Below are 57671 nucleotides of genomic sequence, written 5' to 3'. Positions count from 1 at the left end.
TGTGAAAAAAGGAGTGCAAGGAATGGATTTTCAATGTTTCAAGGCTACAAAAATCAAAAACCAACGAGTCATGTCGAGAGGCTGCCGCTTCATATACATGGATCAGAATGATGTGTCTCGGAAGAATGGAGGGAGCATGTGAATTCGAAAGTGAAAGCCTATCTCCCGATGTTATGGATCCTGGTCATTCCCGTACTGAACATCTTTTATGCTGTTCTGAATCAGGCGCATATGCCGGTTTACAGCCTGATGACGGATCTGGATGCCCAAATTCCGTTTGTGCCGATGTTTATCATCCCTTATCTGATATGGTACCCATTCATCATCATCGTTCTGTTCATGCTCTGTATCAGGGAGCGTAGTGTGTATTACCGGACGCTGCTAACCCAATGCCTCGGTTTGGTTGCTTGCTATATTATATTTTATCTGTTCCAGACGACGGTTGAGCGTCCGACGACTATGGGGACAGGGATATTCGAAGGACTTGTGAATCTGGTGTACAGCACCGATAATCCTTATAATTGCTTTCCCAGCATTCATGTGTTGACCAGTTACTTGATGATCAAGGGTGCAACGGCTTGTGCATCCTATCCTAATTGGGAACGGACAGCGGTGAAAGTATGTGCCTGGATGATCATCGCTTCGACCCTGTTCGTGAAGCAGCATGTCCTTCTGGACATCGCCGGGGCCATCGCGGTGGTCGAGCTGCTATGGTATGGGGTAGGCAAGCTACCCTTGGGTCAGCAATCGAAGTTCAAGGGAGAAGTCGTTCGTCAAAATTTAACGGCTGATTAAGCAGCAATTTTAATCCCAGATAAATAAAACCCAAGCGCCTGCTCAAAGCAAGTGCTTGGGTTTATTAGCGTGAAAGCTTATTCGAAGGTATAGGATTCTCCGTCATCCGGCACGAAAACGTTGCGGGAAATTCCTTTTTCTGCAACAAAATGCTTCAATTCTTCTCTTGATAATGTCCAATGGTTTACAGCTTCCATATGAACCGCAACAATTGCGGCATCCGGAGCAGCTTTGTGAACCTCGTAGACATCTTCCTTGCCCATAACCAATGAGCCGCCTTCAAAGAATTGATTGTCGCCGGCGTTCACAACAATAATCTCGGGTCTGTGCGTATCGATGACATCGCGAACTCCTTCATACCAAACGGTATCACCTGCCACATATAAGGTCTTCTCTGCTTGGTGTTTGAAGACGACGCCGGATACAGGCCCCGCAAGCTTTAAGATCTCTCCCCTTCCATGCTCCCCCTTTGTTATCGCCAGATGGATATCTCCGAAGACAGTGTCCTCATACAAAACCTCGACCTGTACAAAACCGGCGCTTCTAATGTCTGCGGCATCCGCTTCGCTTTGAGCGAAGATTGGGATGTCCTTGGGGAGCACCTCTTTAGCAGCTTCATCCCAATGATCCAAATGTAAATGGGTTACGATTACAGCATCAATAGGATGGATAATCTGGTCAAGCGGAAGAGGCAGCGAGACCAAAGGATTATTTTGATCTTGTCTCAGCGAGTTGGGAAATGGCGGGTAGGCTCCTTTGTCGGCTAACATCGGGTCGATTAAAAAACGTTTCCGTGCGTACTCAACGATGATCGTTGCATTTCGAATATGCTGTATGTTCATGCTCTTCAGCTCCTTTTCTTTTGATATTTCCTTATCAACAGTGTATATTCTAAACCGTACTCCCTAATCGATACATGATGAAAATAAAGCGTTTCGGGCGTCTGACTTTATTAATGAAAGGATTTCAATTTATGTTAGATCATACGGATATTCAAATCTTGGATGAACTATCCAAGAACAGTCGAATTACCATGAAGGAATTGGGCGAAAAAGTCCACTTGACTGGACCTGCCACTGCAGCAAGAGTGGCCAAGTTAGAGGACAAAGGGATTATTGAGGGGTACACCATTAAAGTCGATCAGGTGAAACTGGGGTATGCCGTTCATGCGCTTCTTCAAATATTTACCCGACACACGAATCATCAGCCGTATCTGTCATTCCTGAAAGCACAAGAACCTTACGTCGTCAACAACTACAAAGTGAGCGGAGACAGCTGTTACATACTCGAATGCAGATTTCCTTCCAACGAAATCCTGGATGAATTTTTGACTGGCTTGAGTCATCATGTGGGCTATAAATTATCGATTGTTATTAATAATCATAGATAGGGGAAGCTGCTACTTGCTCATGAGAGATTCAAGCTGGTACCGGAAATAGGATGTCGACTGCAGACTAAAAGAGCCCGCGTCGAACGCGGGCCCTTCTCATTGACGGCATGTTTGAACGAGCCGATTGTTTTAGAATTCACGTAGCTGCTTAACGAGATCCAAAGCAAACGCATCCGTAAACCGGAGGCACTCATCTCTTGGATGATCCGCCCTTCATTCATGCGGTGATCCAGCCATTCGGTAATCCATCCAGGAGCATAGCCGCCCTGGCCGAATTCTCCGCCAAATGCGATCATATGGCTATAGCGCGCCAAATATTGATCTCGACTCGTATCCGGGTAAGACTTCAGGTATAACCAGAACTGCACATCATACTATTCCTCTTCGCTTACCAGCCCCCGAATGAACGCTTCGAAATTGCCAGCAGGGAATGTGATCTCATAATCATCCTCCTGATCGACATGAATCACTTCGGGTTCACCATCTCTTCCGCATGACCTTATGTGGTCAGCGGTTTTTTTGTTATTCGGCTAAGACTTGGCATGATTTTATAAATAGGAGGCACTCTATACACGACTCACATTTCTAATGCAGTGGAGGTAACGCATGTCAATTATTAAACCATCTCATATTGCACACTCGATTTATGAGATTGATGGAGAAGCGCTCCAGCTGGCGGGTATTAAAGGGATCATCATTGATTGGACCAATACAATAGCAGCGAAGAAGGACGGAACTATATCGGAATCGATCAACCGTTGGCTCCACGAGCTTCAGTCTCAATATGGAATAAAGGTGATCGTTGTCTCCAACGGTAAACCTCCGAAGGAAGAACATGGGCATAGCCATGAGATCCCAGCTTTGTTCGAGGCGGGAAAACCGAAGAAAAAAGCATTTGTTGCAGCAATGAACATCCTAGGTACCCGCATTCATGAGACGGCTGTTATTGGCAATGGCATCATTACGGATGTATGGGGCGGAAATCGTTTAGGCATGTACACTATATTCGTATCCTCTTCTATGGTCAAGCCTCGGTTTATAGGGACCTTAAAACGGTTATTCGTGAAAGTGGTGCGAGTATAGCGGCGGAACCGCCAATCCTTCCAAACACGGTGGCATAGGACTTGGCATTGTAGGGAACTGTCTATGGAACTGGATTTTGGGTGAAAGGGGTGAACGGGGTGGATTTTTTCGAGAGTAAAGAATCGTTGACAACCATCGAATGGGTCTTAAGGGGAATTGTCAGCTTTGTATTTTTGCTTATTGCAGCCAAATTTCTAGGCCAGCGGTCCATTTCACAATTAAGGTTTCTCGATTTCATTATTGCTCTAACCCTCGGCAATATTATCGCGCACCCGCTGTCCGATGAGGAATTAGGATTAAAAGGGTCTATGATCACAACGATCGTTCTCATTTTACTATATATTGTAGCGACATGGCTCGGGTTGAAGTGGCCGTTCTTTAAACGGTTTTTGGATCCGTCGCCGATCACGCTTATCAAAGAGGGACTCATTCAGTTCGAGAACTTATCGAAGGCAAGGATCTCCATAGATTATTTATTTTCCGAGCTAAGGAAAGAAAAAGTAGAGGATGTCCAAAAAGTTGCGCTCGCATTATGGGAGCCAGGTGGAACCATATCCGTCTTTATGGACACGCCATACCAACCGGTGACTCCGGCTAACCTGAAACTAGAGACTCAGCCGTTCACGATCCTAAGACCGATCATTATAGATGGAAAGGCCGATAAGTCTCTTCTCCAGGAGATCGGAAAAGATAACGATTGGCTGCTTACACAAATCGCGCCTATTTCGAATATCCATGAAGTGTCGTTAGCGATCGTCGAGAACGAGACCGTGAGGGTGTTTTCAAGAACAGAAGGTTGATGATGAAGCATTTTAACTATCAGAGGAAGAGGGCCACGATTGAGGGCTCTCTTTGTTGTTTGAGACATAATTCTATTCGCATCTTGCAAATTTAACTGCACATTTCCACTTGCAGCAGATACCTTCACATTCCTTTTCAATCGAATAGTCAAATCGCTGCACATGAGATAACATGCAATGCTGTACTCCTAAGATTAAACCGTTTAAGGCACTCCGAAAATTAAACTCTTTTTAAATGAAAGCCTATCCTGATTTTAATGTCTGCCTGCTAGCATTACAGTACAATCTAAAATTTACTGTTGGGGGAAGGGGTAGTCATTATGAAACCAAAACCGAGTCTATGGAGATCGACACTTGTGATACTTATGGTTATAGGAGGCGCCGATTATGCTGCAGCAGATCAGGGTCGCCATTATGAAGCAATAAGTAAAGAGCATCAAGTAACGTCCACATCCAATCAGATTTCTGCGATGATCCCTCTGCGCCAGGTGGCAACAGATATCGGAGCATTGGTGGCTCTGGAATCAAAGACATAACTGTGTAACGGTTCATCGTGGAAATCATGTACTATGGCGGCTTAAACCTGGCATCCGTACTACCGAATTAAACGACAAGCGCGTACCACCGGATTCGTCGGCAATCCTCCGAAATGGTGTAATATACGTGCGTCGTGACGCATTCGTCAATGCGATGAAAGTAGATATTACCTGGGAGGAAAAGACTGGAGTTACAATCGCCAAGACGGACATCGCTGCGAGAGCCAGTTTTTTCATGCGTCAATTGATGCTAGAAAATATTGAACGGGCTTGGGGGATGTTAAGCGATGATTTAGCCGAATCATTAACTAAGCCGGGACTTCAGCGATTAAGTGAATCCTATCAAGCTGCTTATGGCCAGCTAGGAAAACTTCAAAAATGGTCTATAAGCAAAACGGCCGTACATCAAAACGTGATGTTAGACTATGCCTTACCTAATGGAGGGGGACTCTCTGTCACCGTAAGGTTTGATCAACGCGGAAATGTTGACGATCTATTCATATCATCTTTACTTACGGAATCCTATGAACGACCTACATATGATGATGTCGAATTATACGATGAACAAGAGGTGGTTATTGGCGAAGGAACCTATGCTCTCCCTGGAACGCTAACTGTACCCGAAGGGAAGGGACCGTTTCCTGCCGTAGTGCTTGTGCACGGATCAGGGCCGAATGATCGAGATAATTCGAGTCCGAATCAACAGGGGCAGAGTATCTCCTTCCAGGAAACGTGCCCGTCACCGTCATTCAGGAGCTTGAGAAGTGGATCCATAGTCATTTTTAGCAATCATTAAAGAATTATTCTTGAACACTTATTAAAGAAATGGTAATATACAGAAAAGGGAGGGAGGGAATCACGTTGGCACGCCATAAAGAATTTGATACGACGGAGGTATTGACCAAAGCGATGGAGTATTTCTGGAGACATGGTTATGATGGTTCCTCCATGAATGAGCTGGTTCAGCATGTTGGAATCAAGGCTCAAAGTCTATACAATGCGTTTGGAGGGAAACGGGATTTATATTTAGCGGCCCTTAAGCTGTATGTAAATCAGAGCACGGTAATCGCCACACTCGAACAAACTCCATCCGGGAAGCAAGCCATCATCAAGGTATTCCATGATTTATTATCCAGCCTTGCACAGCCCGAACATCGAGCGAAAGGTTGTTTCATGGTGAACACTTGCGTTGAACTAGCGCCGCATGATGCCGAAATCGCAGACTTTGTTGAAAAAGAAAGCAAACGCGTGGAAGACGCATATCTCCTCGCACTAAGCCGCGCGAAGGAACAAGGCGAGCTTGCCGATCGACACCAGGATTTGAGGGCACTTGCACGATACTTAAACAATGCGCAATCCGGACTGATCGTTACCGCCAAGTCGGTTTCGGATCCGGCTGTACTTGAAGATATCATTCGGGTGACGCTTTCGATTTTTGATTGAAAGCGGACCTCTCTTTTTTTAATTAATAATTTAATGATCATTCAAAAAAATATGAGGTGATTCTGATGAGAAAGACTCTAGGCATTTATTGGCTGGCATTTGGCGTCTTTGTCATGGCAACAGCCGAGATCGTGGTTTCCGGCATCTTAGCGATGATATCCGAGGATTTGAAGGTCTCCGTTGGGATGGCCGGTCAGTTGGTTACGGTTTATGCATTAGTTATCGCAATCGGCTCTCCGGTCCTGATGGCAATCACGGCAAGGGTTGAAAGAAAATGGCTCCTTGTTCTATCGTTCCTAGCATTCATCATTGGCAATGGCATCGGCTACTTCAGTCCTGATTTTTCGATCCTTCTGATCGCTCGCATTGTCCAGGCGGCAAGTGCTAGCGTGTTTACGGTCGCAGCCCTGACGGTGGGATCCGGCCTTGCGGCACCCGGGCGGCAGGGAACAGCCATCGGCACTATACTTATGGGAGCAGGGACGGCATTAGCTGTCGGCGTTCCTCTAGGAACATTGATCGGAGGACATTGGGGATGGCGTTTTGTCTTTGTATTCATTATCATACTGGCTCTGATCTCCGTCATTGGCATCGCATTTACCGTGCCGAAATCAGAGCATCAGGAGTCTCTATCCTTGAAACAGCAGCTCGGGGTATTGAGAAATCGACGCATTGTAAGCGGGCTGCTCATTACTTTGTTCTGGGTCACCGGATATCAAATGATGTTCACCTATATCACACCCTTTCTGCAGGGAACCGCAAATCTTGATGCGACCCGGATTAGCGCCGCGTTATTTGTAAGCGGGATTTTCGCTATAGCAGGCTCACGAATTGGAGGCTATGGTTCCGATCGCTGGGGGATATTCCCGATGTTGATGGTGAGTTTGTTGGTTCACGCAGCGGCGCTGTTCGTCTTTCCATGGGCAGCGACAACATTTATCGGGGCTTTAATGATTTTGGCGATCTGGATCGGTTTTGCCACGATGACGACGCCTGTACAGCAGTTCTATTTGATTTCGCTTTCGCCTGAATCCTCCGGACTGGCGCTAGGGATGAATAACTCCGTTTTCCAACTCGGAATGGCTGTCGGTGCCGCTGCTGGTGGGTGGATCGTCCATCAAACCTCAGTCATGGATTTAGGATACTACGGTGCGATGAGTATCGTATTCGGCGTCGTTTCGGTCTTATACTCTTTTGCTTTAAAGAAACAACCCGAAATTACACGCGGCTGACTTAAGTGAAAATAGATTAACCGATTTTGGGAACTTTCACCCTCCTTGGGGAGTCTGTTTGAGTAAGGGGGGAGGAGAAGAGCTTGAAGAAAATGCAGCTGCAGCTTTCTGCAGAGCTGAGCATATCGGACATACGGGAGCTTATGGAATCCTACGGAGAAGACATATGGAATTATGCTTACGTCATTACCAAAAACACACATACGGCGGATGACGTTGCACAGGATGTTTTTATTAAAGCCTATCAACATGCTGCCTCCTTTCGAGGGGAAGCTTCAATGAAAACCTGGCTGCTCAAAATCACGCGAAACACCGCGCTGTCCTATTTGAAACGAGCGTTCTTTCGCAGAGTGGTCCTCCTTGGAGAGCGATCGCCGGGAGACGGGCTGGAAGGGATGACGGGGAAACCATCATCGCCATCTGCTGAGGCGGAGTACTTGGAGCGCCATTCAAAACGATACACACCGAATATCGCGTATTGAGCAAAGAAACACAGATGAAACGGGGACACCCTCCGGAGGAGCACAGGCCATAACGCCCTACGGACAAAAAATTGTTCAGCATTCCGCTTTAACTGCCAATGCTTTCATTCGCGTACGCGTCTTTTTGCAAACGATAAAAACCGGAGCCTGTGCTCCGGTTTTTTGGCAGGTGGATCACTGGGTTAAAGCAAACGGAAGGCATGCCCTTTAACCCTGCGAACTAGATCAGCTGACGAAGCTGATTTACGTAAAAGGCGAGCTCGCTCTCGGACTCGAGATCACGCATAAGCGCCCGGAGCAGGAACAACCGCGGCTGCTCTTTCACGGCTTCATCACGCAGCATGGCTGCGACCTCCGTCAGTTCTTGTTTTCTCTGGTTAGGCACGGCGATATCCGGAATCAATGAGGCGATCATTTCAATCAGCGCATCTCTCCTCGATCCGCGCGATGCAAGCAACGGCTGGAGTTCCAAGCCCGAATACTCGGTCATGAGCTCATCCGTGAGCAGGGCAGGGGCAGATCGCCGCTTCAGCCCATGCACCAGATCGTCCATTCGTTCTGCAATGAACAGAGCGAGCGCCTGCTTGTCCATCGGCTTGTATCCGAATAACAGATGGAAGGTATATTCACGGATCAATCCGTTGAATACGGCGGTGGCATCCCACTTCCAAGGCTCAATCGCCGATCCGTATTGGCGGCGAAGAATATCCTGATAATACAGGAACATGCTTCTACGGATACGGCTTAGGACATCTTCGATGATTTCACTGCCGAGCGGGGCAAGCTCATTGTGGTCCCGGGATATGTAATAACCATGCTCTACGTAAAAATCAAACTGATAGGCGATTTCCGCCAAAAAGGTATCTCTCGTGGACAATTGCTTTTTTCTGATTCGGTCCACCTCGTCGACCATAACCTGCTGCCGCCGCTCCAAAATGCTGACGTACAATTCTTCTTTCGAGGAAAAATGCTTGTACAGCGAGCCCTTGGCAATGCTGCAGTCATCAGCGATATCCTGGATGGATGTCGCCTGGTAGCCCTTTTCCGCAAAAAGCCGAACCGCCGATTGAAGAATTTTCTCCTTAATCATGCTCATCATGCCGCCTCCTCAATGATACCAAACATCCATATATTTCAATAATCGCCCCGGGATGCCGGGTTGTAAAGGACACCGCAAGAACATCCGGGCGGAGTGTACGAATAACATTGTACCAGTCCTTGCGCATGAAATACATGACACTCAGATAAGATCTGAAAAAGATAGAAATACCAAACGTAATGCTCGCAGCAGACATTAACTCACGCCCGGATTGGAGGCTTTACGCGGCAGCAGGCTGCGGCTTCCGGATCAGGAAGCTGAGCACAAGTCCTGCACTTGCTATACATGCTGCAGCGAAGAAGGTGTCGCAAAACGGAGTCAGGTTCGTCGCTATCCCATTCCCGTCCGACCCGGAGACAGTCATTCGGGAGGCTAGAAAGCCGGTAAAGCCCGATATAGCAAACGAGGCGATGACCTGCTGCGATGCGCTGGTGAGTGGAGTGACCCTGCTGACCAGATGGCGAGGTGTAGCATTCAATACATAGGTATTTAACGACATCATGGACAATCCCATCCCCGAGCCCTGCATGAATAAAACGACTAGAATAAAGAGCAGCGGTGTGTCCGTTCGGAGAAAGGTCATCGCAAACAATCCGCTCGTCATCAAGGCCATGCCTGCGATGAGAGGCGGACGGGCACCGGCTTTATCGAAGATCCTGCCCGCTAACGGCATAAAAATCATGGAGCCGATCGCCTGCGGCAGCAGGATAAGACCGGTCGAGAACGGCGAGTATCCTTTAACTTGCTGAAGCAGAAGAGGAAAGAGCAGCACCGTTCCGTACATCGCTGCCTGCATGAACCAGGATGTGATGATCCCGCGTCTGAAATCGGATGATTGAAAGACTCTCAGCTCCAGCAACGGTTCGGCTTTTCTCAAGCAAGAAAAGATAAACACCAGAAGAACTGCGCCACCGATGATGAGACCGGTTAACGTACGGACAGAGCTCCAGCTCACCCCGCCTTCGCCAACACCGAACGTGATCAATGCAAAAGCCAACGGACCCAGGATTAACCCCGTCTTATCCAGCGATGGCGCCTTCTGCTTAGGAAAGGAGGGCAAATATTTCTTCCCGATCACCAGGCCCAAAAGTCCAATCGGCAGATTGATCAGAAAGATCCATTGCCAGCTTACGTATTCCACCATCCATCCGGAAATCACCGGACCGAGAGCGGGAGCCAGCAGAAGCGGAATGCCAAGCATTCCGATGATGGAGCCTCTTTTTTCCGGCGGAGCAATACGGTAGACCATGGCCATTCCGATCGGGGAGACCATTCCCCCGCCCAGGCCCTGCAGGATTCGATAGAGAACCAGCTGCTGGGGCGTTTGAGCCAAGGCGCATAAGACCGATCCGAGGGTAAACAAACCGATCGAGATCAGAAAAACACGTTTGGGACCGAATTTATCCGACATCCAGCCGGCTAAAGGAATGACTGCCGACAAGGATAAGGTGTAGGCTGTTATCGACCATTGAATGAGATGAAGCGAGCTGTCGAAATAGTTCACCAATGTAGGGATGGCGACGTTAACGACCGTGCTGTCCAGAAGAACCATGAAGGTTCCGATAACGACGGCGACCAGCGAGGCGATGATTTTATTCATTGGCAGCGGTCCTTGCTCCTGAGGCATTTGTGCTGGTATTGGATTTGGCATGAAGATGCACCTGCTTTCTAAATAGTTTAAAAAATGGAGAGGACGAATAAGTCTCCCGCCGTCAGAAAAAAGAAGTTCATCCGCTATAGTGACTTATTAGTTTTTATAAAAACCTATTAGTCACAACTAGAAAATATCATAGCGACGTATTCAATGCATGTCAAGCGAAAGGATGACAAACGATTGTATTGACTTCGCTGGGACATTCCGGTAAGATTGGGATTAACTTGACTAAGGGGAATGTTTTATGTCTGCGAGTGTTCTTAACTAATATAATTCCATACGAGGACTTTGGCTTGTATTCATCTGCTTTACGCTACCCGTATGTCCATTCGGGGCGTTATGCGTGGGATGAGCTGAAGTCACAGGATTAGTTAAGAACAACGGATATAACCAACCTTAGGGATACCTATTTCTAGGCGTATGCATCCGTACTCTTTCGTACGGATTTTTTGTTTTTATGGATGCGCTTCGTGAGGGTTATACGAGGACAGGGGTGAACGTATGTTCACTTCTGTCCTTTTTTGCTTTTTACCACTAAAAGGGGGGACAGGACATGAATCCATACGTAGCACAGGCAAGTAAGCACATCCGACTGCAGGAAGGTCCGATGGTTATAGAACGAATTCTGATCGAATGCTATTTGAATCCGGGGGTATCAACGAAAGGGCTGGCGCGCGCAGCCCTGATACCGACGCCGGTTGCCGCAGCCGTCAAGAAGGAGCTCATTCGGACAGGGGCGCTTGTACAGGACCGCGGCGCCCGATGCACGCCAGAAGGCCGGCAATCGATTGAACGCGAATGGGGATATGCGGGGCTGCAGCGCGACTGCCATCGGTCGATGCTACTCGGACGGGAGGATACAGATGAGTGGAGGGACATCTTGTCGGTGTTACAGCAAATCTTCCCTTCGCGGCCGCAAGTCAACGTACAGATCGACCAATCTTCCTGCACGCCCGAGACCAGCTTGCGCAGGGCTGTGCTTGCCTTACAGCATCACACCTTAATCGGAAAACAAATCCTGTGCATAGGGGATGATGATTTGGTGAGCATATCGATCGGACTGCTGCTGCACAAGCTGTTCCCATCCGCCGATCATGCGGCAACTAGCGTGCACGTCGTTGATATTGACGAACGTTTTATCGGCTTTATCCGGGGGATCGCCACTGAACTAAAGCTGCCCATTGTCTGCTATCATCACGATGTCAGGGATCCGCTTCCCCCGGAGCTACGTGGTCGTTTTGACTGCTTTTACACCGATCCGCCCTATACGCTGCCAGGAATGAACTTGTTCCTTTCGCGGGGAATCCATGGTCTGAAGCAGGTCCAAGGTCTGCCGATCTTTCTCTCGTTCGCTCACAAATCGCCGGAGGTCATGCTGGCTATGCAGCGCGAGTTCGTTCGAAAGGGCTTAACCATCAGCGCCAATTATCCTAGCTTCAATGTTTACGAGGGAGCGGAGCTGATCGCGAATCGGAGTCAAATGTTCGTGCTCCGCACGACCGATTTTAGATCAGCAGAAATTGCTGGCCGGTATCCGGATGCCATCTATACAGGTGAAATTAAGCGGACCGTACGCATATACAGCTGCACACAATGCAAGCAGCAGGTTACGGTTGGAGTGAATCAGCAGGTCGCAACGATTGAGAAGCTGAAGAATGCGGGCTGCCCCCGTTGCAATAACGACGACTTCGAATTGATCGCGAGAAAATCTTGTTAACCGATCAAGCGATATACAGGAAAGAGCGCCTGAATGAGACGCTCTTTTGTACGAGATTATGTTAGTCATCAGAAGAAGGGAGGGAGCTGCAGCTAAATTAAATGATAAACCCTTAACAATAAAAGCTGCGTCCGGTCTTTCGCAAAAAAGGGAGCGCCGCATTTGGCGGTGCTCCCTGCACGTTAGTCCGTTACGGCTCCTCTGGATGCGGAGGATACCAGCTTGGCATATTTGCGGAGGACTCCGCTGGAATGCTTTAATGGCAACGGCGTCCATTGCTTGGCTCTTGCTTCAAGCTCCTCAGACGTTACCTGCATATTGATTTCCTGTGTTTCGCTGTCGATGGTGATGATGTCCCCCTCGCGCAGGAGGGCGATTGGTCCGCCAACCTGTGCTTCCGGCGCGACATGTCCGACCACAAAACCATGCGATCCCCCGGAGAATCGACCGTCTGTTAAGAGGGCCACCTCGCCGCCAAGTCCTTTGCCGACTATCATGGCCGTGACAGACAGCATTTCAGGCATTCCCGGCCCGCCTTTTGGACCGCAGTAGCGGATAACCACCACATCCCCTTTGTGTATGCGGTCGTTCAGAATGGCTTCCGTAGCTTCTTCTTCACTGTCAAACACGCGTGCAGGACCGGTGAATGTAAGCTTGGCGAGTCCGGACATTTTGGCCACGGCGCCTTCCGGCGCCAAATTGCCTTTCAGCAGTACGAGCGGTCCGGTTGGCTTCAGCGGCCGGTCAAACGGACGGATCACATCCTGGCCGCCCGTAAGCGGCTGAACCTCTGCCAAGTTTTCGGCGAGTGTTCGCCCCGTGACGGTCAAGCAATCCCCATGCAGAAGACCATGCTCCAGCAGCAATTTCATCACGGCAGGAACGCCTCCGACATTGCTCAAATCCTGCATCATATATTGACCGCTCGGCTTAAGGTCCGCAAGATGCGGAACTTTTTTGCGTATACGCTCAAAGTCGTCGATGGTCAGGTCGACCTCAACCGAATGGGCGATAGCCAATAAATGCAAGAATGCATTGGTTGAGCCTCCCAAGGCCATAACAACCGTAATCGCATTTTCGAATGCTTTTTTCGTCATAATGTCCCGGGGATAGATCCCCATTTCCAGCAGCTTAACGACCGTTTCTCCAGCCTTGACGCATTCATCGGCTTTATGGCTTGCTATGGCTGCCGTGGAGGATGAACCGGGCAGACTCATACCGAGTGCCTCGGCCGCTGCGGCCATGGTATTAGCAGTATACATGCCGCCGCAGGCGCCGGCACCCGGACATACGTGGCACTCGATCTGATGGAGCTCCTCCGGGGTCATTTTCCCGTCATGATATTGTCCGACCGCTTCAAAGGCGGTCACGATATTGACGTCGCGTCCATTGAGCGATCCGGGCTGAATGGTGCCTCCATAGACGTAGACTGCGGGGAGATTCATGCGTCCGATGGCCATGAGACAAGCCGGCGTGTTCTTGTCACAGCCGCCGATCGCAACGAGACCGTCGAAACGTTCGGCGTTGACCACGGTTTCGATGGAATCGGCAATGATTTCCCGGCTTGGCAGGGAGAAGAGCATCCCTTCATGTCCCATCGAAATGCCGTCAGACACGGTAATGGTATTGAAAATTAGGGGAGCTCCGCCGCCGGTCTGGACGCCTTTCTTGGCTTCCTTGGCCAGTGCGTCGATATGGATATTGCACGGCGTGACCTCGCTCCACGTGCTTGCCACCCCGATCATCGGTTTCTTGAAATCCTCATCGTTGAACCCTACTGCCCGAAGCATGGCCCGGTTCGGGACCCGGTTCACGCCTTCACTGATGACCTTGCTGCGAATGCGCAAATCTCTCTTATTGGCATGCGTCATTTCTGATCCTCACCTTCCTGTGCGTTTTGGATGAATGCGTACAGTTCCTTCATCGGTCGAATCAGATTCTGCTTCATCACCGAAGAGGCCAGCGCTCCATCCTTGTTCTCAAGCGCCTGAATTATGCGGGCATGCTCCTCGACCGAGGCGGACGTTGCGGATACCGGCTGGGCCAGGAAAACATATTTGAACCTCCGGATGTGGATTTGAAGGGAGGCGCTGAAGGAGGCCACATAGGAGTTATCCGAGGCATCCACAATCAGGTTATGAAACTGTTCATCCAGCTCCATGGCCTGATACGGCTGTCCGTTCTCAATGGCTGCTGCGAACTCGGCATTGAGCCCTTTCAGCTGTTCAATCTGCTCCGCCGTGAAATGTTCTGCGGCAGTTTCAGCCGCCAGGGAATGCAGGGCAGCCAAGGTGGCGTACAATTTTTGAATATCCTCCTTCTCGATGGTCTTGACCCGCGTGTCCCTCCCCGGATGCATCTCAACCAGGCCTTGAACCTCTAAGAGCTGCAGCGCTTCCCTAACAGGAGTACGGGATACGCCAAGGGCTTCCGCCAGTTCGGCATCCACCAGCTTTTCGCCGGGCTGCAGGGTACCGTCGATAATCCATCGCTGAATTTGGCTTAAAGCCCGTTCCTTGGCAGACATCCGGACAGGTGTGGAATAACTTTTTGGAATTGGCATCATCATTCACTCCTTTTATTTAATATGCAATATATCGCATACATATATTTTAATCAAGCGATTTATTTTAAAATGATAAATAAAAATGAAAAAAGTCCTTATCCCTAGGTAGGACAAGAACTTTCTTCAATCTTTAAAGATGGGTACTCACGTCATCCATGCTCTTTGGCTCATTAACTTGAATTAAGCATCCAGGACCAGCACCCGAAGGGAAGCGCGCCGAAGAATACGCGAAGCGAGCCAGCAGCCACTGACGGCAATAGCAAGGGCGATTAGAGCCAAGCCACCGGCCACCGGCCACGCCATGATTAACGGCAGTTTGACAATTCCGTAGTTGGAGAGCAGGCTGCGCAGCACGGCTGGCAATGCGTAAGCGCCGCAGACAATGCCAACCATTGAGCCGAGGGCTGCAAGTCCGGCGATGCTGCTTGTCAGGGCGCGACGGATGTCGGCTGCGGTCAGGCCAAGCGAGGCATAGATGCCGTATGTTTTTGTCTCCTTGCGGATGTGCAAACGGCAAGTCGTATAAACGATCAGACAGGTGACGGCCATGAACAGAAGGGCTAGCAGGCTCATTGGGACAAGTAAAACGGCTGCGGCTTCTTTGAACACGGAATCGAGCAGCACTTCCTGCTTTAACGCTTGGATGGAAGGGCCATAGCGGTCGTTCAGCTGCTGCACTAGCGCATCGCGGTCGGATGGGTTCTTCAGCTGTATAAACCCGGCATCCGGATTTAGCTGTTCAACAAGGTCCGAGGTGACCCGAGCCGTGTTCGACATGTTCGAGATGGATTGAAATGTGCCGGTGATCAGCAATTGCTGCGGTTTTCCTTCAATATAAATCGTGAGTATATCGCCAATATCTTTTTTCAATTTACGGGCAATATTGATTCCGATCGAGATTTCGTTCGGCAGAACGGGATTGCGTCCCGAAAGGGAGGCGAATCCCATCTCGTCCATGCTGCCTTCAACAACGGTTAAGGGAAGGCTGAATGATTGTTGGCGCTCGCTGTTCCCTTCAGGCTCGGCGATGACGCCGATAGCGGACCCGGACCAGTTCAGACTGAGGACCCGAGGGTCGCTTTCAATGGTGGATTGCATTTCCATCCGATCCATACCTTCGGCGTTAATCACCATCATGGCGATATCGGCATCGTCATAACCCCACTGGGCCGATGTATCACTAATGCGATAGACACTGTTTATGAGTACGGCGCCAAATACGAGCACAGCGACGGTGATGCTCATTAAGAAGAGGATCAGCCCTGCGCTTTTTTTGTTGCCGCTCACCTGCTTCCAGGCGATAACCGCGGGCACGGACCAGCGATCCAGTAATCTGCTGCGGGTGCCTGGACGATGCGTACGACTATGCGCAGACTCCGACATGCCGAATCGGATCGCTTGGATCGGCTCGATATGACGTGTTTTGGCCGCATATATCAGGACACATAGAAGGATGATGAGCAGCAGGCCGCAGCCAGTCCAGATCGCCACGTCTGCTGCTTGAACCGGTACTGGGGCTGTTTCGGATTTAAGGAATGACAGGGAATTCTGGATGATGGCATCTGAAAGGAAGCGGCTTGCCATGAGTGCCGGGACCAGGGCAACAATCGCCATGAGTCCGTATTGCAGCAAGTAAGTGCCGATGATGCGACGGGAAGTCATCCCGATCGATTTGAGAATGCCGATGGTGCGGTAATTGGCAAGGATTGTGTCCGTGATCGTAAAGCCGATCGTAAGCAAAGCGACGAGAATCATGACCAGACCGAGAAAACTCATCACAAAGCCGATCACCTTGTTCATGATAAAGTAGAATGCCGACAGTTCGGCAAACGTCACGCGTTCTTCCAAGAACGGCGATCCAAGCGACTCCTCGAATCGCTTCCAGTATGCTTCGCTTTGTTCGGGATGTTCAAAGCGAAGCGACAACATATACTGTTCCGGCGTGTCCAAGGGGCCCATCGTAGACTGGTAATCGGCTTCATTCATCCAGATGCGGGCAGTGGTGGAGAAAGGACCGCCGTGGGATATGTCGATGACAATCGCGCCGATCTTGAATTGCACAGGTGCAGAGCCTGAGGTGAACACCAATTCATCGCCAACCTGCATGTTGTATTTATAAGCAAGCGAAGTCGGCACCCAAATCTCCCCGGGTTCCGGCAGACTCAGTTGCTGAGGTCCTGCACCGGGAAGAGGATTATTAACCCCATGCGGCATCGCTGGCGTATTGATCATATAAAGATAAAGATTGGGCAGTTCCTCTTCCTTAAAGACCAGTCCCGTCCAGGGCTTGTAAGGCAGTAAACGGGATGCGGTTACGCCTTCCTGGCTGGACCACCACTCGGTTACCTTCTGTTCGTCATGCAGCCCGCGGGTCATGTTTATGATTTCATGGGCACCCTGCGCTGCCGAATGGCGGTCTTCGAAGACGTTCTCCGTATTTAGCAAAACGGTAAATGCGGAGCTGACTAACAAAGCGGATAGCGCAATAAGCAACGAGATCAGCGTATTTTGCAGTTTTCTTTTTACCAGATTCCCCAGGCAAAGCGTCAATATAGCTCGCATCTCTGACTACCTCCTCCCGGTGACGTAGGCAAAGATCATCGCTTCCCGTTCGGCGGCTTGCTCAGGTGAATAAGGTCCCATATCCAGGGATCCGCCGATTTTGCCATCGCGAATGTAGATCAGGCGGTTGCCGCGGCACGCTGCCTTCATGTCATGGGTAACCATCACGATCGATTGACCGTTTGCATGCATCCGGCTCAGGATATCAAGCACGGTAACGCCTTGCTCGTAGTTCAGACTGCCGGTGGGTTCATCGGCGAAGATGACGTCCGGGTTATTGATGAGCGCCCTCGCAATCGCCGCCCGCTGCTGCTGCCCTCCGGATACTTGAGAAGGCAAGCGGCTGCCCTGTTTATCAAGGGACAAGTCAAGCAATAAATCACGTGCTCTTTGCTGCACAAGGTGTTTGTCTTGATTAGCGATGTAGCCGGGGAGAGCAATGTTATCGAAAAGCGACAAATCCGGTACAAGGTTGCTGTTTTGATAGATAAAGCCGATCCGGTTCGCGCGAAAGCGTGCAAGCTCCTTAGTTGTAAATTGATCCAGGCGTTGGCCCTGAATACGGACTTCCCCCGAGGTCACTTCATCAAGTCCGCTGAGCAGGTACAGCAAGGTGGACTTCCCCGATCCAGAATCGCCCATGATGACGGTGAAGTCTCCTTGATATATGGACAGATCGACATTGCGAATGGCATGGAATTGTTCCTTGCCGGTGGTGTAGGTTTTGCATACATGATTAGCTTGCAGCATGACGGTTTTGCTTGATGACATATATGTTCTCCTCTCTGTATCTCCTACTGCCACCAAAGTATAGAGCGCGAATCTTGCACAATCGTTATCAAATTATAAATAAAGTATGACATCGTTATTTAAAGGGGCAGCGTTAAGCAGAAGGTAGTTCCCTGCTGCCGTTGACTGTAAAAAGAGATCGTGCCGCCATGCGCCTCCATAATATATTTGCAAATCGACAAACCGAGCCCCACCCCGGAGCGTTCGGCCAGTTGGCCGGACGTTCGCTGGGAAACATTACCCTGGTAGTACCGTTCAAAGATAAATGGCATATCCTCCGGGGATATCCCGCTGCCTGTATCCGAGACGATGATATGCAAGGAGGATGTCTCCGGTTCTTCCTCAACCGCCAAACGAATCGTATCCCCAGGCTCCGTATGCTTCAGTGCGTTCGTGACGAGATTGGCAACGACCTGCTCAATCCGTACACTGTCCATGCGGACAAGCAAGTTCGGAATGTCAGCCGGTACTTCGCAGCTTATCCCTAACGTTCGTATATAATGGGCCATTGCACTAAAGATAGGTTTCAGCGCTGGAGCGCTGTATTTCTCGACCGGCTGTACGGCAATCTGTCCCAAATCACGCAGCGCGTGAAGCAATAAATCGTCTACGAGCACGGACATTCTGCTCGCATTTGCGTGCACGACTTCAAGATAAGTCATCACACTTGGAAGATCGGGGCATATCCCTTCGCGAATCGCCTCAATATATGCTTTGATCGTCGACAGCGGAGTTTTTAAGTCATGCGACAGATTGGTTATCAGTTCTTTATGCGACTGGTTGTGGGCGGTTTGCCGAATATGTAAATTCCGGAGCTCTTCACGCATGAGATCAAATACGGCATAGAGCTCCCCGACTTCGTTATCGTTCGTCCATTCGGCACGCTGCTCATAGTCGCCCCTCAATATGGCTTCCGTATAAGGCTTGAGTCCGGCAATCGGCTCTACCAGCTCGTGCTGCACCCGGCGTCCGACGGAGAAGAATAAATAAAGCAGCGTTCCAAGCGCCAGAGCCAGCATAATCCATGGCACATAGCTATAGGCGTCGGATGAGGGCAATCCTGAAGCCACAACAGAAGCGGGGACCGAAAATTGAGCGTAGCCCGTCAGGGTATGGCTGCCGGCATCCCGCAGCGGAAAGGCGAGATGATAGCGGGGCGGTTCGCTGTCGGAAATACGAAGCGTATAGTCCAGTTCGAAGCGCGGATTGATTCGTGGTTTGGGTGGATTTTCGCCGTCAAAGACTATCGTTCCATCAGGAAGCACAACCTTGAGGTCCACTTGCGACTCTTGAGTCCATTCGGTTAGTTTCCGTTGGAGCCTTTGATCGGATAGCAGCGATTCCGCATGCTTATGTTCCAAGGTGTGAACGATCGGATTCGTCAACACGCGGATTTGCTTCACCATCGTTGCTGGAGCCGGCTGGTTTGAGGGTCCGATTAAAGTGAGCCAGAAGACCGATAGAATCACAATGAAGATTGATAGTCCGGCAGCCCAGCGTCGTTTGGAATACCAGGTTTTCCAGTCCATACCGGTTACTCCGCTTCATCGGGCGCGAACTTATATCCGACACCCCATACTGTCGTGATATAGGACCGCTTACTTTCGCATCGCTCCAATTTTTCACGCAATCTTCTTATGTAAACCGTGATTGTATTATCCTCGACATAAGCGGAATACCCCCACACCTGATCAAGGAGCTGTGCTTTGGAAAACACTTGGTTAGGATGTGAAGCGAGAAAGAACAGCAGATCGAATTCTTTGGCGGACAGGGTGACTTCCTGCTGTCCAACCATTACCTTGCGGGCGTTGCGGTCTATCGAAAGCATACCGAACCGCAATTGCTCTCTTGTCGATGCCGAGCTGTTCAGATCCGCCATCCTCCGCAAATGTGCCTGAACGCGGGCGACCAGCTCAGTGAGCGAGAAGGGCTTGGTCATATAATCGTCGGCGCCGAAACCAAGGGCAAGCACCTTGTCGGTATCGCTGCTGCGAGCGCTCAGAATAAGAATGGGTGCCTTTGTCATTGCCCGGAGATTACGGCAAAATTCGATGCCGTCTGCATCAGGCAGCGTCAGATCAAGAATAATGAAATCCGGCTGCCGGTTAAGGATCTCCTGCATTCCGTCGCCGGCATTTTCCGAAACATGTGGTTCGAATCCTTGCACACGCAAATAATCATGCACGATCCGCGAGATATCCTGCTCATCCTCAATAATGAGTACGGTTTTAGGAGATTGCATCTTCATTGTCGCTCCTATTCCAATTAACGATATATTTTTTACCTTTATTATAGCATCGCACTTCCCCCCCAAACGGACCAACTAAGAAATAATAGGAGATTAAACCCAAGAATCAGAAATTAATTTGAAAATCTTGATATAGTAGTATATTGTATTAGATTGAAATATCAGAATTCATCGTAACCGGGAGGAAGAGTCAATGGATAGCCAACAAATTCTCATCCGAAACAACGTCAAAGTAACGGGCTATGGTACAAAGGCTCTTATATTCGCCCACGGCTTTGGCTGTGATCAGAACATGTGGCGTTTTGTCGCTCCAGCTTTCGAAGAGAAGTATAAGGTGGTATTGTTTGACTTTGTAGGGTCGGGAAAGTCCGATATACAAGCCTATGATCCCAATCGTTATCATGATTTGAACGGCTATGCCCAGGATATCCTGGACATCTGCTCAGCGCTTGAGTTGAAGGATGCTATTCTAGTGGGTCACTCCGTCGGCGCAACGATCGGGTTGCTGGCCTCTATTCAAAGACCGGAGTACTTTGAGCGCCTTGTTCTGATCGGGCCTTCGGCATGTTACATGAACGATCTGCCGGATTACATCGGCGGATTTGAGCGGGAAGATCTGGTTGCGTTATTGGACATGATGGATCAAAATTATCAAGGTTGGGCGAGTTACTTGGCTCCGGTCATAATGGGGAATGCGGACCGGCCGGAATTATCGGAAGAGCTGGAGCTCAGCTTCTGCGCAACGGATCCGAAAGCGGCCCGTCTTTTTGCGGAAGCCACTTTTCTCTCGGATTACCGTCAGGAGCTCGGCAAGGCCACGGTGCCTTCGCTCATCCTGCAATGCTCCGATGATGTAATTGCTCCGATGGAAGCCGGGGCTTTTGTCCACCAGCAGATCAAGGGAAGCGAGTTCCGGCTGATGGATGCAACCGGTCATTGTCCTCACCTCAGCCATCCGGAAGAGACCATTCAGCTCATCAACGAATACCTGGCCTCAACGGAGCCGGTTCCGGAAAGCGAGCTGCACGCCTGATATGGATGAACGGTTGGATCACGCGCCTTGCGGCTATTTATCAATGGATCAAAATCGGACGATACGCTGCGTCAACGCTACCTTTTCTCGCTTGTTGGAATATGAAAAACAAGGGGTAATCGGCATCAGCTTTGAATCCCTGCTTACCCGATCCAGCCAAATTTTTTTTCAGATCTATTTTTTGCCGTTAATTAAGCTTAATCATCACATTGACGAGATGTATCTGATGATGAAAACGGGCAGCGGCGCAACCCTTCCCGTGCTTTTAAATGCTGTGATTCGAGAGCGGGAAGATGAATCCGTTTACGATTGCGTCTTAATTCCGATGCTGCAGAGGAAGGAATACGAGCAGCAGATTGAACAAGCCGAGAACGCGTATCGGAAAGCGAAAGATGAATTACAACGCATTGAGCAGGAGCTTAAAATGAAAAGGGAGGAGCTAGCAACATTAGCTGATCCCAAGGCCTAGTTCAGGAACCCATATGAAGCACCCATTCCGACAGTCGCGAATTATCGCGGCTTTTTTTTAATTGAGAATTCAAGGCGTAATCCGAGGTAAGAGTCTGAGCCGTCTCCTGGGTCTGGTTGAGAAATTCCTGCATCCATAAGAAAAAGCAGCTCATGTCCGATTCGAGCTGCTTGATGATACGTTTGGCTAACATCTCGAGTTAACCGTCTCCACTCCGGCTTGAAAGGCTTCCGAATCACCGTTTTCCAAACCGAATAATGCCTCCTGTAACGCAAAAGTGCCCTGGTAAAAGAGTACGCGGTCCATCATCCGCTGCACCTCCGGATGTTCATCGAGTACAAGCTTGAAAAAGGACTTCCCATAAGATGCAAGCAGCGCCGCATAGTCAACGGCCGGGTCGCCGATACCGGCTTCATCAAAATCCAATATGCCGCAAATTCGTAATTCGTACGGGTCAAACAATAGGTTTGAAGTGCCAAAATCGCCGTGAACCAAAACCGGAACGATCGGGGAGGCGGTCTTCGCATGAAGGAACTGTCCGAAATGCTGATCCGTCCATTCTCTGGCTTCCGGCTTCAGATCAGGGTACAGCTTGGACTGGATTCGCTCGTACAAGTCCTCCCATTCAGCATATGGGTCAAACGTTGATCGCTCCTTTTTAAAGAGATCGCCAAGGTTCATGCTATGTAATTGGCGCAGGAATCCCGCCAGCTGTCCTGCCAGCCGCCGTAATACGTCATGCCCGAGCTGCAGCAATCGTTCCGCTTCCAAAGGTTCCCCGTTCACCTTCCGGTAACAGATGAAGGGCCGGTAAATGGCATCATCGTCCAAACAGCATGTAAGCGGCAGCGGTACATCCAGCGGGAGGCGATCGGCGATGAAGCTCAACAGATCGGCTTCACGCTTCAAACGGGTTGTTCCTTCTTTATATTTGGGGAAGCGGAAGATGAGCTCCGCGTTGACGAGCTTGATGACATTGTTTTGTCCGGAACCGATGGGTTCCACGGAATGAAGCTCCAGATCCGGGCAAGCACGGCGGATGGATGCCAGCGCGAGGTCCAGCTCCATTTTGACAAGGTCCAGGCCAGGCGCAAAGCCGTCCGGAATTGTTCCCAGGGCGGTAAACCCAAACCGCTCGAAGAAGCCGCGGCTATGGGGGGAGGTTTCTAGCTTTACAATGGAAAACTGAGGATCGGCGCTGATTCGACGCAGCCGTTCTGTCAGAAGCTTCGTGCCGGCTCCCGTTCGATGCAGGCTCCGATCCACCATGCCCCAGCATAGAACGGCGCTGCTTTCATTGCCTCTATCGGCCCCATACCCGCCGCAGGCAATGACAGAACCCGAGTCATTCTCCAGCACAAAATAAGGCCCCGGCAGTTTCTCTAAGTACAATGCATAGTCCCGCCGTTCCTCAGCCGCAAAGTACTTGGGCACGTTGCTGTCGAATATAGTTAAGCAGGCTTCACGGTCTTGGTCCTGAAAGGGTCGCAAACGATACGGGGACAATGAATTATCCATGATAGGATCACCTCTCAAATACGAACTCTGCCTGATTATACCAGATCCTCACAAACAGGTAACGGAAAAGTTCAATCTTAGCCCAGAGTGAGGACTGGATCGGGAACGGATCAAAAATATATATGAATTTCAAGCCAATCCATGGGGTATCACCGAGCCGACGCTTCCTATATCATCATAAACGTAGAAGTGTTGAATCTATCGAAATATCATTCGTACTTATATAAGGGGTGGAGTGAGCAGATGATAACATCAGGAAAAACCGTATTATTCCAGGGGGATTCCATCACGGATGGAAATCGGGGGCGCGATGGCGATCCTAATCATATTCATGGTCACGGTTACGTGTATCTTATTGCGGCTGAGCTGGGATTCGAACTAGCGGGTTCAAGGCCGCGGTTCATTAATCGTGGGGTTAGCGGCAATCGCGCATCGGATTTGTACGCGAGATGGAACGAGGATGCCGTACATCTTCAGCCAGACCTGATCAGCATATTGGTCGGCGTAAATGATGCAGGACGAATCATTGAAGGCGCTCCGGAAGGAGCCAGCGATCGATTCGAGAGGGCGTACCGGCATATTCTTGAAGAAACGAAGGAACTGCTTCCAGGAACGGGGCTCGTACTATGCGAGCCGTTTGTGCTGAAAACAGGAGGTACCGAGCAGCACTGGGAAAGATGGCGACAAATAATCGATGAATACGGCAGGGTGGTTTGGCAATTGGCGCATGATTATGATGCGCTGCTTGTTCCCTTGCAGAAAGCCTTCGACGATGCCGCAGCCCGAACAGGGGCAGATTATTGGATCTGGGACGGGATCCATCCGACGACAGCGGGCCATTGGTTGATTGCGCGTGAATGGCTGAACGTCGTTCAGAACAGCCCGCTCGCAATTGGCTAACACGGGCTGCTGGGCAAGCTAGACCCCCGATAGGGAAGTTTTAGTGAAACGACATCCTTCAGATACGACGTTATAGATCACAAGCAAAAGGAAACTCCCCCAGTATTACAACCGGAAGAGTTTCCTTCTGCGAATAAGAATGAGGTCTTAGATGTTCAGATCTTTTGCATGATCCTTGCGCATCTGTTTGAAATACCAGAAGAACATAAGAAGATAAAGGGCAACCGCAACGATGCTAAGCCCGATCCATTTCATATCCATGGTCTTCACGGCACTGCCCATCAAGATGGCAAGCATTTTCTCGATCGGGTCCGAATCAATGGACGAGAATAGAGCGTTTGCAGACAGGCCCGCCGGAATGCTGTTCATGGCTCTGGACGTCTCCGTTACAAATTCCGCGATAAAAGTCGCGCCCCATAAGAACAAAGGAATAAGAACGGTTCCAATGAGGGTCATTCGCAATACCCGGCCTTTCGTTATGATCAGCAGGGCAGGGGCCAGTACGGTCAACAGGATGCCTCCGAGCGGAAGCACTTTGTTGCCCGGCAAGAAGATTGAAATTATTAGCAGGATCGGTGCCAGAATGTTTGCGACCGCCCACAGCTCGGCTCTAGGCGCAAGGATCGGCCAATCGATTCCTACGAGCAGAGTTCTGCCTTTCAAGCGCTTGCTCATTTGCTTGGTGATGCCGTTTGAAAGCGGTTCAATGGCAGGCCCGAACCATCCGCCTACCAGCGCGAACAACTCCAATGCAACTCCCCCGGTAAATGCCAGCGTGAAGATCTCGGCAGCCGATTGCTGGCCAAGAAGTCCGATAAAGATGCCTAGATAAGCGCCGATGGCAAACTTGCTGCCCCAGAATCCGATTTTTTTATTCAGAACCTCGGCATTGAAATCATACTTATCGATAAATGGAAGACACACGTCAATGATTTTATTAAAAATCATCACAACAGGTGCAATCAACAAGCTCGGATGCGCTGTCGTGGTGATATTCGTATCATCGTAATCAAGGAGCTTATTGATCGTCGGCTTCATGACATCGGCATTGATCAGCATCAGGGCATAAATCACCATGACAAACAATGTCGTGAGAATGAAGTTCTGATTCGAGTAATACAGCGTTAACAGCCCAATGACCGATAAATTCCAAATATTAAATAAATCCACGTTCAATGTGGTCGTCATTTTCGTAATCAGCATAATAAAATTGACAACCAGGCAGACAAAAGCAAAGTAAAGCGTATACACAGAACCCCAAGTAATGACGGCGAGCGGTGCCCAGCCAAGGTCCGTAATTGACAAGGATACGCCCGTGGATTCAACGAACTGCTCGAGCGCAGGAGCAAAGGAGCTGGTCAATAGTGAAATGACCGCGCCCATACCGGTCAGCGCAACGGCCATCCGAAGGCCGCCTTCCAAAGACTTCGAGATGGATACGCCGACAAGCAGCGAAAGCACAGTAATAATGACAAACATCATGGCGGGTCCGCCGAGATTGATGAAGCCGTTAAATAGATTATTCATCGTATCAATAAACATTGGGTCACTTCCTCAACAAGGTCGTAACCGGTTACGTGACTTGAGGGATAGTTGAAATCTAGCACATGCAAAAAATTTATGCAAGGGGTTAAAATTAAATTTGACAGAAAAAATGATCCATGCTTAACTAGTCAGTAACCGGTTACGTAAATGAGGGATACTAATTTATGACAACAATTCGAGATGTAGCAAGAGAAGCAGGGGTTTCTGTAGCGACAGTTTCCAGGATTATCAACAACAAGGGAGAAGCTAGCCCCGAAACGATTGCCCGTGTAGAACAAGTCATTAAACGATTAAATTACAAGCCTAACCTGCTTGCGAAGAGCCTGTCCAAGCGAACTTCGGATTTGATCGGCTTATTGGTGCCTACGCTCAATAACCCGTTCTTCCCGGAGCTGGTAAAGGAGATCGAGACGGCGGCTAATGCGGAGGGCTATAATATTTTCTTGTGCAACAGTGACGACCAGCGCTCCAAGGTCAAATATTACTTGGACTCGATGGTGGACCATTATGTAAGCGGTGCTATTATCAACTCGCTGCATGTCAATGCCGATGACTTGGCGATGCTTGAGGCACGTGGCATCCGGACGATTACGATCGACCGGGCGAATTTCGAGCATGCCTATTCGGCCGTCACGGTGGATCATCAGCTTGGTGCCTGGAAGGCGGCGAATCATCTCATCTGTGATTCCGGATGCAGCAATATCGTTTTTCTATCCGGTCCGAAAGACGAGAAGAGCTCCAGTGATCGCTTTGCCGGTTTCCGGAAAGCGGTGGAGCATGCGCCCCATCCTGTCAATACAAGCATCGTTTACGGTGACTTCAGCATGGAAAGCGGTTATCACGAGATCAAGCGATACATTGAGTCCGGCAAAACGTTTGATAGCATCGTCAGTTCAAATGATGCCATGGCCATCGGAGCGATTCACGCTTGCAATGAATTTCATATACGCATGCCTGAACAAGTAAAAATCGTTGGCTACGATAACATCAGTTCCGGTTCCTTTATTACGCCTACGCTTACGACAGTGGACCAGAAAAAATCGGAGATCGGAAAAATCGCTGTGCAGGAGCTGATAAGGCTGATTCAGGACAAGAACGGGCAATCGAAGCAGTATAACCTGGAACCTGATTTGATCATAAGGAACTCCTCCGCTACGAAGTAAAGGAGCAGTAAACCATGTATAAATTAGGTCCATCATTAATGTGTGCGGATCTTGGAAACCTGGAGTCCCAGATTTCGGAGCTGGACAAGGCGGGCGTCGATTTTTACCATATCGATATTATGGACGGGAACTTTGTCCCGAACTTCACGCTCGGCCCCGACTTTGTCCGGACGGTCCGCAAATTAACGGATAAGCCGCTCGATATTCACTTGATGGTTAACAAACCGGAGAATTATATCGAGTTATTCGCCGATTGCGGAGCCGACATGATCTCCATTCATGAAGAAGCGACCGCACATCTGCAAAGCTCTTTAACCAAAATCAAAAGCTTGGGAATTCGGGCAGGGGTGGCAATAAATCCTGCAACCTCGCTCGATTTTCTTAAGTATGTCTATAACGTAACCGATTACGTAGTTCTGATGACCGTGAATCCCGGATTTGCAGGACAAAAGTTTATACCCGCGATGTATGACAAAATCGCTGAGCTTCATGCATTCATTCAAAGCACGGGCATGGAAATCGCAATTCAAGTCGATGGCAATATCGGCGCCGGAACGATTCCGAAATGCAGGGAGGCTGGCGCTTCCATGTATGTGCTCGGTACAAGTGCCGTATTCAATGATGCCGGCTCCATTCAGGATAATGTCGCAAATACACGCAAGCTTTTTAACTAAACGAAAATCCGAGATAGGGGAAATCACCATGAAGAAGAACTACGATATTTTGGTTGTGGGCAGCATCAATATGGACGTTATCGTGAATACGGACCGATATCCTGCCTATGGGGATACCGTGTTTTGTAACTCGATCAATATGACGCCGGGGGGAAAGGGCGCGAATCAGGCGGTGACGGCTGCTCAGTTGAATAAAAAAACGGCTTTGATCGGCGCAGTCGGCAAAGACAGCGCAGGCAGTCAGCTGCTGAGAAACCTGGAAGTCAAGAGTGTAGATGTCAGTCATGTTCTCGAAGTGGAAACAAGCGGCACGGGGACATTTGTTGCGATGATTGATGTGCGCGGCGAGAATACGATGGTGGGGACCAAAGGGGCGAACGACCACATTTTACGAAAAGATATTGAGCAGATTTTTGATCAGCTCGATGCCAAGATTCTGCTGGTCCAAATGGAAACCAGTAAGGAATCCATTCTGGCCGCGATGCAAGAAGCCCGCAAAAGAAAGATGTTCGTCATTTTGGACCCGGCGCCGGCTGACGGAATATTCGAGGAAGCTTTTCAATATGCAGACCTCATTTTACCGAATAAACAAGAGACCAAAGCCATTACCGGCATCGATGTGGTCGATCGAGAAACTGCGCTGCAGGCTGCGATTAAGCTCAAGGAGATGGGCATCCCTCAATCTGTCGTGAAAATGGCGGAAAACGGCAGCCTCGTCTACCATAATGACACGCCTACCTATATTGAAGCCATCAAAGTCCAAGCCGTTGACACGGTTGGAGCCGGAGATTGCTTTGCGGGAGCACTTGCCAGTTCGCTGCTTGAAACGAACGACCTGGTTGAAGCCGTGAAATTTGCCAGTGTAGCGGCAGGCATCAAGGTTTCCCGATCCGGCGGTCAGGATGCCATCCCATCCTTACAAGAGGTATTGTCTTATCGTTCTACTTGCTAATAGATATGGAGATAACTTCTCATACACTTTGGAGACAGGCGATCGTATGATCGGCTGTCTTTTTTTATATGGCCTTTTAAAAAAAAGGCTTGAACCTCTACTCGCGTCACCTTTTAAGATATGATTCAAGACATTTGAAATGAAAGGTGACGTGATTGAAATTACATCTAGAAAAGAAAAGGTTTAGTGCAGTCTTGATGATCGAAAATCCGATCATATTGTATGCTATGTTTTGTATCTCACTTGATGAAGCCCACTGTTTATTTGGCAATCTCTTATATTAAGACTAAAGGACAAAATTGAAATGAGGCGTTAGAATGTTAAATCCAATGTTGACTATAGGACAAATATCCAACCGGACTGGAGAAACGATCAGAACGTTAAGATACTACGACAAGATAGGCTTGTTGACGCCGAGCGACTATAAGGAAGGAGGACACCGCCTGTACAGCGTGGATGACCTGGTCCGTCTCCAGCAGATTCAAGCACTGAAATTTATTGGTTTTTCGTTGAAGGACATCGGGGATTTACTCCAGCATCCTCTCATTGAACATGAGCAGATTAAGAGCTCAATCCAGTTCAAAAGGAAACAGCTCCTTGCGGAGCAAGAGAGAATACAAGAGATGATTGATCAATTAAATCATATGGATGCGATTATTTCGAACGAGGAAACAGTAGATATCAAATCCTTTTGTTTTATTATACATTCCATCCTCTGGGAAGAAGAGCATGTGGATGAAAAGAATCGGGAACAGCATTCTATCTTTAATTTTCGAGAACCGGAGCGTCTTGAGCTTGACCGAGAATACTACGGTTTAATTACCAGCATCAGACATTTGGTTATGTCAAAGACAAGCCCTGAAACGGAGGAGGCGCTGGATTGCATGAGAAGATTGGTGTTTCTTCATCAAGCAACTCTGATCAAGATCGCTAAACTACAGGAAGAAGGTCCCGATCAAACCGAAACCTCCAATATATTGGATCCGTTTACTGATGAGGAGAAAGCATTCATTAAAGAAGCTATGCGTAAGTTAGCAGAATTGAAGTAAACCTTCTATTTTATATTTAAGGTGGGAAAGTACATTGATTCAAGACATTTTGCAAAAAGTTGAGCATATCCCGATTCTTTATCAATTTATATCGATTTTCATCATTTCGCTTATTCCTTTTCTTGAGGCTCATGTGGCGGTACCGGTTGGAGTGCTGCTAAAGCTTCCATTCGTGCCAATTGCACTTCTGGCCGTTGCAGGAAACTGGTTATCGGTCATGTTCGTAATCCTTTTCTCTTCGTGGATTAAATCCAAATTTACCGATCCTAATGGCGATAGCTTTGTTCACCGTCGCTTTCAAAAAGGCAGGTTGTATTTCAATCGATTTGGTGTGCCCGGACTATCCCTTGCAGGGCCCATCATTGGAGCTAACCATATAGGCGCACTAATATGTACGATGGCAGCAGCAAATAAGAAGAATATTATCATCTGGCAAACCGTCAGCATCCTCTTGTGGGCAGTCGGATCGGGGCTGTTGATATATTATGGGAGAGGGTACTTCGTTTGATAAGTGGGAGAGATAAAAATTTGGAAGAGAAGTCGCCTTAATGGCGACTTTTTTACAGCGAACATATCCTCTTTTCTATGCGTCCTTTTACGGTTCTGCAGAATCCTGTTTGTTCCTCTTAATAGGATCTTGTATTTCAGATATCCAGGGTTGAGTTCTGAATAGAGACCTTCGGTAAGTTAAAAACATGCCCGTTATATCACTCCGCCGCGGGCTTGCGAAGATCTTCGATGAGGTTCCGCAGGATTTGATTGGAATGAAGGATGTAATCGAGTATGGTCTCCAGCTGATCTTGGTCGTACTTTGAATATAAGTCCAGCATGGCAGCGTTTAATGGAGCGAAAACCTCTTTAATCGCATGCAATTGCGAATAGACGGGCTCGGCATAGACGACCCTGAGATCGCCGGGATCTTTGGCCCTGCAGATGAAGCCTGCCTTCTCCAATCGGTTAAGGACGCTTGTTATCGCCCCGGTGGTTAGGCCGGTCCATTCGGCGAGCTGTCCCGCTGTGACTCTTCCTTTGCTTAGGATGAAATCCACACATTTATGATCCGTAATGTTAAGACCCAGATACGCCGCGACCGCTTGATGAAACATGACGGTTTGTGTTGATAGTTGTTTGGAAGCCTCAATCAGCGACAGTTTCAGATCTTGGTGTGTCGGTTTCATACGATACCACCTTTAAACATAGCGATACATGAAGTATACCACACCAGCTGCTTACGCAGAAAAAGCGGCGAAGGCACCAATATTTCCATCCAGAGTCCAGGTGAATTATCCGTCTTGAGACCAAATGCCGCACCGCCTCATTATTGTAAAATGAACATAATGATTTTTATCAACAAATATCTTAATAATTAAGATAAAGGAGCTGGAATCCAGATGGATACGAACAATAATAAGGTAGCGGTGATCGGATGCGGAATAGCAGGGCCGGCAGCGGCGTTATTCCTCAAGCGAATCGGGTGGGATCCAGTCATCTATGAAGCAGCCACGACACATGACGACTATGCAGGCTTATTTCTAAACGTTGGACGCAACGGCTTGCGTGTCCTGAAGGAACTAGGCATTGATCAACCGATTCGCAGCGAAGGCTTTGAAATGCGAGTGATGAGGTTTCGCAACGGAAAGGGAAAGCCGCTCGGTGAGGTCGGTCATATGGAGGGAGAGCCGCAAGGATATACCGTAAAGCGCGGCTACCTCCACCGTGTCCTGCGAGATGAAGTCATCCGACAGAAAATTCCGATTGTGCTTGGAGCCAAGCTGGTTCGAATGAAAAACGGAAACAAAGGAGCGGAGCTGGAGTTTGAAAACGGTAGGACGGAAGCCGCTAGACTCGTCGTTGGTTGTGACGGCATACATTCCTCGCTGCGCAAATGCCTTCTGCCGGATGCGCCGCAGCCCCAATTTACGGGCCTGATCAGCATCGGGGGGTTCTCCAAAGGGGTAAAAGTGCCGTTTGTGCCGGGCGTACAACAGATGGTATTCGGCAAACGAGCCTTTTTCGGATATATTGTTCAGCCATCAGGAGAGCTATTCTGGTTTGGAAACGAGGAGGTGAAAGGAATACCGACTCGCAAAGACATGTTAGCGATCTCCCAGGCGGAATGGAACCGCCGAACCGCAGAATTATATAAGGGCGATGATCCGCTGATACTGGATATCATTCGATCAACACAGGGAGATATCGGTGCGTTTCCAATCTACGATATACCGCCGCAGCCGACGTGGCACGATGGCCCCGCTGTATTGATCGGGGATGCCGTTCATGCGACGTCTCCGAATGCCGGGCAGGGCGCCTCGATGGCATTGGAGGATGCGATGATGTTGACGAAATGCATACGGGATATCGAGGATCTGGAGCGGGCTTTCACCACATTCCGATCGCTCAGGCATGAACGCGTAGAGCGAATCGTGCGGTACTCCCGCACCTTAGGACAGCGTAAATATGCAGCGAACCGGGTACAGGCCTTTTTTCGGGACACGATGATGCCCCTGTTCTTGAAATCGGCCAATAAAGATTCGCATAGCTGGATGTACGACTATCGCATAGACTGGGAAGAGCATGTAACTCAAATTACAGGGGCCCTCGATAAGGATGGATAAGCAAAACATAGAACGATGTATTGGAGTATAATCGGAAGGAGGGTGATGCCTGCTTGAATGAAAGTATGCTAGCATAGCATGGAGGTATTGCGAATGAATGATATTCAATTATTACATCAGCAGGATGCCCTTCAGCATGAGGCCGATGAGGTCGTGAAAGAATTGAAGCTGGAGGAGCTTCTTGCAACAGCAGGAAAGCCCGTTCGCGTAGGCAGCTCCGCGCTCGGATTAATGGTGTGGAGAGACCTTGACATGACCGTGGTTTGCTCCCGGCTCCAGGTTGATGAAATTGCACGAATTGCTTCGATGCTGATTACGAGTAAAGGTGTGCGAGAGCTTCGATTCCTGAATGATTCGGGCGATTTTAGGACAGATCCAAGCTATCCCGATGGTCTATATCTCGGGGTAAAGTATACCTCTTCAAAAGGCAAGGATTGGTCGATGGACCTTTGGTTTGTCGATGAGCCGGATCTGCAGCCCGATCTCAAGCATGTGAACACGATGCCTGATCGTCTAACACCGGAGCTGCGTCACGCAATCCTTCAGATCAAAAGCCGCTGGGCTGCACGCCAGGAATACGGCAATGCGGTTAAGAGCTATGATATTTACACAGCGGTCTTAGAGGATGATGTACGGACGCCGGAACAATTCGAAGCGTGGTTAAGAAAAAAAGCTTGATCCCTTATTGGAAAAAAGTCGCAAATAACTGCATCTCCAGCGGATAACGTATGTCTAACAATAGAGGTGCAGTTCAATTTTGCGGCTTTACTGCTCTCGTTTGCATAATTTACTCCTCTAAGGGCTTCCGCTTGCTCGACGCCTATGTTATGATAGGCATACTTATTAAACGATTTTAAAAAGTGTCGGAGATGGAGATGATCCAACCTTGCGCGAAAAGATATCAACACCGAAGGACCTGAGGAAGGAAATGCTCAAAGGCATTCGTGCCACGCTCTTGTCATGCGGGAGTGCAACGAAGGTCGAGCTGAGCGAAAAGCTCGGAATCAGCTTTCCGACGATCACCAAGTTTGTCAACCAGATGGAGGAGGCAGGCGAACTGATCACGCTTGGTCTCGATGAATCCAGCGGCGGAAGAAGAGCTCAGCGTTATGCATATAATCCTGATTATCAGCTCGGCGTCGCCTTATTTCTGGAAAGAACGGAATCGCAATACACAATATATAACAGTTTAGGCGAGGTGAAGGAGAAAGGAATGTCCCCCGGATTTCTGCTTGACGGCATTGAGATGTTGACAGAACAAATCGAATCCTTGATCGATCGGTTTCCTAGGATCGGTTCGCTGGCTTTCGGCGTCCCCGGGTCGGTTAATGACGGGCGGATCATTTATATTCCGGGTTATGAGAAATATCATGATTTTGATTTGAAAGACCATTTCGAGTCGCGCTTCGAGCTTCCTGTCGTTGTGGAGAACGATATGAACGCAGCAGTATTGGGCTATTACGACAAACTGGATGACCGCGAGAACCCTTCGCTCGTGTATTTTTATTTCGGCCAGAACGGGCCGGGAGCTGGGATCCTGGTCAACGGAAACGTCGTTCGCGGTAGCACGTCCTTCTCGGGCGAGGTCTCATTCGTTCCCCTGTATGACAACCGGAATTTCTATCAAGCGATGACAGACGCCGAAGGTCAGACCGGAACCATTAACGAGGCTGGCGGGATTGATGCCGTGAGTCGTCTGATTGCTTCATTTACGGCGATTCTGAACCCGAATGCGGTCATTTTTAGCCGGGATGAAGTAAGCGAACGCCTTCTTTCCGCTATCTCGGCACGAAGCGCTTCATATATATCAAAGGAGCATCTGCCGAAGCTTGTGCCCAGCGATTGGCAGGAAGACTATTTGAACGGCTTAAAAAGACTGGGGCTGAATCTGCTTATTTCTGCAGGACATTGAACTTGAAGACGGGAGAGTACAAGAATGGGAACCATATTGCTTCTAGTTATTTATCTAGCTTTTATTAGCCTTGGGCTGCCGGATTCCATGCTCGGCGCGTCATGGCCGGTCATGCGGTTGGATCTGAACGCGCCGCTGGGGATGGCGGGACTGCTGTCTATGACCGTTACGGTCGGGACGATCGTATCAAGCCTGTTAAGCGGAGTCGTCGTTCGCCGTTTCAGCACGGGACTCGTGACGCTTGCAAGCTGTGTGATGACGGCCAGCGCACTCATCGGATTTTCATTTGCTCCATCCGTTGTGTGGTTAATCGTCTGTGCCATTCCGCTCGGACTTGGCGGAGGAGCCGTCGATGCGGCGCTCAATCATTATGTTGCAGCACGTTACAAAGCCCATCACATGAGCTGGCTGCATTGTTTTTGGGGTGTCGGCGCGACAGCCGGTCCGATGATCATGGGCGCATTCTTATCGGGAAATGCATCCTGGAGAGACGGCTATTTGGCCGTGGCAGGCATTCAATTCGCGCTGGTGATTGTCCTGGTCTTTACGCTTCCTTTATGGAGGGCGCGGTCCGGGAAGGGGAGTACGAGTTCGGACGCGGAGCATTCGGATTCAGCCTCTCTTACGGACAATGAGGCGGCGTCCAAACCGCTGAAGGTGAAAGGCGTTAAGTTCGCGTTGGGATCGTTTTTGTTCTATTGCGGGGTTGAAATGACAGTGGGCTTATGGGGGAGCAGCTACTTAGTGAAAGAGCGGGGACTTGCCGCTGATGAAGCCGCACTGTGGGGTTCGATTTATTTTGCCGGCATTACGATCGGTAGGCTGATTACCGGATTCATTACCTTCAAGTTAAGCAATCGGCTGCTTATTCGGGGCGGTCAGTTGCTGACGCTTACCGGGGTGTTGCTCCTGCTGCTGCCGCTTCCGACCGGTTGTGCGCTGGCCGGATTGCTGATCATCGGACTGGGACTCGCGCCCATCTATCCATGTATGCTGCATGAAACGCCGGCTCGATTCGGTCAAGAGCATGCCGGAAAGATCATGGGTTACCAGATGGCCGTCGCCTACACAGGCAGCACGTTGCTGCCGCCGCTGCTGGGACTGCTGGCAGGATTCGCGACGATCGGAATCTTTCCGATCTATATCGCCATTTTGGCTGCAGCCATGATGTTATTCTCGGAGCGGTTGAACGTCCTATTGAACCGTCAACACGATCGTTCGGCAGATATTCATCCGCTATGAGAGGGGTTAGTATCCAAGCATTCTACCTGGAGGAGTTATTATGAACATGGACGAAAAGCTATTTCGTTATTATCTTGAGCTGAAAGGTTCCGAAGCCGGCGAATGGAATTCTTCTCCACCATGTCTGTATACAGAAGTGGCGACAAGGGAATATGTGCGAAGATCATTCACACTTACTGAAGGTCTTCAGGTATGCAATGTTGGAATTGGTACTGGAGATTGGGATGATTACCTTGGTTACTGGCTTAAAGGAAAAGGAGCGTTAACCAGCATTGATCTCGACCAAGAAATATGTGCGATATTTGCTTATAGGCAAAATCGCGAAGGGCATCCCAATCCTTCCAATTCTGCAATCAATGAGACCGGTGACTTCAATAGATGCTTGGATTCTTGTTTCAGCTTACTGAAGCAAGGTGGCTACCTTATGTTTATGGCAAGCCTTAAATACTCCTACCTGGAAATGCTGGGAATTTACATAAAGGGAACTGCGTTTCAGATCGAACAAAAGAATGTGTACGAAGAGTTTCCCGAGTACCCTTTTTTCATTTGCAAGATTAAAAAATAGGAGAGTATTAATCAGGATTTTCCTGTATATCCTTATGTTACAATAAAATTGGCCGCGCTGAATGGTTGTTTAATGTCTCTGGCAAACCCAAAGAAAATCACGAACCATGCAGTAAAATGAAACAAAGGGGGAGATGCTCCGTGAGCAAGCGCTCATGGTACGTCTTTTTGACACTTTGCGCCCTGATTGTCATTAGCGGGATGGTTTACGGTGCGCATCAATCCAAAGCTTCGTTCAAGGAGCTATTGCTCGATCATTTAAAGGAGTCCGAGAAGGTCATCGAGATGAATGTCGGTAAGAATCGGTTTGGTCCTGAAGAGCAAGTGCTGAAAATTACAGATCAAGACGAGATCGATCGCATTCTGAACAGCTTTTCCGAAATTAAGCTGCGAAAAAGCGATAGCTGGAATTATGATAACGACGAGTATGAAATATGGTTGTACACTTCAAATTACAGGACGTTCGGTATATTCTTTTATAGCCCGGACCACATTCATATTTACAACAGTACGATGAGACATAAAAGATATGACTGGACCTATAGAATCACAAACGATTTTGATCGGAGTGTCCTTGAGGGGCTGTTTAAGTAATTATGGCTACAGGGGGCTGCATGCGTTGATGGAAAACACCCCCATTTGGTCAAGTAAAATAATTGATATTACTGCTCTGCAGATAAGTTAGTTCCCGGCCTCCCTGCAGAAGTTGAACGGGATATATCGGATGTTTGCTATTATTCCCTGTTATCCTATGGAGGAAAGGAGGGTCATGGATGAATGTGCTTGAACATTTGAATGGAGCATTAGACTATATCGAACAGAATCTTGAGTACCAAATGGATGAACGCGAGATCGCTAAACGAGCCTGCTGTTCCATTTTTCACTTCAAAAGGATGTTTTCATACTTGGCAGGTATTCCTCTGCAAGAATATATTCGTCGCAGACGTCTTACGCTTGCAGCGATTGATCTGCAGGACAGTTCAGTCAAAGTCATCGACACCGCCATAAAGTACGGTTATCAATCGGGCGATGCATTCACCCGCGCTTTCCAGGCTTTACATGGAGTTACACCGACTGAGGCGAGAAATGCCGGGCATTCCTTAAAAGCATATCCTCCCATGACCTTTCGATTATCCATAGGAGGTAGTGAGCCCATGAAGTATAGAATCGAGCAAAGGGACGCTTTTCAAGTGATCGGGGTAAGAAACAGAGTCACACCCATTGCTTCAGGTGAACATCCCGGTGTAGCGCAGGTTTGGAGATCGACAGACCATGAACGGTATGCCAAGCTGAAATCGTTAAATAACCAAGCACCTTACGGAATATCGCATGTACATCTTGGAGAAGGAGGACTGTTTGGGAAGCAAGATTTTGAATATTATATGGCTGTTGCATCAACAGCATCTTGTCCCGAACACTTCTCACATTTTATCGTGCCTGCAATGACTTGGGCTATCTTTGAAGTGAAAATTCCATGGGAACAAGAAAAGTGGCACCGGATTTATGGCGAATGGTTTCCTTCCTCGGGATATGAGCAAGCTGAGGGGCCGATGATCCAAGTGGGTCCTGAAATCGAAGTAGGCTTAGAAAAGCAGGTATTTACGGAAGAAATTGAGGTCGAGTTATGGATTCCCGTTGTTAAAGTTCGTTAGAACAGAACCATTTGCTTCGAAATCATAGGCTCCATAGCCCGGAATGGACAGATATAACTACGACCGATAAGTTCCTTCACCACGATGCTTATTGCCAATTCTAGTTCTTAGAAACGGAATATCATAAAAAAAACACTGACGAGCTGTTAAGCTCGTCAGTGCTTTTTTATAACCAAATTAGCGGCGAATCGATTCATCGAGCAGTTCCGGTATGGTAACCAACTTAATGTTTTGGTTCCGGAGGCTGTGGATGATGTCCGGCAACGCTTGAACCGTACCCGATAAATCCTCGCCGACTCCGCCGGCAGCATGCTGCAAAATAATGGATCCTGGCATGGTGTGTACCAAAATGTTGCTTTTGACTTGCTCTGCGTTCAAGCCTTTCCAGTCCAACGAATCGACATTCCAGTTCACGATGATTTTATGTTGGCTAGCCAGCCATTGAATTTGTGGTTCATTGATGTTTCCGTAGGGGGGCCGAACGAAGGTTGGCCGATAGCCCGTAAACGATTGAATCAATTCGTCTGTCCTGTTAATTTGATTCCGGAAATTTTCATCACTTAATTTAGGCAAATTCGCATGATTATACGAATGGTTTCCTAAAATGTGACCTTCTTCAACCATACGCTGGACGATTTCAGGGTGAGCCTCCATCCGATTGCCAACAACGAAGAAAGTTGCCCGTACTCCTTCCCGTTTTAAAGCATCCAAAATCTGTGGAGTATATACATCGTCAGGCGCATCATCAAAAGTTAAAGCGACCTCGCGCTTGGAAGACGGACCATGAAGCCAGAATGTGCTTTGGTACTTAGCCCTTAAGTCCGCGAGAGACATGGGTTTCGTGGTACGGACCGCCTGCTCAGAACCATCTAATAAATTGGGGGTATCGGATGATTGTGTCAGGTTGTGGACCACCGTATTTTGACGCGGTTGGGGGACCGATTGCGCCCGGTTGCTGCAGCTACAGCATATTAGGAATATCAATAGCGGCAGAAACCACCGAATGTTCATAATTCAATCTCCTCAGGTATATTTTGCTCCTAATATTCCCCGGGCTTTTAACTTGTTATTCAATCAGAATGAAACTATAGTCACGAGCCTTGTTCAACTTCATCTACACAGCCTATTCCTTCTCGGATTTCAGGCTGTTTTTTTATGCGCAGAAAGCACTGTTTTAATTCGTTTACATGTATTTTACTTGTATACAAACAAAGAGATGTGATAAGATGATAGCGTCTTGAAAGCGTTTACTCAGTGCTAGGAAAAATCCAATCGCAAAGGAGAGAGTTTAGTGAGAAGCAAGTGGAGCCGGATTGCCGCAGCTGTAACGGTTATCATGATGCTTGCAAGTTTCGAGTGGGCCATGCCGATCACGTATGCAGCCGATAAAGATGCGAGCAACATCATCATCAACGGCAGCTTTGAGGATCTTGAACAGGATGGGCGCATGCCGGGTTGGCAGCCTGATGTAGATGCAGCAGCCCTTACCGTCAGTGAGACCGTATATGCCGACGGGGAACGAAGTCTTCAAGTGGAGCGCCAGCTGCCAGCTGCTGGCTCCGGAGCTGTGAGCGATGCGTACGCAATCGAGCCATTCGGCAATGTCGTCATGACGGCAAGCGTGCTTTCGGAGGAAGGCAAAGGAGGCAAGGCCGATCTCAGATTTTATGATGCAGACGGTAAGCTAGTTTCCGTAGTCAGCAGCCTGGTCGGTGGACCCTCCGATCAATGGCACCGTTTACGAGTAGCGGCCGCTGCACCTAAACATGCAGCGGAGGTTAAAGTCGCCTTTGATTTTAGTGGCGATTTAACCGGCCGGTACTTCGTTGACAGCGTCACATTGCAAACGCATGCGGCCTCCCCGTACTTAACGAATTTGGGACCGCAGTCGTCAAGTCTAACCTTGATGACCGCAGCGTTCGGCAAAGACAGGAATGGTCGGGATGCTTTGTTTACGGTTGCACAGGGTGATCCGGCACAATTCATCGTAATGGATGTTGCTTCAAGAGAAGTGAAGGCCACCCATCCGCTCGTAGCGCTTGACGGCAGCAACGTTTCGGCAGCTTGGGCGATTGTGACAGCTTCTGACGGAAAAGTATACATCGGCAGTACGCCGAACGGGACATTGTTTCAATATGATCCGGCTCAGGATACAATGCGGGCGATCGGCAAACCGGTACCTACCGATACCGTTATCTGGACGCTTGTTGCCGGGGAAGATGGCAAAGTGTACGGAGGAACGGGTTATTCCCAAACGCTGTTTGAATATGATCCCGCTTCAGACCGGACCCGAATCCTCAAATCCTTCAAGTCTTCATCGAAAGAGTCGCATATCCGCAGTCTTGCTTACGATCCCGATCGCCAAGTGATCTATGTAGGAGGCTCCGATGCTGCCAAGCTTTATCAATACGATCTCGCAAGCGGAACATCCACTGCCCTTCATCCGCCTGAATTTAAGGGCATGACTTCGGTTTATGATCTCCGGTATGCAGGGGGCAAATTATTCGTGCGCGTGGATCCGGGCCCCGTTATGTTCGTCTATGATCCCGATACCGCCAGCTGGATCGTCAATAACAATACGGCCTATAACGCCAGGGGATTCTCACCGCTAGCGCCTGACGGCAAAACGGTATTCTATACTTATTATGAGACTCTGCCAGGAGGCGCGCAGCAATGGTCGCTTTATTCATATGACGTGAATACGGGAGCTTACGGCTCGCTGGGCGTGGATGTCAAAGGAGCAGGCGTCGCTTTTGGTTATGTACAGCTCGATCAGGCAAAGTATCCAGGCTGGACATTGGTCGGATTGGCCGGAAACAGCGGCAGGGCATTTTATTACCATCTGGAAACCGGCCAGATTGAGACGCCGGAGCTCCCGTTCCCGCCCCAATTCGTAGAATTGTTTAACATCGGGAAGAGCATCGACGGGCAGATCTTGTCTTCCGGCTTCATCTCAGGCGGGGGAATGGGAATCTACTCCCCGACCCGTAACGAAACCAAGCATTATCCTCAGATCGGCCAGGTCGAGGGATTCGGCTCCTTAAACGGAAAAATGTATTTTGGCGTCTATCCTAGAGCGACCATCTTTGAATACGATCCAGCCAAACCATGGAACCGGACGGACCCTTCGGAACCGAATAATCCGCTCCGGCTTGCTCAGCTGGGTTCGGAGCAAGACCGGCCCGTGGCAATGCTCGGGGTCGAGGAAGAAAACCTGTTATACATCGGTTCTTATCCCATCGCAGGCAAGACCGGAGGGGCTCTAACCGTGTATAATCCCGCTACCGGAACGTTTGATGTGAAGCGGGACATCATTAACGGCCATTCGATCAATTCGCTGCTTTACAATAACGGAAAGCTCTTCATGGGCACCGGTGCGATGACGGGCGGTGAGGGGAAACTTGCCATTTACGACACCGCATCCGGCCGGGTAGAACAGGAACAGGTACCTGTTCCGGGCAAAAAAGCAGTAACGTCCTTGATTTGGGGCCCGGATGGTAACATTTGGGGAATGGCGCTGGGGGCTCTATTCATCTATGATCCGGAGCTCCAAGAGGTTGTTTACAGCGATGATCTGTTTCCTGCCGCGGATTATGCACACAGCAATCCCCGTCTGACCGTTGGAACCGACGGCAATGTATACGGCACTATTTTTACGGGATATGTTGCCGACCATACGTATACGAGCAAGCTGTTTAAGATCGACGCGTCGAGCAAAGCACTTTCCATCTTGTTGGAAAGCAATGCGGAGAAGCTTGCACAGGACGACTTTGGCAACTTGTATTTCAAATACGGCAGCGAGCTGATGAAGTATAGCGACCCTAATTTGGTCGTACAGTTAGACAAAGTGCAGCTGGAGGCCGAGTCGCTCCGGCTGCGTCCGGGTGATGAAGTCCATTATTCCTACAAAGTCTTCCTTGAGAAGGGAAGAACGACGAAGGAACTATCCGGCGCCAGCATAGAGTACTTAAGCAGTCGACCGGATAAGGCGGAAATCAGTCCTGACGGAACCATCATCGCCAAGCATCCGGGTCAAGCGGAGTTGTCGATCCGAATTACGCTGAATGGCGTAACCGTTGAATCCAACAAGATTCAGGTTAAAATAACCGGGCCTTTTTAAAATCGTTAAGACATACAGCTCCGCTCTTGATGTGCAATTGCAGTCCTGCGGTTGTATGGATCGTTAACGACGAAGTTCTTTGGCTATCAATCATCCCATGATGTGTATGACTCTCGACGTATCACAAAACAGCAAAAAAGAGCCGTTTCTCAAGATCTAAGATCATGTGAGACGGCCCCTATTTTCAGTATGCTTTACTATAAACGTGTATCTCTAAACCCTGTTGTCCTGGGCGGGTGAGCTACTCTTTAACCGAACCCAGCGTAATCCCGTGAATGAAGAAGCGCTGGAGGAACGGATAGACGATGAGGACGGGCAGCATCGCGATGAAGATCTTGGCGGCATCGAGTGTCCGGTTGGACAGCTCCGACAAGCGGCGGTACTGGTCCTCGGACATCGTCGATGGGTCGACCGAGACGACAAGCTGCTGGATATACGTCTGGAGCGGATAGAATTGTTCACGGGACATGAAGATCAGACCGTACAAAAATTCATTCCAGTGATACACGATACTGAACAGCGAGACGGTCGCCAGCACCGGCACGGCCAGCGGGATGTAGATCTTGAACAGGATGTACCATGGTCCCGCGCCGTCGACAAGGGCGGCTTCATCCAGCTCCTTGGGCAGGTTGCGGAAGAAGTTCATCGTGAGGATGACGTTGAAGACGAGGGTCTGCGCACCGCCGACCAGGACAAGTGCCCAGATGCTGTTCAGCATGTTGAGCTCTTTGACCGTCAGATACAAGGGGATCAGGCCGCCGTTGAACAACATCGTGAAAATGAGAATCCACATGAACACATTGCGCCCCTTGAGCTCTTTCGCTGTCCGCGAGAGCGGGTAAGACATGAGCACAACCATGATAAAGTTGAGCATCACCCCCAGCAGCACTCGCTGGGTCGAGATCCAGAACGACCGGAAGAACTGATTGTCATTGAGAATCTGGGTATATGCGTTAAGATTGAAATCGACAGGCCATAGCCAGACTTTACCGGCCGCAGCGGCAGAGTTGGAGCTAAGCGAAAGGGAGAGCGTGTACCAGATCGGCAGGATGCATGACAAAGTTATGCCTATCAGGACTACAATCAGTATAATATCCGTCACACGGTTGCCGAACGTCTGATCTCTGACCACGGTCAGCACCTCCTACTCTAGTTGGAATGGGATGTTTATAGCTTTGCATCAGGATGAATCCTTAGAATATGCGATAGTTTACAAAACGGTAAGCCAGATAATACGAGACGGATATCAGCAGGAAGCCCACAACGGACTTCAGCAGGCCGACGGCGGTCGCAAGCTCATATTGCAGGTTGAGCAAACCTGTACGATAGACCCAGGTGTCAATAATATCACCAGTAGAATAGACGAGCGGGTTGTACAGATTGAAGATCTGGTCGAAGCCTGCATTAAGCACATTCCCCAGGCTAAGTACCGTAAGCAATACGGCTGTCGTGCGGATCCCGGGCAGCGTGATATGCCAGAGACTTCTCCAGCGTCCTGCGCCATCAATGTTCGCGGCTTCGTACAGTGCCGGGTTGATCCCAGTAAGGGCGGCAAGATAGATAATGGTACCGAAACCGAATTCCTTCCAGACGTCGCTGCCGACTACGAGAAACGGAAACAGCTGGGCATCGGCAAAGAACAGCTTGGGCTGGAGTCCGAACAAAGCAGCCAGTTGATTAACGGGTCCGTTATAGGAGAACAGATCAAGTACAATGCCCCCCAGAATAACCCAGGATAAAAAGTGAGGCAGATAGACAATGGTCTGAATCCAGCGTCTGAGAATCATCAGGCGCAGCTCATTGAGCATGAGTGCAAACAGCAGAGGCGCAATTAGATTGGCGACAATCTTCATGGACGCGATGACTAGCGTATTGCTGAAGACTTCCTGTGTATCCTTCAGCAAAAACATATACTTGAAGTGTTCAAGCCCCGCCCAATCCGAGCCAAGTATTCCTTTGCCTGGATTAAAATATTGGAACGAAATGATGATGCCGAACATTGGAACGATGCTGAAGACGAACAGCCATAGAAATCCAGGGATCAGCATCAGATAATAATGTTTGGCGAAGCCTTTCATACGCATGACAGCACTCCTTTCCCCGAATCCTATATCGAGCGTTCCAGAGCTCCTGACAGGTGCCTGGAGCTCTGGCTATGTGGTTCGTTGTATGCCTTAACATCACTGCGCAATCGCTTCCTTAACCTCCTGGGTAATCTGGTCGCCGCCTTGACGTTTCCAGTTCTCGACGAAGGAGTCGAATGTCTCCAGTGGAGCTGCGCCCATGATGATGCGCAGGAAGGTCTCATCCTCTAACTTGCGCAGATTCACCCAACGGCTCTCCATTAGTGGCGTTTGCTCATACAGAAGACTGGACACCTCCTCAAACTCGGTATCAACCAGCGGCCTGCCGCCCACCATGATGGAGTACGCCCGAGTCCATGCTCCCCAGTTGGCTTCGGGGTTCCATGTTGCTATATCCATCGAATCATAAGGCTCATTTTTGATCGTCTTGATGCTTGCGATGTCCGAAGGCAGCAGTTTGTAGGCTTTGTCATTCGCAAAATCCTCTGCGGTTTTATTGCCTGCCAGCACATCACGCAGGGCTTTGACCGTAAATTCAATTTCATCGGATGGAGCGTATACGACGCGGAGCGGATAGTAACCTGGACCGCCTTTGCTCGGGTCAAAGGTGTTCTCTTGCTCGTTTTTAAACAAATTGTTCAGTAACTTCATAGGGACTTCCGGATGCTCGTAATTTTTCCGAACCACCACAAACTCAGTTGATGGTGTAGCAGCATGTGGTTTAAATTCGCCATTCTGATTCAAAGGCAGGGCGTAAGCTTGCCAGTTGGCTTCGGGATCATTTTTTACGGCATTGGTTAGCGGGCCGTAAGCCATCCACCAAGGCGCAAAGAACATTCCGGATTTTCCGGCGATAATGGGCTCATCCGCTTTGTTACGAACACCCATCTCTGGGTCAATTAGTCCCTTGGAATACAAATCTCTCAAACTAGCTAACGCCTCGCGAGTTTCCGGCAGGATTGACCCGTACACAGGGCTGCCATCCTCGCCCTCGAGCCAGTATCCAGGGAACGCGTCATGCGCGGAGAAAATGGGGTCAAAGCCGTACAAATTGTTCTTCGACTCCAGGAAATTGGCATACAGCTTACCGCCACTCTCCGGTCCGGTAATCCCAATCGTATCGCGCTTACCGTTACCATCCGGATCATCTTCGACGAAAGCGCGGGCGACGTCCTCAAGTTCTGCCATCGTCGTTGGCGGTTCAAGATTCAGCTTATCCAGCCAGTCTTGTCGGATCCACAAGAGGTGAATGCCATCGGCATTGGCTTGCACACCCGGAAGGGCCATGATTTTGCCATCGAAGGTTACTGCATCCAAGGCAGCGCCGTTGGTATTTTCAATGATGGTTTTTATATCCGGGGATGCATATTGCTCATACACCTCCGTTAAATCGGCAATCTGGTCGGCTTCAACCAATTGGCGCAGCTCAACGGCATTAACGACCATAGCATCCGGCAAATCGTTACTTGCAATCGCGAGACTGATTCTCTGACGAAGATTCTGGCCGGAGGCAGCAAATTGATGGTCGACGTCCACGTTAAGCGCTTCCTTAATCTGACGAGTGTATTGATTGTCCAGCGGCGTGTCGCCAGGCGGCAATTCATTATCGGTTGGATCGATTTCAATGCTGATGCTGATCTGGACAGGCTCTTCGTAGCGGCCGAATGGATCAGCGGGTTCGCTTGACTCCGCGCTTTTCTCCGGTGCAGCCGGCGTGTTATTGGTTGTATTGCTGCAAGCACCCAGAACGAGAAAGCAGGCCAGCAAAAGCGCTAACGGTTTTGACTTGTTCTTCATAATTACACCCCTTCTACCAGATTGAATGGAATAACTATCCTAATGGACCATTTAACTGTAACACAATGAAACCGCCTTCAAGGATAGAAGGTGGTTTCTAAATCAGGGGGTCATTTGTACAAAAATTTATGACTGTTCCAAGTGGTTGGACATTTCACCCACTTAGGAGCAGACATTTGTCTAACCGCAATTTTTTTCATTGAAAAGATAACAGATCAGATACCTGATTTATTGAAATCTTTGCTCAATAATCATTTTTATTTGTGTTATATTCTAGAAAGATTTTTCCACCTGTTTCTGTTTATGCACGTCAAAGTCCGTACCATCCAAAGAGAGGAGGTGTCGATATTCGATGGGGATGCAAGCGTTGAAACCGGAGATGGATTGGAAGTCCCGCCTGAAGCGATTGACCTTGAAAAATAGAATTCTTTTACTGTTTGCCGCAGCAACATTGATCCCTTTCATCTGCACCTGCTATCTTTCATACAACACCATTACATCCATTCTGAATACGAAGCTGCAATCCGGCATTCAAAGCAATTTAAAGCAGGTCAGATTGTCGCTTGAGAACACGCTGAACAATTTGAATCACGTTTCCCAGCAACTGACCTTTAAGGGGAATGTCGGTAGGCAGCTTGAAAAGTTTTTGATGGCGAAGCAGCCATATGACCGGAGTTATCTGACGGACGAGATCAAAAGTCAGCTGAATCTCATCACGTTCACCAATCCCAATGTGGGGTTAACGCTGTATTATTTGCGCGACGATCAGACGACTCTTTTTGAGAATACCGGCATGAAGCAGCCATTCCATATCGAGAACCTTCCAATCCTCGCAGAGTATTATGGCATCACCTATTTTGGACCGCATATCAGTCAAGACCGTTTCAACAATCAATATGTGCTTTCCGCGTTGCGAAAGGTGGATTTGCCGGAGAGGGAGGATGCCTATGTCTACATTGAGTCCGGCTTCAAGCTGACGCAGAGCATTCTTGATTTGGATGAAGTCAGCAAGCATACCAATCATTTAATCCTGGACAACAACGGAAGAATTTCTTACAGCGAACTTCAGGATATCTTTCCTGAAAATTCATTTTTTACGGATACACTATCGCCATCCCTGGTAACAGGTATTACATCCGACTATTATTGGTACCGACAAGTCAGCAATCAGGGCTGGAGCGTGGTTTCGCTTATTGCGAAATCCGACTACAACCGCGAGAAGAACCGCTGGATAATGCAGATGCTGGGGCTGGCGCTGCTGTTCGCCGTAGTCAGTCTGACGATTGGCTGGCTTCTATGGAAAATGGTGTACCGGCCGCTGTCCCGCTTCCATAAGGAGATCAAATCGATTGCTAGCAGCAATTTTAATGCGGCTGCCACGCAATCGAGCATCCCGGAATTTGAGATGCTGTTAAACCAATTTCAACATATGAAGGTTCAGATTACGCAGCTGTATTCTGAAATCAAGGCCAAAGAGAAGCGCAGAGCGGATCTGGAGATCGAGAAGCTGCAGTATCAGATCAATCCGCATTTTCTGATGAATACGCTGGATACCGCTCACTGGCTTGCCGTTATGAACGGTCAAGAGGAGATCGACAGGCTGGTCACTTCGTTGAACAAACTGCTTTACTACAATCTCCGCAAAGGCAACAGTGTCGCGACGATCAGGGATGAGATTGATTCACTGAAGCAATATCTCACGCTCCAGCAAATTCGATACAATTTTCAGTTTGATGTCAAAATTCACGTGGACGACGCATTGCTCGAAGTGACGGTTCCCAGATTCATTCTGCAGCCGTTGGTTGAGAATTCGCTCTATCACGGGCTGGATGACAACGGCAGAATCGAGGTGGTGGTTAGAAAGAATGACAGACTAGAGATCGAAATTCGGGATAACGGTGGGGGGATCTCTGAGGAAACGATTGAGGCCTTGCTTGAGCAGGAACAGACCGAGCACCATCGAGTGGGAATGGGAATCGGACTGAATTATGTCAAACGAATGTTAGCATTTCATTACGAAGGGAAAGCGAGTCTTACGGTAACCAGCGAGCTTGGCAAAGGTACCCGCATCATCATTTCGATACAAATCGGAGAGGGGAATTCGACGAAATGATCCATGTTCTCATCGTAGACGACGACAAGCTTGTACGTAAGGGACTGATGTCCTTTCTGCCTTGGGAATCGTTCGGCATGAGAGTTGTAGGCGAAGCTGCGAACGGGGAGAAGGCGCTTGATTTTCTGAAAACGAATCGGGTAGATCTGTTAATGACCGATCTGGCCATGCCCGTGATGTCGGGCATTGAATTAATTCGGGTTGTACGCAAGTTATATCCGAATATCGCGATCGCCGTGCTGACGCTTCATCAGGATTTTGAATACATCCAGGAAGCGCTGCGCTTGGGTGCCATTGATTACATTGCCAAGGTAGAGCTTGAGAAAGAACAGTTCGAAGAAGTGTTTCAGCGCATTCACTCGCGCATTGTGGCAGAGAAGCAGAAACACAAGAACGAAGCGGAATCGATCGTAGAAGCTTGTTCTAGCGAAACGGCCTATGCGCTTTTGACGTATCCGGATGAGCTATTAACGAGCAGAATGGTTGCGGATTGCGTATCCTTGGGCTGGATAGCCGAAACGGAAGGCTCTATTCTGATGTGGTTGACCGATCTTGCCAAGGAGGTTCAGCCTCAAGGCCATTACGAAGAAAACGCGTTGCCGCCCCTTCCAAACGGAATGGGCAGCACCGGATGGCGCTTGGTACGGCTGCGGCATACTGCCGGTTTATCTCCTTCCGAACTGCTTCAACGCATACGAGCCTACAGGAGAAGAGATTTTTTCTACGATTGCGACGGCCATGAGCCTTATCCGATTGAGAAGTCTGTCATGGAGCTGCTGGTGGAGCATCCTGAACCGGGAGAAGAAGAGTCGGACACTGTGAAGGAATTACTGCATGCCTTCACATGGGTCCATGACGATGTGGCCTTTGAAAAACTTTGTAGCCGATTAAAAGAACTGCGAATCCCTGTCACCAAGCTAATGCAATGGATCTACGGATGTATGGTTGACTGGAACCGGCTATATAGAACGATACAACCTGATGAGATCAAGATGCCTGACATATTTACGTGCTGGCGGGAGGTTGAGGACTGGCTGAAGCAATTCAGGGAACATTGGTTAACCCGCTCAGGCAGCTTACAGCTGAGCCCGGAAGTGAGCGGCAGCATTATGACCGCGGTCAAGATCGTGCACGACGAACTTGAGTTACCGTTATTCGCTATTGATGTCGCGAAGCGGGTCAATCTGAGCCGAAGCTACTTCTATCAATGTTTCAAAGAAATCGTAGGCTATTCCTTCAATGAATATCTGCGCAAGGTTCGAATCGATAAAGCACGGGAGTATCTGGAGCAGACATCCAGGCCAATTGTCTGGATTGCCAAGCAAACCGGGTATGAGGATGAGAAATATTTCAGCAGAACTTTTCGAGAGCAGACAGGTATGCTGCCGAGCGAGTATAGACAGCAGTATAGGGCGAATGGAAGGGGCTGATTATCCAAGGAATAAAACGAAAAAAAATCAAATATGTAACAGGAATTAATAGGGCCACTTGGAAAGGAACCAGGTGGCTTATTTTTGTTAATTACAACTCTTCAGCCTAATTACACAATAAGAAGTGCGAAGTTCCCGAGATCTTTTGGCGGAATTAAAAAATTGGACCACAACTCTTTATCAGTTATAAGCGTAATTACCATTCGACACCAGTAGAAGAAGGGATCGCAACAAAATGAATAAGATTTTATCGAGTTAGGGTCAAGGATATAATCGAACCGTGGGAGGAATCATCTATGAAAAAAACAATAATCGCACTAACTCTCTCTTTACTGTCTACCTTACTGATCGATAATCCAGCGATAAGCTTCGCCAATAATGTTTCGAATACGGTTGACAATGGAAAAATCGAAAATGGACGCATGCTGATTCCATTACGAGCTGTTTCAGAGAGATTCGATTCAGAAGTAGCTTGGAACCAGGCAAAAAAAAGCATTACGATAATACGTGGCAAACGAGAGCTATTGCTGCGTGTGAATGCTCGAACAGCTTTATTAAATAACGCCGCTTTCAGCCTTGATGTGCCGGCTACAATCGAAAATGGAACAACTTATGTACCCGCACGTGTTTTTGCTGAAGCTTTTGGCGGAACAGCGCTGTGGTCCGAGCAAGAACGAAAAGCAACCATTACGATCGGCCTTCAGCAGGTCTTTATCCATACAGAGCCGCAGAAGACGTGGAGAATGAGTCAAGAGCGAATAAACGTACTTAATGAAAAGATAAATGAAGCCACCGATCTCTCAAGCTATTCGCAAATCCGAACACATTTCAGACCTTATTTCACGGACTCATTTATAAACAAGATTATTCACAGTAATGGCATTAAAAATAACGCCATACTAACAAGAATGGCCGATATTACCTACAGCGGCACGACAGCGGCGAGAATGCACCAATCGGCTTACTTTGACAGCGGTCCTGTCAATCTTGAACTCGTTGATCGTTATGTATTCTATAAATTTATTGATAACCAATGGAAGGTAGACGATGTGAACGTGGGCAGACAAATTATTGAGCCATAATACGGACGAGAGCAGGATTATGGCCACAAGAATTAAGATGTCGTTACAAAAAATACGGTAATATAAGGAGATGAAGCATATACGAACCTACTTTTGACCTTGAGGAGTGTTGCCTTTTGAAAGAGCTATCATTAGAACAGCGGCTATTTATTTTATCGGAAGCCATAAGACTTACGGAAAAAGCATTTGCACACTGGGAGAATGCGTTAATAGATCCGGATGAGCTTAGTGATCTAGCCGACGAATTTTTCAGGAAAGCGGCATCCGCGGATAACCGTGTTGATTTCCAGTTCGTGATGTGGGAGTTTTTCGGCAGACTTCGCAATGGGCATTCGAATTATTATGATCGGGCAGCGCCTTTTCCCTTTGGAGGCATGGTTCATCTTTCATTGACTGAGCTGGTCGGGGCTTGGGTGGTGGCAGAAGACGGCTCAGGTTTAATGCAGCCCGGTGACGAATTGAAGACTATAGCAGGTAGGCCAATAAGGGATTGGTTGTATGAATTGAGCCGAATCACAGGGATTACGGATTGGCGTTCGATGATCGGTCGGTTTCCTTATTATTTCTCTCATCTTTACAAAGAGAATGAAGTTGAGGTTCTAATCGAGGATGAGCAAGGGAGTGCTAAAACTATACATATTCAGCGGCGGCCCGTAGATTTTGAAGCTCAACTTCTTGAGGAAACCACCGGAGGATGGATAGCTCTTAATGAAGTGGCATATATACATATCCCAAGCTTCAATCAGCCCAAATATGAGGCGAGAGCTTTAGAGCTTCTCGAAGCATTTCATAACGCTCCTTGCCTTATCATCGATGTACGAGGGAATGGAGGCGGTACTACTCCTGATCAATTGATCAATGCGCTCATGAATGAGCCCTTTCGCTGGTGGAACGAACAAGCACGTCATCCTGAATTCTTAAGAAGAAGGCATCCGAATGCAGACATTCAGTTCGAAATGGACTATCGGTATGCCGTATATAGATCGGATTATGTTACGTCTTCGCATGAAAATAGTTACTCCGGAAAGCTATTCATCTTAGTCGATCGCTTTACCGGCTCGGCCGCTGAGGACTTCACCATGCCATTCATCGATAACGGTCGTGCGACCATCATTGGAGAGCGGACCTTCGGTTCTACCGGCCAGCCTTTCATAAAAAGCTTCGACGATGGCAGCATTACGGTGATGGTTGGTGCGATCCGCACATTCTTCCCAAACGGTGATTCGTTTGAAGGCGTTGGCATAACCCCCGATGTCGAGGTATCTAATCGAAGAGAATACCTATACCAGAAACGGGACATTGTCCTTGAGACAGCGCTTGAGCTAGCTCAAAGGGATATCTAGTAGAGGATGTGACGGATTTGTCACATCCCAACCGAGGATTGTCATGTCAATCGATGGCACGGTATTGGACACTCGCTTTATATTATGCTTATTAAATATAAAGCGAGGAGAAAGCCAATTGGAAAATGTTAATGGAAAAGAACTAACCCGTGGATCATTACGAATCCAAAGTTGCATGTTCTTCGTTGTAGCCTGTCTGCTCTTGTCCGCAGCAATGCCAAGTATCGCTCGTGCCGAAGCCAATGACCGGATTCCACAAATCGAGCGTTTTATCCAGGAGCAGCAAGAGCTGAGTAAAATTCCAGGAATTTCAGTTGTTATCGTGGAGAAGGGAAAAACCGTATATCAAAAAGGATTTGGCTACGCGGACGTTAAGACCAAAACCAAAGTTACGCCCCATACATTGTTTGAGATCGGCTCCACTACGAAAGCATTTACGGCGCTCGCCATCTTGCAGCTGGAACAGAAGGGACAATTAAAGCGGTCCGATGATGTTCGGAGCTATATTCCGTGGTTAGAGCTAAAATATAATGGAGAGCTTCAGTCGATCACATTGGATCAATTGATGCATCACACCAGCGGGATTGCTTCAAATACGATCGTCAAGATTCCGGAAAGCAAAGCCGATAACGCACTTGAGCTAACGGTCAGAACCTTGCTGGATCAGCCGTTAAATCGTAAGCCGGGCAGCTCATTTGAGTACGCGACCATCAATTACGATGTGCTGGGATATGTGATAGAGCGCGTAACCAAACAGCCTTACGACCTGTACATAAAGCAGCATATTCTAGACCCGATCGGGATGAAGGACTCTTACGCTGGGCTGCATCAGCTTCAATCCGGGGCAATCGCAACCGGTTATAAACTAGGATTTATGAAGGAACAGGCGTACAACGCACCTGAATACAGAGGGAACATCCCTGCCGGTTATATAGTTAGTAATTCCAATGATATCGCAAAATGGTTACAGCTCCAATTAGGCCAAATTTCAACGCGCGAGATTGAGCAGTACCTTATTCAACAATCGCACGAGCCCGATCTTTCCGTCGAGCCCTTCGACCAGAATACGCATTATGCTGCTGGATGGGGAGTTCAACATGGCTCAGGACAATCATATCTGCTGCATACCGGCGAGAATCCGACGTTCAGTTCCTATTTCATATTGAAGCCTGACGAACAAGTAGGCGTGGCGATTCTGGCCAATATGAAATCAAGCTTCACAACAGCCATAGGACAGGGAGTTATGAATATATGGGAAGGCAGAGAAGCAGCGAACCGTCATGCTGACAGCTATCAGCAATTGGATCAGATATTAACCTACATATTGGCTGCTATTGCGGCTATTGGAGTCTTGCTCCTGCTCCTATCGGTGAGGGTTATTTCAATGACAATCCGAAAACAACGAATCAATAGGCCTTTGAATTTAAAAAGAGCTTTATGGATAAACTTACACACATTATCCGTAACCATCGTGATCCTGCTCTTGATCAAAGCTCCGAACATGCTGCTTGGAGGGGTAACTTGGGGATTTATTAACGTGTGGGCACCAACGTCGGTCGCCGCTTTGTTTTACAGCTTACTTGCTTTAAGTGCAATCTATTATATTTATATCATGTTACTGATCCTTACTAGAAAACCTAGATGAACATAACCATGCACAAGATTATGCAGCATGGCTTTACGAGGGAATGCCTTTTCCATATGTTTGGTCAGTCTCTGGTCTACTCCGCCTGCAGCAGCATATATTTCTGGAGAATAAAGGCTGCGGGAGGAGGCAAGGCGGATGAGTGACCCCTTGTATGAACACCGGTTTTGGCTGCAGATTCTTGGCGACCACTGCCGGTTTATTTTTACTGCACTTTCACCGAAGGAAAAAACGGATGTTGCGATTGCTGAACGGTTAAGAGATAAGTTCGATACCCTTCTTGGCGAGGCAAGGCGACCTGATGCATCTGCTTTTATCGACAAATTGACGCAAGAAGCCAGTCATGCCGTGCATGAACTGCGCGAGTTCAAGCTGAATCTGCTGGAACGTCAGCTCGCGGGCAGGATAGACCTGCTTCTGACGCCTTCGTTCGTGAATCATATGGTAAACGAATTGGAGGAATACCAGCGGATACTGGAGTCGCTTCTTGAAGGCCGAGGCGTTCCCCGTTTTCATGCGCTGCATCACGATCTGCTCTGGCTCCAGGATGCCTTCGGTCATGCGGCAAGCATCGCAGCCGATTTGGATTTTGCGGAGAAGTCGTTGATTGCGAAAAGTATGGCGTTCCAGAAGGATTTTGAGGGCTTTTATGTGAAGGCCGTTGAAATGGTCGGTTATTTACGGACCCATCTGAAGGACTTCCCGGCGATGAACAAATTCCACGCGGATATCAACTTGGAAATGAAGGTGTTCATGCACTTCCTAGCGGAGCTTGAGGAGCTTGAGCTAAGCGGGGAGGTCCTGGATCGGATTAATCCGTTAATGCCTGACCACATGTATCGGGAAGAATGCTATTATCTGTCCAAACTGGCTGATTTGGGTGAAATACAGAGCCCGAACTGCGACCCGACAAAGCCTCGTGTCTCCGGTTGATGGATACCGGATTGCAAGGGATATAAATCTGCTTTACTTTATTTGAAAGTGCAGTCGAGAGTTTATAGATTCCTGCACTATAAGGGATCATATATAACGGTTGACCATAAGTGCACAAACTTTATGAGGATATATGACGATACGCTGTCATATATCCTTTTTTATGCTAACTACAGGGACATCATTATAACCCGCAAGAAGAAAAGAGGAGACGTTGAAAAGGATGAACCAGGGATTCGACCTCTTCGAGCTTAGAAAGGAGGAGGATGGATGGAGCTAGAAAATCTAATTTCGGGAAGCTCGAGAGAAGAATTGAGGGCATGGCTGCTGGCACACAGCAGAACAGAGAAGTCCTGTTGGGTAATCGTTGGAATGACACCTAGTCCAGACAAGCTGCTGTATTTGGATGCGGTTGAAGAAGCTCTGTGTTTTGGATGGATCGACAGCGTCAAGAAGAAAATCTCTGAAATCGGGCTGGCACAGAGACTCTCTCCCAGAAGCAAAAAAAGCTCCTGGACGGAACTGAATAAAGAGCGGGTCCGCCGTCTCGAAAAACTGGGATACATGAGAGAGGAGGGAAGACGGGTACTTCCTGATATGGATCCCGATGCTTTTAAAATAGATGAGGCTATAGAGCGAAGGATACAAGAGGAGCAGCAAGTATATGAGAACTTTATGGCATTTCCGGATCTATACAAAAGAGTTCGGATCGATACGATTCAGAGTGTCAAAAATCAGCCGGCATTATTTAGCAGCAGATTGGAAAAGTTCATAGCCAACACGAGAGCAAACAAAATGTACGGTTCGTGGCATGATCATGGTCGGCTGCTGGATTATTAAGTCGGATGCAAACAGCGCGTACCGATAGGTACACGCTGTTTAGGCATATCTGTAGTGGTAGTGCTCAGCTGTCCAATTGCTGATTTAAGATATCCAGCAGCTTCGCTGCTTGGAGCAGCAATGCATCCTTTGCGGCCGGAACGATATACGCATTCATTTTCGGATCCTCAAGACTCCGGGTGAATTTCTCAAGATGGTGGATGGCCTGATCGGCTTGACTTTTGAGCAAGTGATGCTCGGTCTGCTTCAGGCTGTTGGCCAATTGACTCTCAAGTGGTTTGAGGATTTCGCCCGAAGCCATGCGAAGATTAAATTCCTGACGAAGCTTTTCCGCCAATTGTGCGGCATTTTCACGGACTTCCACCGCTACCGAGTTGGAACGAACGGTGACCCCGTTCAGAACAACCGTGGCTTGAACTTCTGCCTGCCCTGCACGGATCGCTTGAATGGACCCGGTATCGGACACGGTAACGATGCCTTCATCTGAGCTCTTGTAGTTGATCGAAGCTTGAGCCAAGTCTGCGGCTTTTCCATTAAACAGGGTTCCGCTCATTGTAAGCTGTGCCTGCTCTCCAGCAGTGAGTACCGACGTATCCAGCTTCAATGCGACTTCTTCCAATGCGACAGGGAGCTTCTTGAGATGGGAGCCTTCCGCATAATAAATGCCCCCATCTTCCGCCAAGGTCATGAGATTGACGCTGTCGGCTATTTTCTTGGATTCCATCGTTTCCGGGTGGATAACCGTTAATGTACGTCCGACCGTGGTGTAGAGCAGGCCATCTTCGCCAAAACGGAGAAAATAAGGTCTCCATGTACTTCCGGACGGCGTGTTGGGATATAACAGCTTGCTCTTTTCGATCACCTGTGAAGCTGCGTCCATGGCGAACACGGAATAAACGGTGGTACCTGAAGCGGTCTTCCCCCACGTTACGCCCCATAAAAGTCCGTCAGGTCCTTCCTTCAGGTCGCCGATCAGCTGATGTGATGCCATGCCGGGGATCGCGGGAGAGAATTCCTTGACTTTGCTTTTGGTTTTGGGATCAAAAATGAACATTTTGGCTTCCGAAGCCGCGGGGGACGAGCCTCCGCCTCCATGGATCGTTGTTCCTCCATAGACCAGTCCGTCTTTATAAGCAACGGACATCACGCTTTGATTCTCCACAATATCGGGAATGGTGGTCCAGGTATCGGTTGGTTCATCGTACATAGTCAATGCCCCTTTAACGAGACCATAGTCGGCGATTGTTCCGATGAACAGCTGGTCCTCGCCAGCAGCGAAAGCGAACGGCCTGCTCTGACCATCCTCAATGTTGAATGCGAGCGAAGGATTGGTGTCTTTCTTGTACGGCTGGGTTGGATCGTATCTGTAGATAACAGCGCCACCATAGGTGCCGAAATATACCTTATCGTTTAAAAAGCCGATCCCTTCGATTTGCGGAAAGACGCGTTCCTGTAGTTCATAGGCATTGGTTTTTGGATCAAAAATGGATAAGGCTGTATGGAAGCCTCCCATATACAATTTCCCGTCCGGTCCCATCTCCAGGCTCTGAATATCAATGCCTTCCGCTTCAATTTCAGGCATTATGGTCTCCACCGACTGATCTTCAGGATCAAACAACACGTATTCCAGCTTTTCTGTTACCATGGCCAGCAAGGTCTTGCCGGCTTTATTCCCGGTTTGCGGAGTGACCCAATCATAGGCACGGACCGTTGAATTGGGCAGAACGACACCCTCTAAAGGGATAATTTCATTGGTCGCCGTATTATAGGTGACCAGTTCACTGTTAACCACGTTCCGGAAATACACCAGATTACGGTCTAGCGGGGAAGGAGGGGAGATCATGCTGTCAAAACGGGTTGGAGAAGGCCAAGGGAGAGATTGAAGCACTTCTTCGGTCTCTTCATCCAAAATAAACAGGGTAGTAGCGCCGGAACGCACGAACAGCTTTCCATTATACGACCAGACGTCGGCGATCATGTCATTGGCTCCGGAGTTCGGAAGCTTCACTTCCGATTTTTCACCTGTTTGTCGATCAATCCTGTATAAATAAGCAGGATTCCCCACTCCTACATAGATATAATGGTCTGTCACACCGATTCCACGGGCGTACATGACGTCCTCTCGAACGCTGCCGAGATCATGGAATTGATTGGAGGCAATGTCATACTCAAAGATCTTGGAATTAGGGTACGTGGCCCCGTAAATTTTACCGTCGGTGGTGGCCGCCAAATCCCAGACCAGCTTTTCTGATGGGTTGACACCCACAGGCTCCAACGTTTTTGCAGTAGGAGAATAACGATACAGCATGCCGTTCTCCACGCCGGACAGGTATACGTTGCCGTCGGAACCGGATGCCACACCGTACACCGTGTTCACGCCTTGCACCGGAGAGGAATAGAGGACCTGGCCGGTTGCGGCATCCAGTGCATAAAAGGTCGAAGGCGTTCCATTCGTTGCGAAATAAACCTCGCCATTCGCCATGGCGGCTCCGCTTGTTTTGACCGTTTTCGTCGCAGCTCCCAGATCAATCGGATCTCCGAAGGCAACGGGAACATCGTTTTCAGTAGATGCGGATACGGTCATATGGTCGAAATAGGCG

At 48.8% G+C, this 57671-nt stretch carries 51 protein-coding genes (1 of these 51 running past the window's edge); 33 read left to right on the top strand and 18 right to left on the bottom strand.

What is annotated here, in order from left to right:
- Positions 1–138: 138 nt before the first annotated feature.
- Positions 139–795, top strand: a complete 657-nt coding sequence (locus BBD41_RS01235) for a phosphatase PAP2 family protein (protein ID WP_077565979.1) — start codon at positions 139–141, stop codon at positions 793–795.
- A 77-nt stretch (positions 796–872) separates the two neighbouring features.
- On the opposite strand, the gene BBD41_RS01230 is transcribed toward BBD41_RS01235, so the two are convergent.
- The gene (locus tag BBD41_RS01230; RefSeq protein ID WP_099476442.1) at positions 873–1637 is read right to left on the bottom strand and encodes an MBL fold metallo-hydrolase; all 765 of its coding nucleotides are present in this window, start codon (positions 1635–1637) and stop codon (positions 873–875) included.
- A gap of 131 nt (positions 1638–1768) precedes the next feature.
- Between BBD41_RS01230 and BBD41_RS01225 the strand changes: the two genes are divergently transcribed.
- On the top strand, positions 1769–2185 hold the full coding sequence (locus tag BBD41_RS01225) for an Lrp/AsnC family transcriptional regulator (RefSeq protein WP_099476441.1): 417 nt from the start codon (positions 1769–1771) through the stop codon (positions 2183–2185).
- A gap of 17 nt (positions 2186–2202) precedes the next feature.
- Here the strand turns inward: BBD41_RS01225 and BBD41_RS30605 are convergent, their stop codons facing one another.
- Positions 2203–2553: a hypothetical protein gene (locus BBD41_RS30605; protein WP_418304241.1), complete on the bottom strand. Its 351-nt coding sequence runs from the start codon at positions 2551–2553 to the stop codon at positions 2203–2205.
- A gap of 238 nt (positions 2554–2791) precedes the next feature.
- Between BBD41_RS30605 and BBD41_RS01215 the strand changes: the two genes are divergently transcribed.
- From BBD41_RS01215 to BBD41_RS01185, 7 genes are all read left to right on the top strand, one after another.
- Positions 2792–3268 (top strand): YqeG family HAD IIIA-type phosphatase, encoded by a 477-nt coding sequence (locus tag BBD41_RS01215; protein ID WP_099476440.1) that lies wholly within the window; start codon positions 2792–2794, stop codon positions 3266–3268.
- A gap of 98 nt (positions 3269–3366) precedes the next feature.
- Positions 3367–4068: a DUF421 domain-containing protein gene (locus BBD41_RS01210; RefSeq protein ID WP_099476439.1), complete on the top strand. Its 702-nt coding sequence runs from the start codon at positions 3367–3369 to the stop codon at positions 4066–4068.
- A gap of 320 nt (positions 4069–4388) precedes the next feature.
- A complete protein-coding gene (locus BBD41_RS01205) occupies positions 4389–4604 on the top strand; it encodes a hypothetical protein (protein ID WP_099476438.1) in 216 nt (71 codons plus the stop codon).
- Positions 4567–5400 (top strand): stalk domain-containing protein, encoded by an 834-nt coding sequence (locus tag BBD41_RS30100; RefSeq protein ID WP_099476437.1) that lies wholly within the window; start codon positions 4567–4569, stop codon positions 5398–5400. Before BBD41_RS01205 ends, BBD41_RS30100 begins: the two co-directional genes overlap by 38 nt.
- Positions 5401–5465: 65 nt before the next feature.
- The gene (locus BBD41_RS01195; RefSeq protein WP_157929252.1) at positions 5466–6047 is read left to right on the top strand and encodes a TetR/AcrR family transcriptional regulator; all 582 of its coding nucleotides are present in this window, start codon (positions 5466–5468) and stop codon (positions 6045–6047) included.
- Between the two features lie 65 nt (positions 6048–6112).
- Entirely contained in the window at positions 6113–7279 is a 1167-nt protein-coding gene (locus BBD41_RS01190) for an MFS transporter (RefSeq protein ID WP_099476436.1), read from the top strand.
- Positions 7280–7371: 92 nt separating this feature from the next.
- The gene (locus BBD41_RS01185; RefSeq protein ID WP_223260570.1) at positions 7372–7761 is read left to right on the top strand and encodes an RNA polymerase sigma factor; all 390 of its coding nucleotides are present in this window, start codon (positions 7372–7374) and stop codon (positions 7759–7761) included.
- Positions 7762–7981: 220 nt separating this feature from the next.
- Here BBD41_RS01185 and BBD41_RS01180 read toward each other — a convergent pair whose 3' ends face one another.
- Both BBD41_RS01180 and BBD41_RS01175 read right to left on the bottom strand, forming a co-directional pair.
- Positions 7982–8851: a TetR/AcrR family transcriptional regulator gene (locus BBD41_RS01180; protein ID WP_237086989.1), complete on the bottom strand. Its 870-nt coding sequence runs from the start codon at positions 8849–8851 to the stop codon at positions 7982–7984.
- A 229-nt stretch (positions 8852–9080) separates the two neighbouring features.
- Positions 9081–10460 (bottom strand): MDR family MFS transporter, encoded by a 1380-nt coding sequence (locus BBD41_RS01175; RefSeq protein ID WP_237086988.1) that lies wholly within the window; start codon positions 10458–10460, stop codon positions 9081–9083.
- Positions 10461–11067: 607 nt separating this feature from the next.
- On the opposite strand from BBD41_RS01175, the gene BBD41_RS01170 reads away from it, so the two are divergent.
- Positions 11068–12231, top strand: a complete 1164-nt coding sequence (locus BBD41_RS01170) for a bis-aminopropyl spermidine synthase family protein (RefSeq protein WP_099476433.1) — start codon at positions 11068–11070, stop codon at positions 12229–12231.
- A 182-nt stretch (positions 12232–12413) separates the two neighbouring features.
- On the opposite strand, the gene ilvD is transcribed toward BBD41_RS01170, so the two are convergent.
- The 6 genes from ilvD to BBD41_RS01140 form a co-directional block, all read right to left on the bottom strand.
- Positions 12414–14102 carry a dihydroxy-acid dehydratase gene (gene ilvD, locus BBD41_RS01165; RefSeq protein ID WP_099476432.1) on the bottom strand — a complete coding sequence of 563 codons (1689 nt, stop codon included), beginning with the start codon at positions 14100–14102 and terminating at the stop codon, positions 12414–12416.
- A complete protein-coding gene (locus BBD41_RS01160; RefSeq protein ID WP_099476431.1) occupies positions 14099–14794 on the bottom strand; it encodes a GntR family transcriptional regulator in 696 nt (231 codons plus the stop codon). Before BBD41_RS01160 ends, ilvD begins: the two co-directional genes overlap by 4 nt.
- Before the next feature lie 183 nt (positions 14795–14977).
- Positions 14978–17359 carry an FtsX-like permease family protein gene (locus tag BBD41_RS01155; RefSeq protein WP_099476430.1) on the bottom strand — a complete coding sequence of 794 codons (2382 nt, stop codon included), beginning with the start codon at positions 17357–17359 and terminating at the stop codon, positions 14978–14980.
- A 6-nt stretch (positions 17360–17365) separates the two neighbouring features.
- The gene (locus BBD41_RS01150) at positions 17366–18130 is read right to left on the bottom strand and encodes an ABC transporter ATP-binding protein (protein WP_099476429.1); all 765 of its coding nucleotides are present in this window, start codon (positions 18128–18130) and stop codon (positions 17366–17368) included.
- A gap of 98 nt (positions 18131–18228) precedes the next feature.
- Positions 18229–19677 (bottom strand): HAMP domain-containing sensor histidine kinase, encoded by a 1449-nt coding sequence (locus BBD41_RS01145; protein ID WP_099476428.1) that lies wholly within the window; start codon positions 19675–19677, stop codon positions 18229–18231.
- Between the two features lie 5 nt (positions 19678–19682).
- On the bottom strand, positions 19683–20390 hold the full coding sequence (locus BBD41_RS01140; protein ID WP_077566013.1) for a response regulator transcription factor: 708 nt from the start codon (positions 20388–20390) through the stop codon (positions 19683–19685).
- A gap of 199 nt (positions 20391–20589) precedes the next feature.
- On the opposite strand from BBD41_RS01140, the gene BBD41_RS01135 reads away from it, so the two are divergent.
- Positions 20590–21429, top strand: coding sequence for an alpha/beta fold hydrolase (locus BBD41_RS01135; RefSeq protein WP_077566015.1), 840 nt, complete (start codon positions 20590–20592; stop codon positions 21427–21429).
- A 1-nt stretch (position 21430) separates the two neighbouring features.
- A complete protein-coding gene (locus BBD41_RS01130; protein ID WP_099476427.1) occupies positions 21431–21898 on the top strand; it encodes a nitrogen regulation protein NR(II) in 468 nt (155 codons plus the stop codon).
- 186 nt (positions 21899–22084) lie between these two features.
- On the opposite strand, the gene BBD41_RS29705 is transcribed toward BBD41_RS01130, so the two are convergent.
- The gene (locus BBD41_RS29705; RefSeq protein WP_157929250.1) at positions 22085–23416 is read right to left on the bottom strand and encodes a GNAT family N-acetyltransferase; all 1332 of its coding nucleotides are present in this window, start codon (positions 23414–23416) and stop codon (positions 22085–22087) included.
- A 243-nt stretch (positions 23417–23659) separates the two neighbouring features.
- Here BBD41_RS29705 and BBD41_RS01115 point away from each other — a divergent pair, with 243 nt between their 5' ends.
- The gene (locus BBD41_RS01115; RefSeq protein ID WP_099476425.1) at positions 23660–24316 is read left to right on the top strand and encodes an SGNH/GDSL hydrolase family protein; all 657 of its coding nucleotides are present in this window, start codon (positions 23660–23662) and stop codon (positions 24314–24316) included.
- A 147-nt stretch (positions 24317–24463) separates the two neighbouring features.
- Here the strand turns inward: BBD41_RS01115 and BBD41_RS01110 are convergent, their stop codons facing one another.
- Complete coding sequence (locus BBD41_RS01110; RefSeq protein ID WP_077566023.1) at positions 24464–25858, bottom strand: PTS transporter subunit IIC; 1395 nt, start codon at positions 25856–25858, stop codon at positions 24464–24466.
- A 167-nt stretch (positions 25859–26025) separates the two neighbouring features.
- On the opposite strand from BBD41_RS01110, the gene BBD41_RS01105 reads away from it, so the two are divergent.
- From BBD41_RS01105 to BBD41_RS01085, 5 genes are all read left to right on the top strand, one after another.
- Positions 26026–27024, top strand: coding sequence for a LacI family DNA-binding transcriptional regulator (locus tag BBD41_RS01105; RefSeq protein WP_077566025.1), 999 nt, complete (start codon positions 26026–26028; stop codon positions 27022–27024).
- A gap of 14 nt (positions 27025–27038) precedes the next feature.
- On the top strand, positions 27039–27698 hold the full coding sequence (gene rpe, locus BBD41_RS01100; protein WP_099476424.1) for a ribulose-phosphate 3-epimerase: 660 nt from the start codon (positions 27039–27041) through the stop codon (positions 27696–27698).
- A gap of 28 nt (positions 27699–27726) precedes the next feature.
- A complete protein-coding gene (locus BBD41_RS01095; protein WP_099476423.1) occupies positions 27727–28650 on the top strand; it encodes a ribokinase in 924 nt (307 codons plus the stop codon).
- Positions 28651–28967: 317 nt separating this feature from the next.
- The gene (locus BBD41_RS01090; protein WP_077566031.1) at positions 28968–29699 is read left to right on the top strand and encodes a MerR family transcriptional regulator; all 732 of its coding nucleotides are present in this window, start codon (positions 28968–28970) and stop codon (positions 29697–29699) included.
- 34 nt (positions 29700–29733) lie between these two features.
- Positions 29734–30207 carry a small multi-drug export protein gene (locus tag BBD41_RS01085; protein WP_157929249.1) on the top strand — a complete coding sequence of 158 codons (474 nt, stop codon included), beginning with the start codon at positions 29734–29736 and terminating at the stop codon, positions 30205–30207.
- Between the two features lie 199 nt (positions 30208–30406).
- Here the strand turns inward: BBD41_RS01085 and BBD41_RS01080 are convergent, their stop codons facing one another.
- Positions 30407–30877, bottom strand: coding sequence for a MarR family winged helix-turn-helix transcriptional regulator (locus BBD41_RS01080; RefSeq protein WP_077566035.1), 471 nt, complete (start codon positions 30875–30877; stop codon positions 30407–30409).
- A 213-nt stretch (positions 30878–31090) separates the two neighbouring features.
- On the opposite strand from BBD41_RS01080, the gene BBD41_RS01075 reads away from it, so the two are divergent.
- The 7 genes from BBD41_RS01075 to BBD41_RS01045 all read left to right on the top strand — a co-directional run bounded on the left by BBD41_RS01075 (position 31091) and on the right by BBD41_RS01045 (position 37684).
- On the top strand, positions 31091–32314 hold the full coding sequence (locus BBD41_RS01075) for an FAD-dependent oxidoreductase (RefSeq protein WP_077566037.1): 1224 nt from the start codon (positions 31091–31093) through the stop codon (positions 32312–32314).
- 93 nt (positions 32315–32407) lie between these two features.
- Positions 32408–32992, top strand: a complete 585-nt coding sequence (locus BBD41_RS01070; RefSeq protein WP_077566039.1) for a hypothetical protein — start codon at positions 32408–32410, stop codon at positions 32990–32992.
- Between the two features lie 208 nt (positions 32993–33200).
- Complete coding sequence (locus BBD41_RS01065) at positions 33201–34226, top strand: ROK family transcriptional regulator (protein WP_099476422.1); 1026 nt, start codon at positions 33201–33203, stop codon at positions 34224–34226.
- A gap of 24 nt (positions 34227–34250) precedes the next feature.
- Positions 34251–35468, top strand: coding sequence for an MFS transporter (locus BBD41_RS01060; protein WP_077566041.1), 1218 nt, complete (start codon positions 34251–34253; stop codon positions 35466–35468).
- 40 nt (positions 35469–35508) lie between these two features.
- Entirely contained in the window at positions 35509–36033 is a 525-nt protein-coding gene (locus tag BBD41_RS01055) for an SAM-dependent methyltransferase (protein ID WP_077566043.1), read from the top strand.
- A 140-nt stretch (positions 36034–36173) separates the two neighbouring features.
- Positions 36174–36626, top strand: a complete 453-nt coding sequence (locus tag BBD41_RS01050; protein ID WP_077566045.1) for a hypothetical protein — start codon at positions 36174–36176, stop codon at positions 36624–36626.
- A 179-nt stretch (positions 36627–36805) separates the two neighbouring features.
- On the top strand, positions 36806–37684 hold the full coding sequence (locus BBD41_RS01045) for an AraC family transcriptional regulator (RefSeq protein WP_099476421.1): 879 nt from the start codon (positions 36806–36808) through the stop codon (positions 37682–37684).
- A gap of 177 nt (positions 37685–37861) precedes the next feature.
- Here BBD41_RS01045 and BBD41_RS01040 read toward each other — a convergent pair whose 3' ends face one another.
- Positions 37862–38695, bottom strand: coding sequence for a polysaccharide deacetylase family protein (locus tag BBD41_RS01040; RefSeq protein WP_099476420.1), 834 nt, complete (start codon positions 38693–38695; stop codon positions 37862–37864).
- Between the two features lie 280 nt (positions 38696–38975).
- Between BBD41_RS01040 and BBD41_RS01035 the strand changes: the two genes are divergently transcribed.
- A complete protein-coding gene (locus BBD41_RS01035; RefSeq protein WP_099476419.1) occupies positions 38976–41804 on the top strand; it encodes a ligand-binding sensor domain-containing protein in 2829 nt (942 codons plus the stop codon).
- Between the two features lie 241 nt (positions 41805–42045).
- On the opposite strand, the gene BBD41_RS01030 is transcribed toward BBD41_RS01035, so the two are convergent.
- The 3 genes from BBD41_RS01030 to BBD41_RS01020 form a co-directional block, all read right to left on the bottom strand.
- A complete protein-coding gene (locus tag BBD41_RS01030) occupies positions 42046–42936 on the bottom strand; it encodes a carbohydrate ABC transporter permease (protein ID WP_077566051.1) in 891 nt (296 codons plus the stop codon).
- 61 nt (positions 42937–42997) lie between these two features.
- Positions 42998–43888, bottom strand: coding sequence for an ABC transporter permease (locus BBD41_RS01025; protein WP_099476418.1), 891 nt, complete (start codon positions 43886–43888; stop codon positions 42998–43000).
- A gap of 96 nt (positions 43889–43984) precedes the next feature.
- Entirely contained in the window at positions 43985–45685 is a 1701-nt protein-coding gene (locus BBD41_RS01020) for an extracellular solute-binding protein (protein ID WP_099476417.1), read from the bottom strand.
- A gap of 352 nt (positions 45686–46037) precedes the next feature.
- Here BBD41_RS01020 and BBD41_RS01015 point away from each other — a divergent pair, with 352 nt between their 5' ends.
- The 7 genes from BBD41_RS01015 (at position 46038) to BBD41_RS00985 (ending at position 55071) form a co-directional block, all read left to right on the top strand.
- Positions 46038–47798 carry a sensor histidine kinase gene (locus tag BBD41_RS01015; protein WP_237086987.1) on the top strand — a complete coding sequence of 587 codons (1761 nt, stop codon included), beginning with the start codon at positions 46038–46040 and terminating at the stop codon, positions 47796–47798.
- Positions 47795–49228: a response regulator transcription factor gene (locus BBD41_RS01010; protein ID WP_099476416.1), complete on the top strand. Its 1434-nt coding sequence runs from the start codon at positions 47795–47797 to the stop codon at positions 49226–49228. The genes BBD41_RS01015 and BBD41_RS01010 overlap by 4 nt, the downstream gene beginning before the upstream one ends.
- Before the next feature lie 296 nt (positions 49229–49524).
- On the top strand, positions 49525–50310 hold the full coding sequence (locus BBD41_RS01005; protein WP_077566058.1) for a stalk domain-containing protein: 786 nt from the start codon (positions 49525–49527) through the stop codon (positions 50308–50310).
- A 116-nt stretch (positions 50311–50426) separates the two neighbouring features.
- Positions 50427–51653, top strand: coding sequence for a S41 family peptidase (locus BBD41_RS01000; protein ID WP_077566060.1), 1227 nt, complete (start codon positions 50427–50429; stop codon positions 51651–51653).
- 175 nt (positions 51654–51828) lie between these two features.
- A complete protein-coding gene (locus tag BBD41_RS00995; protein WP_077568955.1) occupies positions 51829–53298 on the top strand; it encodes a serine hydrolase domain-containing protein in 1470 nt (489 codons plus the stop codon).
- 138 nt (positions 53299–53436) lie between these two features.
- A complete protein-coding gene (locus BBD41_RS00990) occupies positions 53437–54231 on the top strand; it encodes a DUF2935 domain-containing protein (RefSeq protein WP_077566062.1) in 795 nt (264 codons plus the stop codon).
- Between the two features lie 270 nt (positions 54232–54501).
- Positions 54502–55071 (top strand): YdeI/OmpD-associated family protein, encoded by a 570-nt coding sequence (locus BBD41_RS00985; RefSeq protein ID WP_077566064.1) that lies wholly within the window; start codon positions 54502–54504, stop codon positions 55069–55071.
- A gap of 64 nt (positions 55072–55135) precedes the next feature.
- On the opposite strand, the gene BBD41_RS00980 is transcribed toward BBD41_RS00985, so the two are convergent.
- Positions 55136–57671: the 3' portion of an FIMAH domain-containing protein gene (locus BBD41_RS00980; RefSeq protein WP_077566066.1), read on the bottom strand. 545 nt of this gene lie beyond the right edge of the window; the window shows 2536 of its 3081 coding nt (coding positions 546–3081); its start codon lies off the right edge, out of view — the gene reads right to left on this strand; its stop codon occupies positions 55136–55138.

This window comes from Paenibacillus ihbetae (assembly GCF_002741055.1).
GTDB classification, from domain to species: domain Bacteria; phylum Bacillota; class Bacilli; order Paenibacillales; family Paenibacillaceae; genus Paenibacillus_AQ; species Paenibacillus_AQ ihbetae.
This window is presented reverse-complemented; position numbering and strand designations above follow the sequence as displayed.

What these genes read in the sequence shown, in the direction of transcription:
- BBD41_RS01230 (WP_099476442.1), bottom strand. Translation starts at nt 1,637, where the DNA reads ATGAACATACAGCATATTCGAAATGCAACGATCATCGTTGAGTACGCA.
- BBD41_RS01225 (WP_099476441.1), top strand. Translation starts at nt 1,769, where the DNA reads ATGTTAGATCATACGGATATTCAAATCTTGGATGAACTATCCAAGAAC.
- BBD41_RS01215 (WP_099476440.1), top strand. Translation starts at nt 2,792, where the DNA reads ATGTCAATTATTAAACCATCTCATATTGCACACTCGATTTATGAGATT.
- BBD41_RS01205 (WP_099476438.1), top strand. Translation starts at nt 4,389, where the DNA reads ATGAAACCAAAACCGAGTCTATGGAGATCGACACTTGTGATACTTATG.
- BBD41_RS01190 (WP_099476436.1), top strand. Translation starts at nt 6,113, where the DNA reads ATGAGAAAGACTCTAGGCATTTATTGGCTGGCATTTGGCGTCTTTGTC.
- BBD41_RS01185 (WP_223260570.1), top strand. Translation starts at nt 7,372, where the DNA reads ATGCAGCTGCAGCTTTCTGCAGAGCTGAGCATATCGGACATACGGGAG.
- BBD41_RS01180 (WP_237086989.1), bottom strand. Translation starts at nt 8,851, where the DNA reads ATGATTAAGGAGAAAATTCTTCAATCGGCGGTTCGGCTTTTTGCGGAA.
- BBD41_RS01175 (WP_237086988.1), bottom strand. Translation starts at nt 10,460, where the DNA reads ATGAATAAAATCATCGCCTCGCTGGTCGCCGTCGTTATCGGAACCTTC.
- BBD41_RS01170 (WP_099476433.1), top strand. Translation starts at nt 11,068, where the DNA reads ATGAATCCATACGTAGCACAGGCAAGTAAGCACATCCGACTGCAGGAA.
- ilvD (WP_099476432.1), bottom strand. Translation starts at nt 14,102, where the DNA reads ATGACGCATGCCAATAAGAGAGATTTGCGCATTCGCAGCAAGGTCATC.
- BBD41_RS01160 (WP_099476431.1), bottom strand. Translation starts at nt 14,794, where the DNA reads ATGCCAATTCCAAAAAGTTATTCCACACCTGTCCGGATGTCTGCCAAG.
- BBD41_RS01155 (WP_099476430.1), bottom strand. Translation starts at nt 17,359, where the DNA reads ATGCGAGCTATATTGACGCTTTGCCTGGGGAATCTGGTAAAAAGAAAA.
- BBD41_RS01150 (WP_099476429.1), bottom strand. Translation starts at nt 18,130, where the DNA reads ATGTCATCAAGCAAAACCGTCATGCTGCAAGCTAATCATGTATGCAAA.
- BBD41_RS01145 (WP_099476428.1), bottom strand. Translation starts at nt 19,677, where the DNA reads ATGGACTGGAAAACCTGGTATTCCAAACGACGCTGGGCTGCCGGACTA.
- BBD41_RS01140 (WP_077566013.1), bottom strand. Translation starts at nt 20,390, where the DNA reads ATGCAATCTCCTAAAACCGTACTCATTATTGAGGATGAGCAGGATATC.
- BBD41_RS01135 (WP_077566015.1), top strand. Translation starts at nt 20,590, where the DNA reads ATGGATAGCCAACAAATTCTCATCCGAAACAACGTCAAAGTAACGGGC.
- BBD41_RS01130 (WP_099476427.1), top strand. Translation starts at nt 21,431, where the DNA reads ATGGATGAACGGTTGGATCACGCGCCTTGCGGCTATTTATCAATGGAT.
- BBD41_RS29705 (WP_157929250.1), bottom strand. Translation starts at nt 23,416, where the DNA reads ATGGATAATTCATTGTCCCCGTATCGTTTGCGACCCTTTCAGGACCAA.
- BBD41_RS01115 (WP_099476425.1), top strand. Translation starts at nt 23,660, where the DNA reads ATGATAACATCAGGAAAAACCGTATTATTCCAGGGGGATTCCATCACG.
- BBD41_RS01110 (WP_077566023.1), bottom strand. Translation starts at nt 25,858, where the DNA reads ATGTTTATTGATACGATGAATAATCTATTTAACGGCTTCATCAATCTC.
- BBD41_RS01105 (WP_077566025.1), top strand. Translation starts at nt 26,026, where the DNA reads ATGACAACAATTCGAGATGTAGCAAGAGAAGCAGGGGTTTCTGTAGCG.
- rpe (WP_099476424.1), top strand. Translation starts at nt 27,039, where the DNA reads ATGTATAAATTAGGTCCATCATTAATGTGTGCGGATCTTGGAAACCTG.
- BBD41_RS01095 (WP_099476423.1), top strand. Translation starts at nt 27,727, where the DNA reads ATGAAGAAGAACTACGATATTTTGGTTGTGGGCAGCATCAATATGGAC.
- BBD41_RS01090 (WP_077566031.1), top strand. Translation starts at nt 28,968, where the DNA reads ATGTTAAATCCAATGTTGACTATAGGACAAATATCCAACCGGACTGGA.
- BBD41_RS01080 (WP_077566035.1), bottom strand. Translation starts at nt 30,877, where the DNA reads ATGAAACCGACACACCAAGATCTGAAACTGTCGCTGATTGAGGCTTCC.
- BBD41_RS01075 (WP_077566037.1), top strand. Translation starts at nt 31,091, where the DNA reads ATGGATACGAACAATAATAAGGTAGCGGTGATCGGATGCGGAATAGCA.
- BBD41_RS01070 (WP_077566039.1), top strand. Translation starts at nt 32,408, where the DNA reads ATGAATGATATTCAATTATTACATCAGCAGGATGCCCTTCAGCATGAG.
- BBD41_RS01060 (WP_077566041.1), top strand. Translation starts at nt 34,251, where the DNA reads ATGGGAACCATATTGCTTCTAGTTATTTATCTAGCTTTTATTAGCCTT.
- BBD41_RS01055 (WP_077566043.1), top strand. Translation starts at nt 35,509, where the DNA reads ATGAACATGGACGAAAAGCTATTTCGTTATTATCTTGAGCTGAAAGGT.
- BBD41_RS01045 (WP_099476421.1), top strand. Translation starts at nt 36,806, where the DNA reads ATGAATGTGCTTGAACATTTGAATGGAGCATTAGACTATATCGAACAG.
- BBD41_RS01040 (WP_099476420.1), bottom strand. Translation starts at nt 38,695, where the DNA reads ATGAACATTCGGTGGTTTCTGCCGCTATTGATATTCCTAATATGCTGT.
- BBD41_RS01025 (WP_099476418.1), bottom strand. Translation starts at nt 43,888, where the DNA reads ATGCGTATGAAAGGCTTCGCCAAACATTATTATCTGATGCTGATCCCT.
- BBD41_RS01020 (WP_099476417.1), bottom strand. Translation starts at nt 45,685, where the DNA reads ATGAAGAACAAGTCAAAACCGTTAGCGCTTTTGCTGGCCTGCTTTCTC.
- BBD41_RS01015 (WP_237086987.1), top strand. Translation starts at nt 46,038, where the DNA reads ATGGGGATGCAAGCGTTGAAACCGGAGATGGATTGGAAGTCCCGCCTG.
- BBD41_RS01010 (WP_099476416.1), top strand. Translation starts at nt 47,795, where the DNA reads ATGATCCATGTTCTCATCGTAGACGACGACAAGCTTGTACGTAAGGGA.
- BBD41_RS01005 (WP_077566058.1), top strand. Translation starts at nt 49,525, where the DNA reads ATGAAAAAAACAATAATCGCACTAACTCTCTCTTTACTGTCTACCTTA.
- BBD41_RS00995 (WP_077568955.1), top strand. Translation starts at nt 51,829, where the DNA reads ATGTTCTTCGTTGTAGCCTGTCTGCTCTTGTCCGCAGCAATGCCAAGT.
- BBD41_RS00990 (WP_077566062.1), top strand. Translation starts at nt 53,437, where the DNA reads ATGAGTGACCCCTTGTATGAACACCGGTTTTGGCTGCAGATTCTTGGC.
- BBD41_RS00985 (WP_077566064.1), top strand. Translation starts at nt 54,502, where the DNA reads ATGGAGCTAGAAAATCTAATTTCGGGAAGCTCGAGAGAAGAATTGAGG.